Source organism: Marinobacter alexandrii (assembly GCF_005871205.1).
Lineage (GTDB): Bacteria > Pseudomonadota > Gammaproteobacteria > Pseudomonadales > Oleiphilaceae > Marinobacter > Marinobacter alexandrii.
In genome coordinates, this window is the sequence record NZ_SWKM01000011.1 from 396,020 (window position 1) to 453,194 (window position 57,175).

Below are 57,175 nucleotides of genomic sequence, written 5' to 3' on the forward strand. Positions count from 1 at the left end.
CATTCTTGATGTGGCGGGGCACCCGGTTGAAGTGACAGGCAGCTTCGCCCAAAAGGCCCTGTTCGAAGACGGCATTTGGGCCTCTGCAACACCGGGTACGCAAAGCATTAAGTTTGCGGCAGCCACATATGCAAATGGCGACATGACCATTAGCAATATTTACTGCCAGGGCGGCAACCTTGTAGATCTTGGTGGCAGACAGAACGTGCTCATTGATGGCTGCAACATGACAGACATTACTTTTGGCACGTCCACAAAAACAACCATCACTGGGTGCAGGCTTGCAATTCTTGGTGGAACACTGCAGGTTTCCGGCTCTAATCAAGTCCTTGTAGGTAACTCTATAGCCGGTGACGTTGAGCTGGTTTCCGGGGCTAACTTCTGCGTTATCGGACCAAATACCCAAGACGGCGAAGTAATTGATAACAGCGGGCTAAGAACCAATACGATCACAGAAAGCAAGTCTCTATTAAGAGGTTGGGTTAACTTCGACGGCACTATAGCGACGCCTTCGATTCGTGGTCAGTACGGGGTTTCTTCGGTAGTGAAGTTGGCGACAGGCCAATATGAAGTGACCCTGAGTAGCGCCTTTACAAACACTGGCCTATCAGTAACGGCAAGCGGACATAAAACAAACTCCGTGGCGACTGCTGGAGATTTTGCAGTAAATGCGTTTGTTTTTTCTGGTGATAAAATCCGAGTTTCAACGACTGACTCAGGCGCGTTCGCAGACTTCGCAACCGTTTCGTTGTCAATTAACGGGGACGCCTGATACGGAATCGTGGCCTGGCTCAGAATGGGGCAATTTGGGGGCAAAAGGGTACGTGTTTTACCCTGTTTTACCGTGTTTTGAAATAATGTAACAGTTTGGCCGATTCGCTCAACGGTGCGCCCTGCAAGGGTTTTGGCTGTATATCCGTACATCGCATGGGCATCATGGGCGTGTGCTGGAGTATTTGATAGGCACCACCTTTCCGGATCCTTCTCCGAGAGAATAAACGTAATCTGACCAATCCTGCATCATTCGGATCCGCTCCGGCATGTGTTGCGCGTGGTTGTACGCCGCGGCGGTTTTGTTTTTCTTGGAGTGGGCCATCTGCATTTCTATGTGTGCCTCCGGGTACCCCATCTCATAGAGCCTGGTTGACGCGGTGGCGCGAAAGTCGTGCCCTGTCACCTGTCCGGTTGGATAACCCATGTACTCGAGGGCTCGGTTGATCGTGGTAGCGCTCATCACGTCCCGCGGGCGCCGGGTATTAGGAAATAGCCATTGTCCGCCACCGGTGATCACTTTCAGTTCGCGGATCAACTCGAGCGCTTGCTCTGATAGAGGTACAACGTGGATCCGCCTCTTCTTCATTTTCCCCGCAGATATTTTCCACAGCCCGCCATCCAGATCGAACTCTGACCATTCTGCTCTCCGAATCTCCGCGCTTCGAACGAATGTCAAAAGTAACAACTCAAGAGCAATAGCCGTTGTCCGGTTCCCGCCAAACTTCTCCAGCCTACCCAGGTACTCCGATATCTCCGCGGGCGTCAGTGCTCGAGCATGAGTAATTTCTGGCCTTTCTACAGCGCCCTTCAATGCCGCGGCAGGATCCGTGTCAGCCCTCATCGTTGATGCAGCAAAGCGAAACACCGATGAGCACCATTGGCGAACCATTATGGCGTAGGTGGGAGCGCCCGCCTTGTCCATTCTGCGTATTATCTCGAGGATGTGCTGGCTTGTGACCTGCTTGATTGGCAGCTTGCCAATATAGGGATAGACGTTCGCCTTCATGGCCCGTTCGAACTGGGTGGCGTACCGCGGTGACCATGTGCGGGATTTTTGTTCGGCGTACTCTGCGGCAATTACCTGAAACGTGTTTGCGCCCGCGGCTATGTTCTCGAGCTTTTCAGCCTGGCGAACGTGTGAAGGGTGGATCCCTTGCTTCACTAACCCGCGGGCTTCGTCTCGAGCCGTGCGGGCATCCGACAAGCTAAGATCCGGGTATTCACCAAGAGCGAATACATTCTCCTTTCCGGCTATTCGGTATCGGTAGCGCCAGAGCTTGGATCCGGTAGGCCGAACCTCGATGTAGAGGCCGCCGCTGTCTGCAATCTTGTAGGCTTTGGCGTCCGGCTTGGAGCGCCGTATCTTCAGGTCTGTCAGGGCCATCTGCGGGTATCGTCCTTATTTTCGTCCTGATACCCGCAAATCTACCCGCTTTTTTTTCGGATTGAAGCGGCTGCAGGCGGTCATCAACGAACAATAGAATGCCGCGAAGCTACACATCTTGTAAAGTTTGCAGAACGTAGACGAATAGCAACGAACAGCGGTGAACAATCGTGCAGATTATCGATCATCAGCAACATAAATCGTTCCTCCGCCTCAGTGGTCGAAATCGTTGTAGGTCATGGCCACCGCCCGGAATATGGCGCGGCCCTTGTTCATGGTTTCCTTCCACTCAAGGCGGGGCACCGAGTCGGCAACCACGCCAGCACCGGCCTGGATGTGCAGGGTGTTGTCCTTGATCACCGCGGTGCGGATGGCGATGGCGGTGTCCATGTTGCCGTTGAACGACAGATAGCCCACGGCGCCACCGTAAACCCCGCGTTTGACCGGTTCCAGCTCGTCGATGATCTCCATGGCCCGGATCTTGGGTGCACCGCTGAGAGTACCCGCGGGCAGTGTGGCCCGCAGCACATCCAGGCAGCTGGTGCCCTCGTTCAGGCGGCCGGTCACATTGGAGACGATGTGCATGACGTGGGAATAGCGCTCCACGATCATCTTGTCGGTCAGGCGCACGGTCCCGGTTTCCGCCACTCGCCCGGCGTCGTTGCGGCCAAGATCAATCAGCATCAGGTGTTCGGCAATTTCTTTCGGGTCGGCCAGCAGTTCCGATTCCAGTGCCTTGTCTTCGGCCTCGGTGGCTCCGCGCTTGCGGGTACCGGCAATGGGCCGGACCGTGACTTCCTGGTCTTCCACCCGCGCCAGGATCTCCGGTGACGAGCCGACGATGTGGAAATCGTCCAGATCCAGGAAATACATGTACGGCGAGGGATTTAGTACGCGCAGGGAGCGGTACAGATTCAGCGGCGGTGCTTCAAACGGAATCGACATGCGCTGGGAAATCACGGTCTGCATGACGTCGCCGTCGAGCACGTATTCCTTGATCTTGCCGACCGCGGCCTCGAACTTGTCCTGGCTGAAGCCGGAGACAAAATCGCTCTCGTCCACGGTCTTGCCGCGCAGGTGTTCCGGGGTGCGCGGGGCATCGGCGGTCTGCCGGTGCAGGTGGCCTTCGAGTTCGTCGATCCGGGCCAGCGCCTGCTCGTAGGCCCCGTTTACATTCGGGTCGGCATGGACAATCAGGTGCAGTTTGCCCCGCAGGTTATCAAACACCACGATTTCATCGGACACCATCAGCAGGATGTCCGGGGTGCCGATCTTGTCCGGTGGACAGCTCTTGCGCAGGCGTTTTTCGATGTAGCGCACGGTGTCGTAGCCGAAATAGCCGACCAAACCACCGTTAAAGCGGGGCAGTTGTTCCAGATCCGGCGCGTTGAAGCGGGCCTGGTATTCCTCAACGAATGCCAGTGGATCCTCCACCTCGGCTTCTTCCACCAGCTCGCCGCCACGGCGCACTTCGATGCGATGATCGAAGACTTTCAGCACCTCGTGGCTGGGCAGGCCGATGATCGAGTAACGGCCCCATTTTTCGCCGCCCTGAACGGACTCGAACAGGTACGAATACGGGCCGCTGGCCAGTTTCAGGTAAGTGCTGAGAGGAGTGTCGAGATCCGCGAGAACCTCGCGATAGACCGGAATGCGGTTAAAGCCGGCGTGGGCGAGCTCGGTAAATTGCTCGGGTGTCATGTCTTGTTTCCCTGAAGTCTGATCTGCGTTCGGGCGGCACGGGAGTTGGGTGGGCCGTCCGGATGGTTGCGTGCTGAACCGGCCATAGCCAGTCAGCCGCCGGGCTGTTTCAGCCGGTACGCCATCGCCACCATCGTGTCGCGCGGGTGGTCAGGATGCCTCGCGCTGCAGTCAGATTCAGTCCCTGCACGGCAGGAATCTCCCGAAATGAAGTGATCAAGGTAAAGTCCTTTGAGATTACAAAAGCTCAGCCAACGAATCAACAACCGCGTCTGCGCCCAGGGCATCCACCGGCTGACCGAAGTTATAGCCATAGCGGACGGCAACGCAAGGCAGGCCTGCGGCCAGGGCCGCATCAACGTCTGCCGACGAGTCGCCGACCATCACTGTGGTGCCTCGGGTGCCGCCCAGCGCTTCCATGGCGTGTAGTAACGGAGCCGGGTCCGGTTTCTTGACCGGCAGGGTGTCACCCCCGACTGAAAGATCGAACCAGTGGTCCAGGCCCATCTGCTCCAGCAGCGGCGCGACAAATTGTTCCGGCTTATTGGTCACCACCGCCAGTTTGCAGCCGTGCTCCTTGAGCCTGGCGAGGCAGGCCTCGACGCCGTCGTAAACCACCGCGTGTTGACCGTTGATCTGTCCGTAGGCGTGAAAGAAAATCGCCAGGGCATCGTTGAACAGGGCGTCGTCTTTCGGTTGTGCCGGTTCCCAGTCGGTCTGGCGGGCCAGGGCGCGTCGCACCAGCACACTGGCGCCATTTCCGACCCACTCGCGAACCCGGTCGATGCCAACCGGTGATCGGCCCAGATGCTCGAGCATCTGGTCCACGGCGGCCGCCAGGTCCGGGGCGCTGTCGACCAGGGTGCCGTCCAGATCGAACAGCGCGACTCCGGGCCAGCGTGAACTGAACAGGCCGGCCAGGCTCATTGACCGATGACCTTGCGCGCCTGCTCCAGTTCTTCCCGCATGGCGTCGATGGTGGTCTTGTAATCGTCGGTGTTGAAAATAGCGGAGCCGGCGACAAAGGTGTCGGCGCCGGCTTCGGCGATTTCCCGGATGTTCTCGGTTTTCACGCCGCCATCGATTTCCAGGCGGATGTTGAAGTTACTGGCGTCGATGCGCTTGCGCGCCTCCCGCAGCTTGTCCAGGGTGCCGGGGATAAACTTCTGGCCACCAAAGCCCGGGTTCACGGACATCATCAACACCATGTCGAGCTTGTCCATCACATGATCCATGTAGTGCAGCGGGGTGGCCGGATTAAACACCAGGCCGGCCTTGCAGCCGCCATCGCGAATCAACTGCAGGGAGCGGTCGATGTGGCTGCTCGCCTCAGGGTGGAAAGTGATGTAGCTGGCACCGGCGTCAATGAACATGCGGATCAGGTCATCGACCGGAGACACCATCAGGTGAACATCGATGGGGGCCGTAACGCCGTGTTTGCGCAGCGCCTCGCAAACCATGGGGCCAATGGTCAGGTTGGGTACATAGTGATTGTCCATCACGTCGAAGTGAACCACGTCGGCGCCGGCGGCCAATACGTTATCAACTTCCTCGCCCAGGCGGGCAAAATCGGCAGACAAAATGGATGGGGCAATCAGGTATGGGTTCATGATGGCTCTCTCAGGATCTCTCAAAGACATTAGCGCGCGCTTGCGACGAGATGGGCGTGTCGAGCAATCCCTGCCGCACAGAATATAAAAGGAATGCTAGTCTAGCAGTTTGAAACGCTTTTTTCGTAGCCTAAGAGTCAGGATCTGTGCGGAGAGTCGGTGCTGAGATGATCAAACAACTGCTTGGCGGCCTGTTTCTGGTAGGTTGCATGGGCCATGCCGTTGCCGCCGCTGGCGAGGAGCCGGCGAGCGCCGGGGCGACAACTGCCACGACCATCCGGCCGGCGGTAGCTACTGAGCTGGCGGACAGCGCGTTGAGTCAGTTACGCCCGGAGGCGGCGGTCTGGCTGGAACTTGAGGACGGTGTCCGCACCCTTGGCCTGTTTTACCCGGAGCAGGAACCGCCGGCCAACGGTGCCCTGGTCATTCTGGCGGATGTCGGCGACAACGCCGCCGCCGGTGTCGCCGACGAACTGAGCCGGCACTTGACCGCCAAGGGCTGGTCGGTGCTTGCGGTGGGGCTGCCGGCGCCTTCACCACCGCTGCAACGGTACCTGGAGGCGCAACCGGAACCTGCGCCAGCCACCGAGGCGGATGCCGGCACGGACGGGAGCAAGGACGACAGCCGTGACGAATCGTCAGTGATGATTGATGTTATGGCCGCACCCACCGGCGATAACCAGGAGCAGGTCTATCGGAATCGGGTGCGCCAGAGTCTGGCTGCCGCGGCGGCTGCGCTGACGACCCGTGGCTATAACCAACCGGTGCTGGTGGGCTTGGGCCGAGCCAGCAGTCACCTGATGGCAACCGATGGTGAGCTTCAAGGTGCCCCGGCGTTGATCTGGGTGGTGCCGGAATTCTATCCCCGCGATGCCGTTGCCCTGGCGGACAAGCTTGCCGGTAGTAGCGAGGTGGCAATACTGGAATTATACGCCAGCCGGGGAGATGCCAGTGCAGCAAGCCAGCGGCGCTGGGGCGACCTGCGCCGCGCCGGTATTGAACGATTGGATCGTCAGCCGGTGGCGGTCACACGGCCGCTGTCGGCTCATGGCGCGGGCACACTGGCCGGTCGAATCGACGCCTGGCTCAAAGCCCGCTAACGCCCGCTCTTACCGCAGTGCCCGGTGCCGACGTTTGACCAGCTCCCAGGCCTGTTGGTAACGCAGCAGGCGTTCCTTGGCCAAGGCGCGCTCCTCATTGCTGACCTGCTGCTGCGCCAGCTTGTCCGGATGGCAGCCCGACACTTTCTTCTTGTAAGCCCGCTTGATGTCGATCAGGGCGTCCCTGCGGGTCACCCCCAACAATTCACAGGCCTGTTCGTAGCTGGTTGGCCTGGCCAGGTTTTCGGCGTGGCGGGTCCAGACCTTGCTGGCGTAGCTGTCGAAAATGTCGTCGCTGACGGTCACCGGTAGGCCAATCTGATCAATCGCGTCTTCGCAGCGATAACGGCGCTGTTTGCCGGGGCGGCCCATGAGTTGGGCGGCGTGGCACAGGCAGATAGCCACGATCAGTGCCGGTGCGGGCCAGACCCGGTTGCTCAGGCGCAGGGACAGACCTCGCAGTCCCGGTAGTTGCTCCGCCGCCTTGCCGCTCTGGAACCAGTTTATGGCCCGGCGGCGCTGGCGCTGGGAAAGCTTGAGCGCCTTGATCAGGCCCTCGGTGTAGTGGATGTCGGCCTCACTGACCCGGCCCTCAGCCTTGGCGATATAGCCGAGGAAATAGAACAGCGGTAGCCGGCACCAGCCTGGCAGTCGGGTGCGCTCAAGCAGGGTTGAGGTCTGATGGCCGCAGGCCGACAACTCCTGTAACAGGCTGGTGAATTCGGCCTCGATCCGGCCCGGTAGTAGTGGCTGCTCCGTGCTCTCCACCATGACTCAGGGCTTCCTGTGCTGAAGGGTCTGGTCCAGGGCCTGCAGGCGTTCCGGCGTGCCCACATCGACCCATTGTCCACGATGCTCGACGCCGCGAACCCGTTGATCGCCCATGGCCTGGCGCAGCACCGGGCCGAGCTTGCCGGACTGATCGTCCAGGCCCTGAAACAGCCGGCTGTGCAGCAGACTGATACCGGTGAAGGTGAGTTTGTCGGGGCCGTCTTCGGTCACGGTGCCATCGGAGTGTAGCTGAAAGTCGCCTCCCGGATGGTGGGCAGGATTGCTGGTCAGCACCAGTAAGGCGTCACCGTCGGCCGGTGGCTTCAGGTCGGAGAGCGGGAAATCGCACCAGATATCGCCATTGATCACCAGAAACCAGCCACAATCCGCACCGGTCAATTGGGGCAGGGCGCGAACGATGCCGCCGGCGGTCTCCAGTGGCTCGCCTTCACGGGAGTACCGAATGGACAGGCCAAAGTCCTCACCGGTGCCCAGGGCGGATTCGATCTGGTCACCGAGCCAGGCATGATTGATGACCACATCGTGGAAACCGGCGGTTTGCAGCCGCTCGAGATGGTGCACGATCAGCGGCTTGCCCCCGGCCGTGAGCAAGGGCTTGGGCGTAGTCAGGGTCAGCGGGCGCATACGTTCGCCCTTGCCAGCGGCCAGGATCATCGCTTTCACTGCGGTGTCTGCTCCTGGTTCGGAGCCGTACCGATGCGTTGCTCAATGGCGGGCATGACCACGGTGCTGAGCCACTCGTGGAAATGGCGCAGGGCCGGTTGCCGGCGACTGGCGATGATCAGGTAGTTCACCGTGCGGGGGATGTCGGCCAGGTAGCCCTCCTTGCCATCGCGAATGGCCAGGCGGGCGAAGATACCAGCGGCTTTCAGGTGGCGTTGCATGCCCATCAGCTCAAACCACTGGCGGAAGGTTTCGGAATCGGCCCGGTGCAGACCTGCTTCGGAGCTGCGCTGGCGGAAAAACTCAAGCCAGCGGCAAATGGCCTCCTCGGGCCAATGAATGTAGCAATCTTTCAGCAACGACACTACGTCGTAGGTGACCGGGCCGGCGACTGCATCCTGGAAATCAATGACGCCCGGACGGTCGGTGTTGTCCGCTACCAGCAGATTGCGGGAGTGGTAGTCCCGGTGCACAGTCACTTCCGGCTGGGCCAGGGCGCTTTCCCGCAGGAAGGCGAACGCGGTATCCAGCAGGGCCCGTTCCGTGTTGTCGAGGCTAAGGCCAAGGTATTGCTCAAGCAGCCAGTCCGGGAACAGGGCCATCTCACGGTCCAGCAGCGCGGCATCGTAGGGTGGCAACGGGTAGTCGTCGGGTGCGGCCAGTTGCTGAATCTGCACCAGCTCGGTCAGTGCGCCGTGATACAGACGATCGGCACTGCTGTCGTCCAATTGGCCCAACATCAGGTTGTCACCGAAGTCCTCCAAAAGCAGGAAGCCTTGCTCGAGATCGGTTTGCAGGATTTCGGGCACGTGGATGCCGTGCCGATGCCAGTGCCGGGCAATGGCGAGAAAAGCAGTGCAGTCCTCATGCTCCGGGGGCGCATCCATGACAATCAGGGGGGTCGGTTGGTGGCCCTGGCCATCACGCCAGACCCGGAAATAACGCCGAAAGCTGGCGTCACCGGAAACTGGTTCGGCGATGGCTTCGGACAGGCCATTGAACTGCCTGACCCAGTTGGTCAGCAACTTCTGACGGGTATCCATGATAGGGCTGGCTTTCCTGGAAAAATGGATGATCGATGACAGCGAAAGTTAGCAGACCAGTATAAAGACGGTAAATCGGTTTTGCAGCGGACTTTCCGTTAACAACCCCTCAGGGCACGTGTAAACTAGGCTGCTTTCGTGGTGTTGCGCAGTGATGCGCAGTCATGCCCATAATCATGCCGTCGATCCACTGACCAGCAACAGGAAGCCTGTCACCGTGCCAATTTCCGATCGCCATCTGCAAAGGCCTGCGCTCCGGTTCGGCAGGTGTGTGGCGATCGCGATTCTGGGGTCGGCACCATTTTCGGTGGTCGCCCAGTCAGCACCCACTGCCGCGGAAATTGACTGGCGCCCAAGGGCGCAGTTGCCAGAATCCGCGCGTGAACGCCTGCCGGTGTTCTGTGAAGGTGGTTATCTGCCGTCCGGCACCGACGGTCACGACGCTGGTGCCGTGCTCGGTGAAGCCGGCTCTGGGCCGGCCCCGGTCGAGGCCAGCGGGTTGAATGCCCGCTATGAAATTGATCGCACGCTCTTCCTTGAGGGCGATGTCCGGGTGCGCCAGGGCGGCTTTGAAGTCAGCGGGTCCGAGGCCCGCTACAGTCAGTCCGAAGGTCGGGTTTCGGTGCAGGGTCCGCTGGTCAGCCGGGGCGAGGGTTTTCTGCTCACCGGTGACAGTGCCGAGTACAACGTTGATTCCGGACGTTTTGATATCAACACCGCTACCTTCCTGATTCACCGTGCTGAAATGCGCGGCCAGGCGGGCAGCCTGACGCGGCTGAACGAGAGCCAGGTGGACATCCGTGATGGCATGTTGACCACCTGTGGCCCCCAGCAGAACGACTGGGCTATCGTCGCATCGGATATTCACCTCAACCGGGCCGAGGGTTTTGGTACCGCCAAGCATGTGCGCCTGGAAGTGCTCGATGTGCCGGTGTTCTACTGGCCCTGGGCCAGCTTTCCCATTGATGACCGGCGTAAAACCGGCTTCCTGTACCCGTCGTTCGGATCCTCCAGTGCCGGCAGTGGTGCCTTTGTCTCGGTGCCCTATTACCTGAACCTGGCCCCGCACTACGATGCCACCCTGACCCCCCAGTACATTCACGGCCGCGGCCTCTTCAATGAAGCCGAGGGCCGGTACCTGAGCCGCTGGGGCGAATCTGTGCTGCAACTGGGCTACATCGACAACGATTCAGCCTACACTGACGAGAACCCGGGTGAAGACGGTGAGCGGTGGGCGCTGGATGTCGCCACCCGGGCTAATATTGGCGCCGGCTGGACTGGCTATGGCGACTATTCGGTGGTCAGCGATGACGACTACCTGAGTGATTTAAACCGCAGCCTGGAAATCAATCAGACCACCCACCTGCAGCGCCGGGGCGGAGTGCGGTACCGGGACAGGAATCAGTACTTTGAAACCTACCTGAACGACTACCAAACCATTAGTGACAGCATCGCCGACGTGAACAAGCCTTATGCCCAGTTGCCGGAAGTACTCTACGGTGCCACCCGGGAAATGGGCTGGCTGGAAGCCGGCCTGGAAAGCCAGTACACCGTGTTCTATCGGGACAATGAGAACCTGACCGGGCTGGATCGAGCCAATGGCCAACGACTGCGCGCGGTGCCGGAGTTGGCGCTGCCAATGCGTGCCCTTTGGGGGTTCAGTCGGCCGTCGGTAAGCGTGGATTACACCCGTTACGAGCTTGAGGATTACACCCTGGGTGACGGTAGCATTGACCGCACAGTGCCGATCGCCGAATGGGATAACGGTTTGTACTTTGATCGCCAGTCCAGCCTGTTTGACATACCCTATAACCAGACCCTGGAACCCCGGCTTTATTACGCCTGGGCCGATGCCGACGCCGATCAGAACGACATTCCGGATTTCGATACCGACCTGCAGGCTTTTCGCTTTGATCAGCTGTTCCAGCCGGATCGGTTCACCGGTGGCGATCGGGTCGGCGACACCAACCAGCTAACCGTGGCGGTCACCAGCCGGTTCAACGATCTGGTGACTGGTGCGGAGCGAGCCCGCTTCAGTATCGGCCAGGTCCAGTACTTCCAGGATCGCGAGGTAACCCTGTTCGGTGAGGGCGCCGGTACCCGGTCTCGTTCACCCCTGGCGGGAGAGGTGGTCCTGGCGCCCCTCGACACCCTGGAGATCCGGTCCTCCGGCTTGTGGGATCCGGACACCGGTGAAACCGAGGAAGGCCGCAGCCAGTTGATATACCATTCCGAGGATTACCGCTACCTGGCCAGCCTGGGCCACACCTACAGTAAGGACGAGCTTGAACAGTCGGACATCGCTGGGGTTTTACCGGTCTCTGATCGTGTTAGCCTGATCGGCCGATGGGTTTATGATTTCAGTCTTGATCGCACGGTTGGATCCCTGGCCGGGCTGGAATACAACAATTGCTGCTGGAGCGTTCAGGTGGTGCACCAGAACTACCTGACCGATGACAGTGAACTGGATACCCGGTTGCTGTTCCAGATTCAGCTGAAAGGACTCGGTGGCAGCGGTGGCTCGTCCACCCGCATTTCCGAGGCTATTTATGGTTTTGATGAGCGGGAGCGTCGTCGGTTTGGAACTCCATGACCGGAGTTCGGACTAACCCCGGCCACGGTACCCGCAGCCCATTTATTATCAAGAGGTGTTTATGAAGGCGACCCTTCGCCATGCTGTACAAACGTTGCTGTTGGTCGCGGCCGTTGCCCTGTCGCTATCGGTGCAGGCGGAGCGCAAGCTGCTCGACCAAGTGGTTGCGATTGTTGATGACGACGTCATTCTGCAGACTGAGCTTAATGCTCGCATCAATACCATCACCACCCGGCTGCGCGCCCAGGGCACGGGTTTGCCGCCCCGGGATGTCCTGGAAGAGCGCGTGCTGGAACAGCTGATCACCGAATCCATCCAGCTCCAGCGAGCGGATAAGCTGGGCATGCGGATCAGTGACAACGAACTGAACGAAACCATGGACAACATCGTTGAGCGCAACGGCATGACCATGGCTCAGTTTGAACAGCAGCTGGCGTCCGAAGGCGTGACCTTCCGCCAGGCCCGGGAACAGATCCGCAACGAGATGCTGACCAGCCGGGTGCAGCAGCGCCAGGTGGGCAACCGGGTGCGGGTGACCGAGCGTGAAATCGAGAATTATCTGGAGGCGCTGGAAGCGTCAGGCCAAAACACTGCCGAGTACCAGCTGGCCTACATTTTCATCGAAGTGGACGACCCGAGTGACGAAGCCTCCGTGGCCGCGACCCGTGAACGTGCCCAGGATCTGCGCCAGCAGATCGTCGACGGTCGTGATTTCCGGGAAGTTGCGGTAGCGAAATCAGACGCCAGCAACGCCCTTGAAGGCGGTAATATGGGTTGGCGCACCGAGAGCCAGTTGCCATCGCTGGTGGCACCGGTGGTGCCGGAGCTGGAAGTGGGCGTGCCCTCCGCGGTGCTTGAGAACAACAGCGGTTTCCACCTGGTTATGGTGATGGACAAGCGCGGTGGTGGTCAGCAGCAGGTGATCCAGCAGCACAAGGTACGGCACATTCTGATCCGCCCGTCCGAGGCGGTGCCTGATGCCAGTGCCGAAGCCAAGATCCGCGACATCTACAACCGGCTTGAGCAGGGCGCGCACTTTGCTGACCTGGCCCGCGAGTTTTCTGATGATCCGGTCTCCGGCTCCGACGGTGGTAACCTTGGCTGGGTCAACCGGGGGCAGATGGTACCGGCCTTTGAGCAGGCCATGCTGGAGGCGGATCTGGGTGAACTGCGCGGACCATTCCGTTCACAGTTTGGCTGGCACATCCTGCAGGTGCAGGAACGACGTCAAAAGGACATCAGCGGCGACGTGAAAAAAGCTGAAGCGCGCCAGGCGATTTACCGTCGAAAATCGGAAACCGAGTTGCAGAACTGGTTGCGTGAGATTCGGGACGAAGCATTTGTTGAGTTCAAGGGCGAATACGCCCGTGAAGAAACCACCGATGGAGACAGCAGCGAGTCATGACCGATCCGGTGATCCTTGCTCTGACCGCGGGTGAGCCCGCGGGCATCGGCCCGGAGCTGTGCCTGCAACTGGCAACACAGCACCGGGACGAGGGCATTGTGGTGGTTGCCAGCAAACTACTGCTGATTGCCCGAGCCAAGAAGTTGGGGCTGGATGTCACTCTGCACGACTGGCAGCCGGGCCAGCGTCCTGTCACTGCGGCCGGTGAACTCTCGGTTCTTGTGATCGATGGATGCGCCAGTACCGAAGCCGGCGTGCTCGATCCGGCCAACAGCGGCTATGTGCTGGAGACGCTGCGTACGGCCGCCAACGGCTGCCTGCGTGGCGACTTCGATGGCATGGTTACGGCCCCGGTGCACAAGGCGGTGATCAACGAGGCCGGCATCGCATTTAGTGGCCACACCGAATTCCTGCAGGAATTGTGCGGTGTCGAGCGTGTGGTCATGATGCTGGCAACAGAAGGCCTGCGGGTCGCGCTGGTGACCACCCACTTACCGCTGAAAGACGTGTCCGCGGCCATTACGCCGGAGCGGCTGTCGCAGGTAACCCGCATTCTCAATGCCGACCTGAAGGCGTTTTTCGGGCTTGAGCAGCCGCGTATTCTGGTCGCTGGCCTGAATCCCCACGCTGGGGAGGGCGGCCACCTTGGCCGCGAGGAAATCGAGACCATTGAGCCGACGCTTGAACAGCTCAGGGCCGAAGGCATACAGCTGACCGGCCCCTTGCCCGCCGATACCCTGTTTACCCCCCACTGGCTGGACAATGCCGATGCGGTCCTGGCGATGTATCACGACCAGGGCCTGCCAGTGTTGAAATTCCAGGGCTTCGGCCGGGCTGTCAACATCACCTTGGGCCTGCCCATTGTCCGGACCTCCGTCGATCACGGCACTGCCCTGGATCTGGCCGGAACCGGTACCGCCGATGCGGGCAGCCTGCAGACGGCAATCCGCGTGGGTGCACAAATGGCCCGTTGTCGAAATGTCGTTAACCAAGAGAACCGTCCGTGAGTAATAAAGCCGGCCACCAGGCCCGAAAGCGATTTGGTCAGAACTTTCTCCACGACCCCGGCGTGATCGAACGCATCGTGCGTGCGATTCACCCGAAGCCCGAGGACACGCTGGTGGAAATTGGCCCGGGTCTGGGCGCGATCACGGAGGAAATCCTGGCGGTGAACCCCAGGTTGCAGGTGGTCGAACTCGACCGTGACCTGATCCCCGTGTTGCGAACCAAGTTCTTCAACTACCCGGAGTTCCGTATCCACGAGGCAGATGCCCTCAGCTTCGACTTCAGTCAGCTCGCCGACGATGGCCGAGGCCTGCGGATCATCGGTAACCTGCCGTACAATATTTCCACGCCCCTGATCTTTCATCTGCTGGGGCAGGCGGGTGTGGTCAAGGACATGCACTTCATGCTGCAAAAGGAAGTGGTGCAGCGTCTGGCCGCGGTGCCCGGTGACAACAACTATGGTCGTCTTGGTATCATGGCCCAGTACTTCTGCAAGGTGCAGCCGCTGTTTGAAGTCGGCCCCGGTGCCTTCCGGCCGGCGCCGAAAGTGGATTCGGCCATTGTTCGTCTGGTGCCCCATGAGACGTTACCGCACCCGGCCAAAGACCTGGGCACACTGCAGGCTGTGGTCCGGACCGCGTTTAATGCTCGGCGCAAAACCCTGCGCAAGGCGCTTGGCAGCCTGATCACCGTCGACCAGCTGCAAAGTCTTGGTATTAACGATGGCCTGCGCCCGGAAAACCTCAGTCTTGCCGACTACGTTCTGATTGCCGATCTACTGGTTGATCAGAAGGCGTCGGATGCCGGCTCCGAAGAGGTAAGTAATGACTGACTACGCCATTGGCGATATTCAGGGCTGTTACGACCGCATGCGGGATGTCTTGGCACAAGTTGAGTTCTCGCCATCGCGGGACCGCTTGTGGGTTGCCGGCGACCTGATCAATCGTGGGCCGTCGTCACTGGAAACCCTCAGATACCTGGAGCGTCTGGGCAGCTCCGCGGTAGTGGTGCTGGGTAATCACGACCTGCACCTGCTGGCGGTGGCGCTGGGCGGTCACCCGCCGAAGCGCAAGGATACCCTGGCGGATATCCTCGATGCTCCCGATCATGACCGGCTCGTGGCCTGGCTGCGCCAGCAGAACCTGAGTGTTCATGACCCGGACCGCAATCTGATCATGGTTCATGCCGGTGTGCCCCACATCTGGAGTGTTGACCAGACCATGGCGTATGCCCGGGAAGTGGAGTCGGTGATTCGGAGCGACGATGCCGGGTACTATTTCACCCACATGTACGGCAATAAGCCGGCGTGCTGGCATGAGGATCTGGAGGGTATCGACCGCTGGCGGGCAATCACCAATTACTTTACCCGCATGCGCTTTATCAGCGCGGACGGGACGCTGGAGTTGGCGACCAAGGAATCGGCCGAGCACGCACCCAAGGGGTATGCCCCCTGGTTCACCTATGCCCGGGCAGATAACGTACGCGTGGTGTTTGGTCATTGGGCAGCGCTGGAAGGCCAAACGGGCAGCGATCAGTTCATTGGTCTGGATACCGGTTGTGTCTGGGGGGGTGTGCTCACCATGATGAACCTGGACACGGGAGAAAAGATCCACTGTGAGTGCTGAGCACGTAGAATCGGGGCCCGGTATCATGCGGCTTCCGCTCGCTGTGGGTGCTGCGGCCGCCTTACTGGCTGTCATGGCCGGAGCCTTTGGCAGTCATGGTCTCAGAGGTACGCTGGATGCGCGCAGCCTTGAGGTATTCCAGACTGCCGTCACCTATCAGATGTATCATGCCCTTGCCTTGGTGCTAGTGGCGGTGCTGGCATTAACCTCGCTCAGTCGACGGCTGCTGGCGGGCGCCGCCGTACTGTTCGGCGCGGGTATTGTGTTGTTCAGTGGCAGTCTGTACTTGTTGGTTTTGACCGATATGCGTTGGATTGGACCACTTACACCCCTGGGTGGGTTGTGTTTTATGATGGCCTGGGCCCTGCTGGTTGCGGCCGCCGTGCGCCATCCAAGCGCCCCGGACCAAGGTTAGTCCACCGGGAAAACAGAGGTAAGCAAACGCTATGCAAGTTGAAGTGAACGGCGATGCGATGGAGCTCCCGGTCGGAGCAACCATCGGCGCCCTGATTGATCAGATGGCCCTGGCAGGCAAGCGTCTGGCCGTGGAAGTGAACGAAGACATTGTCCCGCGCAGTCAGCACCAGAGTTTCGCGCTCAGTGACGGCGACCGGGTGGAAGTTGTGCACGCCATCGGTGGCGGCTGAACTGCCACGCTTTTGGCTCCGTCCGGCTTCGCGCGGCCGGGGCTACAAATCCAAGATTCATTGAAAACCGCAGGTAGGTTATGAGCGACACTCCCGAGATACTTCTTCCCGAAGACAAGCCCCTGGAAATTGCGGGCCGGGTTTACCAGTCGAGACTGCTGGTAGGCACAGGCAAGTACCGTGACCTGATGGAAGCCGGTCATGCCATTGAATCCAGTGGCGCTGAAATTGTAACCGTGGCTGTGCGCCGCACTAATCTGGGTCAGAACCCGGATGAACCCAATCTACTGGATGTAATTTCCCCGGACAGCTACACCATCCTGCCTAATACCGCCGGCTGCTACACCGCCAAAGATGCGGTCCGCACCTGTAAGCTGGCCCGGGAACTCCTCGATGGCCACGACTTGGTGAAGCTGGAAGTTCTGGGTGAAGAGAAGACCCTGTACCCGAACATGACCGAAACCCTGGTGGCGGCGGAAGAGCTGATCAAAGATGGGTTCAAGGTGATGGTGTACTGCTCCGACGATCCGTTGCTGGCCAAGCGCCTTGAGGAAATGGGTTGTGTGGCGATCATGCCTCTGGGTGCGCCGATTGGCTCCGGTCTGGGTATCCAGAACCGCTACAACATTCGCCTGATTGTTGAAAACGCTGAGGTTCCGGTCCTGGTTGATGCCGGTGTCGGCACCGCTTCTGATGCTACCATTGCCATGGAGCTGGGTTGTGATGGCGTGCTGATGAACACTGCCATCGCCCAGGCCAAGGATCCCATTCGTATGGCCAACGCCATGCGCCTGGCCATTGAATCCGGCCGCGAGGCCTACCTGGCCGGCCGTATGCCTAAGAAGCTCTACGCCAGTGCTTCATCGCCCATTGATGGCACCTTCTTCTGATACCGGGCTTTCGCCCAACGACAAATAAACGAGGGCCGGCGCATAGCGACCGGCCCCGAAAAACGACAAATCAGAGCGCTGTAGTCCTGCCATGACCGATCCAAAACCGAGTCGCCGAGAGGCCATTCTCCAAGCCCTGGTGGAATTGCTTGAATCCGATCCCGGAGCCCGTATCACTACCGCCGGTCTCGCCAAATCCGTGGGCGTTACTGAGGCGGCGCTGTACCGGCATTTTCCCAGCAAGCGTAAGATGTTTGAGGCCCTGATAGAGTTTGCTGAAGAGGCGGTGTTCTCCCGCTGTCAGGTGATTCTGCAGGAACAGGAGGATGTTCGTGTTCGCCTGCAGCAGCTGGCGCATCTGGTGCTGGTGTTTGCCGAGCGCAACTCCGGCCTTTGCTGCGTGCTCACAGGGGATGCCCTGATGGGTGAAAACGATGCCTTGCGCCGGCGTGCGTCGCAGTTCTTCGAACGTCTGGAGACTCAGGTGCGCCAGGCTTTGAAAGAGGGTGAGATTCGTCAGGGTTTGCGGCCGCGTACCAGTGCGGCCCGAGGGGCGGATTTTGTGCTGGTGTTCCTGGAGGGGCGGATTCAGCGGTTTGTGCGTTCGTCCTTTACTCGGTTGCCGTCGGCTGACTTTGATGAGAGTTGGGGGTTGGTTGCTGAGGGCGTTTGGAGCTGAAGTAAAGGCTCAGGCTTTTAGTCCGAGCAAGTGATTGGCGAACAAAGCCGGCACAGAACCGCTACGAGCACATCCATGTGCGCTTGTTTTCGGCCATCCTTGGCCTTCAACATTCTGTGCCGGCTTTGCCCGCCAATCACCCCAGAATCAGTCGTAGGCCGAGGCGATTCGTAGAATCTTTCGAACCGGTTCCCACACTTCTGGTGCTGAGATCAGAATATCCCTGCCATAGAGATCAGCCGGGTAGCCATCCGGTACCTCACCGAAATGACCCGCCGTCGCGCCGGCTTCCAGTGCGATCAGTCGTGCGGCTGCAAAGTCCCAGGGGCTGACGTTCTCGTAGTAGATGTCCAATCGGCCGCAGGCCACCCAGCAGATATCCAGTGCGGCGGAGCCAATGCGCCGTAGATCGCGGCATTGGTGAATCATCGCATCCAGTCTGCGAACCAGGGGTTCCAGGTTGTCCTTGGTGTAGGGGAAACCGGTGGCGAACAGCGAGTCCCGCGGCACGGTGGCGCCACTGTGTTTAATCGTCTCGCCGTTCAGTGTTGCACCTGCGCCGCGGGTGGCCCGGAAGGTTTCGCCGAGAAACGGCGCGTGCACCACTCCTGCCTGAACCCGTCCCTTTTCTGCATAGGCAATCGACACCGCCACCTGTGGGTGGCCATAGGCATAGTTCACCGTGCCATCGATGGGATCAACGATCCACAGCGGCGTATCCAGCTCTTCGGCTTGGGACAGGTCCGGCATGGTTTCTTCGGAGAGAATGCGGTGATTCGGGAAGCGTTCGCGGATGGCGCCGGTAATAAATTCGTCGGCCATCACATCGGCATGGGTGACCAATTCGGTCTGCTGTTTCAGATCCGTGCGCAGGGTGTTTTCATCCCGCTCGTGGCGGATCAGCTCACCGGCCTGAAGGGCCAGTTGCTCGGCGAAGTCGGTGATGTCTTGAAGAGAAGATACAAAATCGGACACGGCGCCCCCATGGTTTACGCAAGTGCGAATGAGGGCGCCAGTCTATCACGTCAAGGTCAGAGGCTGGTCAGCCAGGCCTCCATCTTGTCCATGGCTTTGACCAGTCGCGGGCAGGCTTGCTGGACGAAATCGTCAGCCAAGTCTATTGAAGCATAGTCACCGCCGGCCAGGTTCAGCGCTTCGGTACCATCGAAGTCAACAAAGGCCAGACGGGCGGCGAGGTGGTCCGGTACGAAGCCAAAATCACTGGCCGGCAGAATGGCCACGCCGGTATTTTCCAGCAGGGCCTGACAGAAGGCCTGGCTGGTTTTGATGTCTTTTCTGGCCAGCTGCTCGCGGAAGCCGGAGAAGTCCGGGAACAGGTAGAAGGCACCTTCTGGCTTCTGGACCACCGCACCCATATCGCTGAGGCGACGGTGCACGTACTCACCGATCACCTTCAGTACCCGGCGTGATTGCACCAGGTATTCGTCGATATCGTCGCCGCCATTGAACGCCGAGATGGCGGCGTACTGGATCGGCGCGCTGGTGGAGGTGAAGGTTTCACTGGCAATGATCGCCATGGCATCCAGCAGCGGGCGGAGTTCCTTCGGGAAGATGAAGGTGCCCAAGCGCCAGCCACCGGCACCGGCCCACTTGCTCAGACCGGTGCTGATGATGGTGCCTTCCGGGTAGTAGCGGGCGATGGACTTGTGCTTGCCCTCGAAGTGCACTTCCCCGTAGATCTCGTCCGACAGCAGAATCAGTTTGTACTTGCGGGCAACGTTGGCGATGGCCAGCAGCTGGTCGTCGGTGTAGGTGCAGCCGGTGGGGTTGGACGGGTAGTTCAGGATGAGAATCCGCGGGCGTGAGGGGTCGTCGCGGCAGATAATGTCCAACTCTTCGGCAGTCAGTTGCCAGTTGTTTTCAGCGTGGGTCGGCAGCCAGTGAACCGAGCGGCCGATGATCCGTGCCTGCGGTGCATACGACACCCAGCTCGGGCGTGGTATCAGCAGGTCGCCGTAATAGGCCAGTTGCAGGATAAATAGCAGTTCCTTGGAACCCGGGCCGATCAACACGTCTTCCCAGGAGCAGCGCATGCGTTCACTGCGATTGATGTAGCCAGCGATGCTTTCGCGCAGGCTTTGCAGACCCTTGACCGGTAAGTAGTCCTTTTCATGGGCGTGCTCTTTCAGCGCGTCCACCACCCGCTCTGGCACCGGGAAGGGTGACTGGCCCAGCCCCAGTTTGATGATGTCTTTGCCATCGGCCTTTAGCTGGTTGCTCAGTTCGTTGATGCGGAGAGTGGCGGAGGGCTGAATGCCCCGAACGTTCAGGTTGATTGCATAGCGGTGTTCGGTTTGTATGTCCATTATCCCGGTCTGTGGTTTATGAATGGCTTTTTCAGTATAGAAAACCCAAACATATCTGTGACCGGGGTAAGGATAGGTGATTGCCGAACTTCAGGGTTGGACATTAGTCGGTGGCAGCCAGGCCCAGGCCTTTCAGCACCTGATTGAATTCGTTGCGCAAGGCGCGGGCATCGGGGCGTTTCCGGGAGAAGGCGGCGCGAAAGAAACGTTCGTCACCGACAACCCCGGGTAGGGCGGCTACCCGCGACAGCTCCGGATAATGTCCCTTGTTTGTCTCAATCAGGTAATCGCACGCCGTCTGCTCACAGATGAACACGTCGACGCGGCCCATCGCAACCATGCGCAGACCGGCCAGATCCGGGTTCTCTTGGTTCATGGTCACCACCTGCGACTCGCCCTGCATGAGCCAGGCCATGAACTCCGGAGCATAACTGTAGCCCGCAGTCACCCCCACACTCAGATCTGCCAGGTCGTTGTAGCTGGTCCAGGAAAGTCCGGCGTTTTTGCGGGCGTATAGCACGTCCCGTGCTTCACTGATGGGGGCGGTGAACAGGTAATGACGTTCACGCTCCGGTGAGCTGGTCAGGGAGAACAGTAGGTCGGCGTTGCCGCGGCGAACCATCATTTCCGCTCGTGCCCAGGGCAGCACCTGGAACTTCGGTTCATAGCCCATTGCCTGGAGCACGGTGCGAACGGTTTCGACGTCGTCACCCTGTAGCACACCGTCCTTAACGTACTCGAAGGGTGGATACTCGGTGGTAGCCACCTTGAGCATCGGAGCCTCCTGCGACAGCACCGGTAAGGCTGCTGACATGAGGAGGATACTGATAATGCACCGAATCAGCATAGTAGGACGACTCCCTGCGTAAATCGGTAAGCCTGCAGAAAGTCTAGCCCATTAGCGGGTTCGCACCCAGACTTCAACCCGACCATTGCGTTGCTGGCCGCTGTCGCCGCCGGCGGTCCCCACCGGCATATAGTGCCCGTAACCGGTGTAGGCAACGTCTCGCAATCCCTCACTCGCCAGGGCCTTGCGAACGGACAAGGCGCGCAACTCGGAGATCATCTGGGCCCGCAGCTCGTCGCTCTGGGTATCGGCAAAGCCGATCAGCAGCACATCACCGGCGCTTTGATTGTGGCTGTCGAGATAGTTCAACACCCGCGCGAGGTCCCGCTGGGCCTTGTTGTCCAGGCGTGTGCGCCCTTCTGAGAACCGGAAATTGACCGTCAGCCGCTGGTAGTTGTCGGTCAGGCGTCTGAAAGTTGCAGGCGTGTCGTCGTTCAGTGCTGGTTTTACCGCAATGGGATTTTGAGACACGAAGCCGGACTGGGAAACAATGGCCTGGCCTTCCTGGCTCAGGACGAACTCAATAAAGGCCGTTGCCAGCGGTGTGGTCTGTTCGCCCGGGGTGTACATGAACAGGCGCCGGGCCAATGGGTAGTCTTCGCTGGCAACGGTCAGCTGATTGGGTTTGAGAGCCGGGGCAGCGCCATCGGAAATGGCCAGGACCTTGCTGTTTCGAACCGACGCCAGGCCGGCAAAGCCAATGCCAGTCGGATCCCGGCTGACGTCATCGGATAGCTGGTCGTTGGACTCGTAGCGCTGGGCGGAGGTATCCAGTTTGCCTTGTTTGCCCAGAACCAGGCTCTTGAAGGTATCCCAGGTGCCGGAGCGGTCATCCCGGGCATACAGATTAATGGTCTTATCCGGACCGCCGATTTCTGCCCAGTTACGGATCCGGCCGGCAAAGATACTGGCCAATGTATCGATACTGAGCTGGTTAACCGGGTTGGATCGGTGCACGAGAATGGCCAGACCATCGATGGCGATGACGTGTTCGCTGGCCAGTTCGGTCAGATCGGCGCGCCCGCTCATTTGCGACACTTCCGACGACTTCACCGGGCGCGACGATGCCCAGATGTGGGCTTGGCCTGTATTCAGGGCTTTAAAGCCGGTACTGGAACCATGAGCCGCAACCAGCACCCGCACCGGTGAATCTAAGCGCTCGCCTATCAGGATGGCTTCGTTCTCAGTGCCGTTGTCGTGGGTAATGACCCGCGTGTCACTCTGGTTGTGCAGGAAGCCCTCAACCAGCATGGGCGCCAGCGTAGCTCCCACGGTATTGGAGCCGTGAATTGCCAAGTCGTTGGCGTGGGCGAGCGGTAGCCCGAATAGTGCGGTCAGAAGCCAAAAAAACGGGTGGCGCAGGGCTACGCCGGGATGGGGTTTGTTCATCCTAAAACTCCGTCAAAACTGATAGTTAGCGTTGCCGGAAGAATGCGACAGAAATGTGACAATAATGTTTCAGTGGCGCGAAGTCGGCGCCGGCACGGCGCCAGCTTTTAGCCAGAACTGTTAAGCAGGCCGCGGTGCCTGGGCGTAAACTGGCATAGAGTGGGTGGGCCGCAGTAACAAAAACACACAAGATGCGGGGTTACCAATGAACCAAGCCTCAAGCCAGACGGCTCGTGATCCACTAGCCCATTCCGGGCGGCCCTTGCCGTTGCCCCGGGTTCTGATTGTTGATGATCATCCGCTGTTTGCCCAGGGGCTGGCAGGTTTGCTCACTCAGTCTGCGCTGGCTGGTGCCGTGGACGTGGCGGATTCGGTTGAGCAGGCGGTTGCCGTTTTGTCCGGCCCACACCCAGTGGATCTGGTGTTGCTGGATGTTTCGCTTCAGGGCGAAACCGGGCTAATGTTGCTGCCCAGAATGATTGCCCATAAGCCACCGGTGGTGGTTATTTCCAGCTCTGAGGACGAAACCACAGTGCGGGCGGCACAGGCTGCTGGTGCCCGTGGCTTTTTGCCTAAATCTGCGGGCCGGACGGCATTGATCAGCATGGTGCGCAGTGTCAGTCGGGGCGGCGAGTATTATCCGGGGCGACGGACTGTGCCAGCACAGAACCAGGTCCTGACGCCTAGGCAGTTGGACGTGCTGGCGCTGCTAGCACAGGGGTTTCCGAACAAGCGTATCAGCCAGAGCCTCGATCTTACCGAACACACCGTGAAGACCCATTTGAAGGCCATCTTCACGCACCTGGGGGTACACAATCGCACCGAATGTGTTAGTCAGGCACGCCAGATGGGCTGGCTGTAACTGACCAAAGCTTTGCATTCTGCTACGCCATCGGAACGTGCGCCGGGATTAGCGGTTGTGGCTGAAGATCCAGCCAAAAGGTCGTGCCGGTACCCTCCGCCGCGCTGACGCCACAGGCGCCGTGCATCAACTCCGTCAGCTCTTTCACGATAGCGAGCCCAAGGCCAAGTCCGGCTGAGTGTTCCTTCTTGCCGGCTCCCCGGACAAATGGCTCGAACACCCGACCCCGGAGCTGTGGATCAAGCCCATTGCCGTTATCGCTGACGCTGATCCGAACAGACTCCTGCCGCTGAATTACCGAGATTCGAATCTCGGTGCCGCCGCTGTGATCGATTCCGTTAAAGACCAGATTCATCAAGGCCCGCAATAACAGCTGAGGATCGGCCGGCACCTGTAGTTCAGATTTGGTCTCGGTCCGGTGCAGCCGGATGTTGTGTAGATCGGCATGATCAACGGTCAGGTCGATCAGTTGATCCAGTAGTACGTCCAGGTCTATCACCTGGGATTCCGGATGAATCATGCCTTCGTTGATGCGGGAAATATCCAGCATCGTGCCCAGTAACCGCTGAAAATGGCCTACTGTACCCTGCAGTCGATGCACCAGGGCCTGTTGTTCGGTTGGCAGCGAGGCTGCCGCCAGGTTGGCAAGGTTCAGGCTGATGATGTTCAGGGGTTGGCGGAGGTCGTGACTGGCGACACTGATCAGACGGCTCTTGCTCTCGCTCTCTTCTGCTGCGGTCTGGTGTAACTGGTGGATCAACTGTTGGTCGAGGTAGTGGGCACGGTGGCGGTATTCGGTGAGCCACGCGCCGATCATGCCAATGCCATTAGCGGTCAGTACAAAGAACAGGTTGATCATCAGTGCGTGGGTGGCCAGCCCAATGATCAGCTCGCACACCAGGTATGCCAGGATGATCAGGGCGGAAACCAGGCTGGCAGAGAAGAAGGGCAGGCCCATGGCGAAGTAGCCAAACATCAGCATGAGCAGCATGCCCTCATAGGGCAGCGGGAAATCCCGCAGGCGGGCGGCGGCGATGATGGCAACAACACTCAAGCCACCGGCGAGATAGGCCAGGGTGTACAGACGTTCGAACACCAGGTCTCCAGGCCAACGCTGGTGTGACAGCCAACAGACCAGGGCAATTACTGGGCAGGTGACTGCCAGCCGGATGGCCACGGTCACCTGGGCCAGTTCCAAGGGCAGCGTTGCCAGGTCCAGGAGGATAAAAATGCCAAAAATTAGCAGGCCTGCTGCAGACACCAGCCGGGCGCGGTCCCGCACCGCCGAGGCCCGGCGCTGCCGGTATCCCGCTTCAAGTTCGGTGCGAAAGCGCAGCCTCCGGAACCCGGATGACTGCTGCAACATGATGACCTGAGGGTTCATGATGAATTACCTGACGGTGTTGGGCGACCGCCAGTGTAAAAGGTTGTGCGGGCCGATGACGCGCGTGCCCGCACAGTCTGATCAATTGCTTCCCAGCATTTTCAGGCGCGCCCAGGTCTGCTGTTTCTGATCTGGAAAGTGCTGGTTCAGCAGGCGCGCCTGCTGGGCTGCCACATCCGTATCGGTCAGGCCGGAATCGCGCAATTGGTCCAATGCTGCTTCGTAATGCTGGTAACGGGCATCGAAGGTTGCCCGCTCCTGCAGGTAGTCGGTCACGCTGGCGGCGGCGTCTGGTGACATGCCTTGCGCCATGAGCTTCTGGCCTGCGGCTTCCGGTGATTCGGCGGCGTCGATGGTGGCTATGCGGTGACGGTTTTTTTCGGTACTGGCCAGTAGGTGACGCTCGGTCTGTTGCAGTTGCGAAGGCAACTGGTCGCGGTGCCAGGCTACCATTGAGGTTTTTGCCTCCGCCGACAGGTCGGTGCGGGCTGCGATGCCCAGCGTTGCCAGGGTGTATTCGCCGTAGGCTTCTTCCAGTCCAAAGAAGGCCTGGTGGGCGTCGGGGCTGAAAACGCCCTGGCGCACCAGCTTCAAATCGATGAATGCTTTTTCAAGCATCTCTAATCGGTAGTTAGGGTCGTTCTGTCGGCTTGGGTCCAGCGGTGTAGCCTGAACCGCCAAGGCTTCCTGTTTGTACTGAAGGTACTGGTCAAGCAGCGCCATGGCCTCGGCGGCGGCCTTGGGTGGCAGGCTGGTCATGGCGAGCGTCCGGATCTGTTCCAGTGCCTGGTCTGGGGATACTTCCCCCACCGTGTTCAGGAAATAGTCGAAGAAATCCCGGGTCTCCAGATCAACGATCAGCTTGCCCTGACTATCAGCCTTGAGCGCACCATCAATGTCGGTTCCTTTGAGTGAAGCGGCATAGGGATCTGGGCCGAGGCTGGCCGGGGTACGGCTCGCCACCTCGACGACCGTCGTTCGGGTGTCGGTGGGTGATGCGTCGGACGAAACCGCTGGCGGATTGATGTCGGCGTCAGCAAACAATACCAGGGCAGGTGCCTTGGCGGTCTTGCTTTCAGGGGGCAGTACGGAAGTCTCTGGCAGGTACCACCAGATCGCACTGCCGGCCACCAGGGCCGACAGTGCGAGGGTGGCGAGCCATCGACGATGTTGCGGGGGACGATGTCTCATAACGGCCTCACAGACCGCGATTCTGCAGGCGGTTGGCCTGTGAGCGATAGAGTGACACCGGATTGGTCCACAGCGAGCGAATCCCGAACAGGTGGTTGATGGCATCAACGTGGTTCATGTCGTAGTGCGTGCCAATGACATTGCCCATCTTGGTTGAACAGACACCAACAAGGCCGTCACTGGGTTCGCCGCCAAAGGCCAGGGAGGTGATGCCGAGGAAGGGATCGGTAGCATCGAGAATGTTGGTCCAGACTCCACGGCCGGTCCAGGAGAAGAACTTGATGCGGTTGCCGTTGATCCAGACATCTTCATTGGTACCGGAGCAGGAGGAACGGTTTACGCCCTTCCAGCCGAGGGCATCGTTGAGATCGGTGGTGCCCCGGGTGGTCAGGGTTTCCAATGCTGCGACCCCATCCTGCGGATTGCTCGAGCCGGACAGGGCGTTCACCAGGCCGCCCAGTGCATTGGCGATAGCCTGGGCACCACCCTCGACATAGCTGCCCGGCGGCAGCACACCACGAACCACGTCAGCCACGGTGGAGCCCTTGTTTACCCCGTTAATGGAGGTGATCGAGGCAATCTTGTGGGGGATGAGTGATGCAGTAACCCGGGACGTAGGTGCACCCTGACTGTGGGCCATCAGGTTCACCTTGGAGTGGCCCAGGCTGTTGACGTAGTTGGCCAGTTGCTGGCCACGCTGTTCACTGCTGTTAACGAAGGAAACGCTGGCGGAATAAACCCGCGCACCGCTACGCTCGAGGTTCCAGGGAATGGTGTGGAAGTAGTTGATCAGACCGCCGATGGTGTTGAAGCCGGTGACGCCATGGACCAGAACGATGGGGTGCCGGGTTGAGGTGTAACCGGCGTGGGTAAGGAATGAGGCTGACAGCAGGACGATCCCCAGCGCGAAGGCTGCGGTTTTTCGAATACGCATGATTAACTCCGATTGTTGTTGTAAGCGGCCACGTTAGTGCGGCCATAGGTCGTTAATGCGTTGTCGATTATTGGTGTCCAGGCCGGGGCAATAAATCGCCCATTTGGGGGAGGGGGAGCTTCAACGAACAATTGAATTAGAGAGATCAGGGTAGAGCGCTTCGGGAAGAGCACTTAGGTGAGGAGCGTTCAGGGGTGACGGTGGGCGTCCAGTTCCATGTGCATGATGCGCTGGCCCAGCATGATGATCCGCCCGGTATAGCGTTCTTCACCGGTGCTGGTGAAATCGAACAGGAACCGGCGCCAGACTCTTATCCGGCCCTCGGGGTCGCGCTTGAACCAGAGACCGCGGAGATAGACAGCGTCGTCCAGCAGCATCACGTCCATCGACGTGCAGTAGCGGCGGGCAGCCTGCAGCACAAAGTCCTTGATGGCCTTGGCGCGCCACCAGTACCAGATGACAAATGTAGCGGTGAAGAGCCAGAAAAGAGTTCCGAGGGTCACGATAGACGCAGCTTCAATGAGGATGGAGAGTAAGCAATGGCCCCCAGACTACCCCATCAGAGCGGTCTGGGGAAATCCTGCCCGGCAGGTCAGCACGCCGGGCAGGGATCGGGCAAGGCTCAGTGCGTGGCCTTGTTGTGGTCCCGGGCCAGCAGGATATAGAAGGCCGGCAACACGAAGATGGTGAACAGCGTACCGATGCCCAGGCCCGCACTGATGGTGAGGCCAATGGCAAACCGGCTCTCGGCGCCGGGGCCGACCGCAATCAGCAGTGGCACCATGGCAAAGATCAGCGCCAGCGACGTCATGATGATTGGGCGCAGGCGGATGGCCGCCGCTTCGATGACCGCCTTGATCTTGTCCAGTCCGCGTTCGATCTGAAGTTGGTTGGCAAACTCCACGATCAGTATGCCGTTCTTGGACACTACGCCGATCAGGGTGATCAGCCCCACCTGGGTATAGATGTTCATGCTGGCAAAGCCGAGCACGATAAAGGACATTGCACCCGCCACTGACATGGGTACCGATACCAGGATGATCAGCGGATCACGCCAGCTTTCAAACTGGGCCGCAAGCACCAGGTAGATCACCAGTAGCGACAGGAAGAAGGTCACCACCAGCGCGCTGCCCTGGGTGGCCAGCTGCCGGCTTTGACCGGTGTAGTCGAAGCTGAAGCCCTGGGGGAGTACTTCCTCGGCGGTCTTCTCCATGTAGTCCATGGCGGTACCCGCGGCGACTCCGGGCATCACCACACCCTGAAGCGTGAGCGAGTTCTGCTGGTTGAACTGGGTACGCGAAGACGGCTCAATGTCGTTGCTGAAACTCACCACGCTGCCCAGGGGTACCAGTGTGCCGGTATCGGAGCGGATGTAGTAATCGCTCAGGGCCTGGGAGTCCAGGCGGAATTTCTGGTCAACCTGGGGGATCACCTGGTACGACCGGCCTTCCATATTGAAGCGGTTGATGTAGCCACCACCAAGCATGCTGGCCAGCGCCTGACCAACGTCCTGCATCGACAGCCCCAGATCGGCTACCCGATCCCGGTCGACCTTGATCCGGGTGATGGGACGGTCAAAGTTAATCGACTTCTGCAAGAACATGAAGTTGCCGCTGCCCATGGCTTCACCCAGCAGCTCGTCCGCCACCTGGTTCAGCTGCTCGTAGCTGTTGCCGGTGGTGATCACGAACTGGAATGGCAGGCCGCCGCCAGAACCAGGCAGCGAGGGCCGCGGGAACACCGCCGTCTGCAGTCCGGTCACTTTGCTGAGCTCGGCGTCCAGTTGCGGTTGTGCCTCGAACTGGGATATGTCCCGTTCACTCCAGGGCGCCATCTTGAAGCCACCGAAGACGGCGTTCGGACCGGTGAAGCCAATGATCATGAAGTCTTCCTCGTACCCGGGCAGGGTCGACATCCGGTTCTGAATTTCGTCGCCGTGCTCCTGCAGATAATCGAGGGTGGACGTCTGCGGGCCCAGGCCTTGGTAAAACAGGATGCCCTGGTCTTCGGTTGGCGCCAGCTCGTTCTGGCTCATCATCGCCATGAAATAGATCGAGCCGAGGACGACAAAGGCAAAGAAAATCACCACCGACTTGGTTTCCATCAGCGAGGTGAGTGCCCGCTTGTAGCCATTGGACAGGCCGTTGAAGCTACGTTCGACCAGGCTCTCGAACTTGCCGGGGTTGCCGTGGGGTTTCAGCACCAGTCCAGAAAGCATCGGGGACAGGGTCAGTGCCACGATACCCGAGATGACGACGGCTCCGGCCAGGGTGAAGGCGAACTCGGTAAACAGCGAGCCGACCAGGCCGCCCATGAAGCCAATTGGCGCATAAACAGCGACAAGGGTGGTGGTCATAGCGATGATCGGCACTGCCATTTCCCGGGCGCCTTTGATGGCGGCATCGAACCGGGACTCACCCTGTTCGATGTGGCGGTGCACGTTCTCCACCACGATGATGGCATCGTCGACCACCAGGCCGATGGCCAGAACCATAGACAGTAAGGTGAGCAGGTTCAGGGAGAATCCGAACATCAGCATGATGAAGGCACCACCGACCAGGGACAGGGGCACCGCCACCGATGGCACGATCGAGGCGCGCACGGAGCCCAGGCACAAGAACACCACCACCAGTACGATCACCAGAGCTTCCAGCAGGGTTTTGATGACTTCGTTGATGGAGTCTTCGATAAAGTCGGAGGCGTCGTACGCCAGCCGGACATTCAGTCCGGAGGGTAGCTGGCTTTCGATGCCAGGCAGTGAATCTTTCACCAGCCCGGCAACGGTCAGCGGGTTGGCGCCGGGTGCCAGCTCGATGGCGACATAGGTAGCCGGGTCGCCTTTATACAACGCGAGCTGGTCGTAGGATTCGGAACCAAGCTCCACGCGGGCGATGTCCTGCAACCTAATCTGGGTGCTGCCGGACTGCTTCACCACCAGGTTGCGGAACTGGTCGGGGTCGGCGACATCGGTGTCGCTGGTCATGCTGATTTCGGTGTACTGGCCCTTGGTGTTGCCCACGGCGGCCTGGTAGTTGTTGGCACGCAGCTTGGCGACCACTTCCGGCGGCGTCATGTCCACGGCGGCGAGGCGTTCCGGATCCAGCCAGACTCGCAGGGCAAATTTGCGGCCAATGAGGTCAGCCTTGCCGACACCCGGGAGGGCCTGCAGCTTTGGCTGCACCACGCGGGTCAGGTAATCGGAGATTTGCGGAACTTCCAGCTCACTGCTGTAGAACGCGATGTACATCAACGCCGTGGAGTCACCGGTGGTGGAGGTGATGACCGGGTCCTGGGCTTCAGCCGGTAGCACGTTGCGCTGGCTGGCGACCTTGGCCTGGATTTCGGCCAACGCCGCGTTGGCATCGTAGTTCAGTACCATCTTGGCTTCGATGGTGGAGGTGCCCTGGGAGCTGGTTGAGGTCAGGTAGTCAATGCCACTGGCTTCAGCAATCGCCTGTTGCAGTGGGGTGGTGATGAACCCTTTGATCAGATCCGAGCTGGCACCGGGGTAGGCGGTGGTGATGGTCACCGTGGTGCTTTCAAGTTGCGGATACTGCCGGATTTCCATCTCCATGGCTGCTCGGGCACCGAGCAGCAGTATCAGGAGGCTGACCACCGTTGCCAGGACCGGGCGGTGGATAAAAATGTCGGTAAATCGCATTATTCAGACGCCTCCGTCGCTTGAGCAGCGTCTTCCTGAATCGCCACCGGCTGGCCAGCACGTAAGCGCAGCAGACCTTTGGAAACGATGGTTTCGCCTTCTTCCAGGCCGGACAGAATGGCCACTTTGTTGTTCCGGGTCTCACCGGTCACTACGGTGCGGCGAGTGACTACCTGGGTGTCGTCATCGTTCTTGCCAATGACAAAGACGAAGTCGCCGTAGGTGTTGTAGGAGACGGCAGTACGGGGCACGGTGACCACTTCGTTGTCTTCCGGTTGGCGAGTCATGACGGTGGCAAACATGCCCGGACGAAGCAGTTGCTCTTCGTTGTCCAGTGTGGCGCGAATGCGCACAGTGCGGGTTTCCGGGTTGACCGAGGTATTGATGGCGGCCACGGTGCCCTTGAAATCGCGCTCGCGCACGGCCGCGACGGTTGCGACGACCGGGTAGCCGGTCTGCACGTCTGGCAGGTTTTTCTCCGACAGTGTGTAATCCACGTAAATCGGATCCAGCATGTTGATCTCAACAATCGGGGTGCCAGTGGCGATGTATTCACCGCGATCGACCATGCGGATGCCGAGACGACCATCGAAGGGCGCGCGAATAATCTTCTTGCTCAGTTGAGCTTCGGCTTCATTGACTCGGGCCCGGGCAGCGTCGAAATTGGCTTTTGCCTCATCATATTGAGACTGGGATACAGCGCGCTTGGGAAGCAGGTCAGACACCCGCTTGAATTCCTGTTCGGCCAGCTGCGCCTCGGCGCGGCGGGTACGCAGTGCGGCTTGATCGATGGCGGAATCGATTCGAATCAACACATCGCCCTGCTTGACGGTGTCACCCGACTCGAAGTTGACGACTTCGATCACCCCGGGCACCTCGTTAGCGACCTGAACGCCGTTGACCGCTTCGATGCTGCCCACTGCTTTGATCGCAGGTGTCCATTTTTCGATTTGGGCTTTAACGGCGGACACTTGCGCCGGTGGGCGGGGCTGACTCATCTGTTCTTGCATCTGGCCAAACTGGTAGAACTTGTAACCAAAAATGCCGCCAAGGACGACGCCTAGGAAGATGATAACGATCACGAAGCGGGAGGCAGTGCGCATAATTCGGGTCCTGGGAATCGGGTTTGTTCTTTCGTCGGTGCAGCCGGAAAATATATGTTTTCTACAAAACATAGCATCCTATAAAATTTGCAGGGTGATTGTCACCGGGTTGTCGGTATTTCTGCGTAGGGTTTGATGGCGCTTGTCGCCCCGGTGACGCTGCCGGCTGACAGGCAGGAAACTGGTATTGTCAGCGGAAGAAGTGACAGAATTACGACCATTCATTCGCTAAGGATCAACCCATGCACTGGATTCTCGGTATCGCTCTGGCGGCTGCTGTCTTCGTCATTCTGAAGCAGTGGGGGGCGCTGTCGCCCGACAAGCGGAAAACCGCGATCTGGAAAGGCGTGCTGGTGGTTGGTGGCGCGCTGCTGCTGTTTCTGGTGCTGACGGGGCGAGTGCATGTGCTCACCGCGGCGGTGGCTGCGGTGATTCCCCTGCTTCGCAAGCTGCCGGCGCTGCTCAAATTCTTGCCCATGGTGAATCAGCATCTGGGCCGGGGTGACGGGAGAGGTGCTGGGCAGGGTTCTGGGGATGAACAGTACGAGCAGGGCTCGGGTCGTTCAGCCGCCCATGGGGGCATGTCGAAGCAAGAGGCCTGCGAAATTCTGGGCGTGGCCCGCGGTTGCGATGAACAGGAGATCGTCGCGGCGCACCGCCGTTTGATCCAGAAGCTGCATCCGGACCGCGGAGGCAATGATTATCTGGCGGCCAAGATTAACGAGGCAAAAGCCGTTCTACTTCGAGGCCGTTCCCGCGCCGACGCCGAAAGCCAAAGCAGTTGACGGTTAGCGCAGAATGTCGACCTTGATCTCGAAGCTTCGGTTGTCGGAACGGCTACTGCTAACATTGTAAGTGATGCCAGAGCGCTCGGTGTCGGCAGAGGTGGAGGTGCTGCCCAGCGCCACCCATTCGCCCGGTTCCACTCGGCGAATGGTTACCACGGCCTCGGTTTCATAGCCGGGCAGGGCAGCCGGATCTTCCTCGAACGACACAATACTCACCTCAATTGCCCGGTCCGAAATAACCTGCGGGCTTACCAGGAAACCACTGCGAGTTTCGACCTGTTGGAGGATGGCAGCCGGGTTGCGTCCTCCCTGAACAGCAAACGGCAGGGTTCGGACCTGGCCGGAGGTAATGTGGGCCGACTGGCCATCCTGCACCACCAGGGTTCGGAGCTGGCTGTTGTTGGTACTGGTGACCTTGCGCTCAACGGTGACGTTGACCCGTTCCTCCGAACCTGAGACTCCGGCCCCGGAACGTTTTCCACCAATATCCTGACGGGAGCGGACGGTGATGCGCAGCTGCGCCGGTGCCACATCCATGGTGTCGATCAGCATTCCGATTTCATCCAGCAAGGGCTGCTCGCCCCGAACGACTACCTGCTGGCCCCGCGCGGTCACGGTAACCGGGGCATTCTGGTAAAGCTCGCGGATCTGCTGGGCGACGTCGTCCGCGGGGCGGCTCTGCAACTCGTAGACTCGCGCCTCAGTCTGGGCCAAGGCCGTGGCCGGCAGTAACGCCAGGCTCAGGAACAGGGCCAGGATACGGGGCAGATTAGCTGGACTGCATCGGAGAAAATGAGGTTCTGTGAGTGTCATGTCTGCTCCCGACCCTGCCGTCGACTGAAAAAGTCTGGACAACGGGGTTGCCAAGTTGAAAACCGGGGGTATATATTGAAAAGCATGAAGACCACACACGCGATCTGTCAATTGAATGTTCTGCAAGCTTTCGGTGAAAAATCGATAGCGGCGGTCGCTGCTGTGTTTTCTTGGTGGTTTGGATATGGCTTTTATTTTAGCCAGAGCCAGGGCCGCCCATAAGATCTTCATCGACCGAATAACGAGGAAGGCAGCCCGGCAGAAAACCCAGGCTGCCACCGGACTCAAAAAGCCCCGACTGGTAGCCCAGCCGGGGCTTTTTTGATTCTGACACAGGGAAACGGGAACACTGATATGAACATGCCACCGAGTTCTGAGACGCTGACAAGTTCTGAAGCGTTGAATAGTACCGACGCACTGAGCCAGCCAGCCGCCGATACGGCAGTCAGTCAGCGCCAGGAAGTGGCTCTGCCCAGCGCTGCCGGTTTGCGCCAGCAGCTGCCGGTTTCGGCCAGCTTGGCGAGTCAGATCGCGGGGCAGCGCGAGGCCGTCCGAAAGATTCTGCGAGGCGAAGACGCCCGAACTCTGATCGTGATGGGACCTTGCTCCATCCACGATGAAGTGGCGGCCCTTGAGTACGGTGAGAAACTGAAGCGCCTGGCGGACGCGGTCAGTGACCGTTTCCTGATCGTGATGCGGGCCTACCTTGAAAAGCCGCGGACAACCGTGGGCTGGAAGGGCCTGTTGTACGATCCCGAGCGCACGGGGGCCGGCGATCTGAACGAGGGTCTGGTTCGTTCTCGCCGACTGCTGCTGAATCTGTCACAGATGGGATTGCCGCTGGCAACCGAGGCGCTCAGCCCCTTCGCCATGGATTACCTGGGCGATCTGATCAGCTGGAGCGCCATTGGTGCCCGCACCACCGAGTCTCAGATTCATCGGGAACTGGTGAGCGGACTGCCGATGCCGGTGGGTTTCAAGAACGGAACCGACGGCGGTGTTGGTGTCGCCACCAACGCAATGCGGTCAGCTGCCCACCCACACCATCACATGGGAGTTTCAGACAGTGGTGTGCCGGTGATGATCACTACCCGGGGCAACCCGGATACTCATTTGGTACTGCGGGGTGGACGTGGAATCACCAATTACGATGCCGACAGCATAGCCGCCGCGGTGCAGGCCCTGGCTGGGGCCAACCTGTCCACCTCGATCATGGTGGATTGCAGCCACGACAATGCCCAGAAGCAGGCGGAGCGTCAGATCGACATCGCCCGTGAGGTAATGGCGCAGCGTGCGGCGGGTAACGACCACATCCGCGGCCTGATGCTGGAGAGTTTCCTGGAGCCGGGGCGCCAGGATGACAGCGATGATCTGATCTTCGGCTGCTCGATTACAGATCCGTGCCTGGGCTGGAGCCAGACGGAGGCTCTGATCCGCTCACTGTAGACAGTAACAGCTGGCCGGCCAGTAACAGCAGCACGCCGCCCATCATGCGGTCGAGCCAGTGGCCGAACCGGTTAAAGCCCCGGCGGACACGGGGCAGGGTGAAGAACACCGCGACGAGGGCAAACCACAAGGCGGTGGCAACGGCCATGTAGAGGCCGTAACCTGCTTGCAGGGCAACCGGGGTGTCCGGGCTGATCACCACGGAGAACAGGGAAACAAAGAACAGGGTAGCCTTGGGGTTCAGGGCATTGGTCAAAAAGCCCAGACGCAGGGCAGCCAGGCCCGATTGAGGGGGGCCAGGTTCAGCGTTGACGTGGATGCCTCCGGCGCGCGAACGCAGGCATTGGATCGCAATCCAGGTCAGGTACAGGGCACCGACCACTTTCAGGACGCTGAACAGCCACACCGATTGCTGGATAATCAGGCCGATACCCAGCAGTGAATAAGCCACGTGCACCAAGATGCCCAATCCGATACCCACCGCAGTCAACAGGGCATGATGTCGGCTCTGGCTGAGCGCCTGCCTGAGCATAATGGCAAAATCCGGACCCGGACTGGCCACCGCCAGAAGATGCACAAGGGCTACGGTCAGAAATTCAGGCCAAAAATTGTACACGTTTCAATCCCTCGATCCTGTTAATTGCAATTAGTTGCAAAAGGTTGCAAGCGCCCCAGCTTAAGTCAATTTTCTGGGAATTTCCCCTTGCTCATAACCGTCTAGCTCACGGGCGATCCGATCTGCTGGTTTCAGCCTATACCCTATACTGTTGATTGCATAAGGCCCTGCCAGCACGTTATTTCGACGTCAAGACGGTTGCAAGGAGAGGTTTGTATGGAAAAGCGAGAGGTGGATGTTGCCATTATCGGGGTCGGCACCGCCGGGATGGTCGCCTACCAGCGTGTCCGCAAAGCCACTGACAAGGTGGTGCTGATTGAGGCAAACCGGTACGGGACTACTTGTGCCCGGGTCGGCTGCATGCCCAGTAAACTGCTGATTGCTGCGGCGGACAATGCCCATCACATGGCCACGGGGCCACTGTTTGGCATTTCAGCCGGTGGCATCAACATTGATGGCAAGGCGGTGATGAAGCGGGTTCGTCAGGAGCGGGATCGCTTTGTTGGCTCGGTGGTGGAGTCAGTGGACAAATTTCCCGACCACCACCGCATGTTCGGACACGCCCGGTTTGCCGGGCCGAAGCGGTTGATGGTTGAGGGCACCAACGGAGACGTCCGGGAGGTGCACGCCGAACGGATCATTATTGCTACTGGGTCCCGCCCCAATATCCCCGGTTTTCTCAAGGAAGCGAAAGACCGCCTTGTGGTCAACGACGACCTGTTCGAATGGCAGGACCTGCCGGAGTCTGTTGCGGTGTTTGGTCCCGGCGTCATCGGCCTGGAACTGGGTCAGGCCCTGAGCCGCCTGGGTGTGCGAGTTCGAATGTTTGGCGCGGGAGGGTCGGTAGGGCCGATCCGTGATGAGTCGATTCGCCAGTGCGCCCTCGATACGTTCAACCGGGAGTTCCCGCTCAACCCCGAGGCGGATGTAAAGCAGGTGGAACGCACTGAGAGCGGCGTCCGGATTACCTTTCAGGATGACGATCAGGGAGAGGTGTCCGAGACCTTCGATTACCTCCTGGCTGCGACTGGTCGGCGCCCCAATGTTGATGGCCTGGACATCCTGAACGCTGAAATTGAGCTGGATGACAAAGGCATGCCGCTGTTTGATCCGTACACCCTTCGTTGCGGCGATAGCCACATCTTTATTGCCGGCGATGCCAACAACACTCTGCCTTTGTTGCACGAGGCGGCCGACGAGGGCCGCATTGCCGGTGACAACGCGGGGGCCTACCCGGAGGTCCTGGCGGGCTTGCGCCGGACGCCCCTGGCGGTGGTGTTTACCGACCCGCAGATTGCTGCGGTGGGTCTCACCATCGACGAGGTGGACGAGCGCTGCAAGGGCCGCTTTGCTGTTGGCGAGGTGTCGTTTGAGGATCAGGGCCGCAGTCGGGTGATCGGCAAGAATGTTGGCCTGTTGCGGGTCTATGGTGAGCACGGCTCTGGGTTGTTCATGGGCGCCGAGATGTTCGGGCCGGCAGCCGAGCACATCGCACACTTGTTGGCCTGGTCGGCCCAGCATCGAATGACCGTCAGTGAGATGCTTGAGATGCCGTTTTATCACCCGGTCATTGAAGAAGGTTTGCGTACGGCCTTGAAACAACTGAATCGAAACCTCAGTAAGGGTCCTGAGCCGGCAGAAGGTTGTACCGATTGTGGCCCCGGTGTTTAGGGGGCGGTCGTTGTAGGTGACTTAGTGATTTGTTGAATTCTATGACGACGGATTGATTAATAATCTGGCGCTATCGATAGAATTGACGAATTCTACTTCTGCGCCGTCTGTTCTGTGGCTTAGGATGACGGATATATTCAATTGAGTTAACGTCAAGGAGACACGCAATGGGTAAGAACTTTATTGGTCTGGATACGGAAAAAACTGTGCAGTTGGCAGATTCGTTGAACGATCTGCTGTCCAATTATCAGATTTTCTACATGAACGTGCGCGGCTATCACTGGAACATCAAGGGTGACAATTTTTTCGAGCTGCACGTGAAGTTTGAGGAACTGTACGACGACCTTCTGTTGAAGATTGACGAAATTGCCGAGCGGGTGCTCACTCTCGGTCATCGTCCGGCCCATTCCTACAGCACCTATATCGAGAAATCCGAGGTGCAGGAAAAGAAGGACGTCTCTGATGGCCGTGAAGCGATGGAAAACATCGTGGAAAGCTTTGCCAAGCTGATTGGTAAGCAGCGTGATCTGTTGAGCCTGGCGAGCGATTCCGACGACGAAGGCACCGCAGCATTGATGAGTGACTATATCTCACAGCAGGAAAAAACCGTGTGGATGTATCGGAGCTATCTGGGACACTAATCCCGATAGAGTTCCAGAAGAAGGGCGGCAAATGCCGCCCTTTTTTGTGCCCGGTATATTGCCCAGTACTGTGCCCGAATGATGTCAGACAGCGGCTTCAAGCGGCGGAACCTGCTGATGCAGGAACCACTTTTCGGTCACTACCTTCCGGGTAAACCAGTGGGAGCGCATCAGCGTGGTCGCCAGCGGGGTCTTGATCCAGTCGGGCACCTGCCAGCTTTGCTCCAGTTCGGTGGCCCGGGTGCCGAAGCGTTCGGCGATGGCATCGCCGTAGAGCTGCAGTGACGATGCCGAATAATCCTGCGCATCGCGGATAACATCGGCCGCCATCAGGGCGGATTCAATTGCCGGCCGGATGCCTTCGCCACTCTGGGTGTAGGCCAATCCGGCGGAATCGCCAATCAGCAGAATGCCATCGTCGACCAATGGCCGTTCGGCGTGGGCATAGAGCAGATAGGCATGGCCTTTAAACCGGCCAGGCAGGTCGGAGGGAATGCGGCCGGTGTCTTTCATGTCCTGGACAAAGGCTTCCAGATGCTCAGTCAGCCGATGGTTGTCTTCCCGGCCCAGGCCAATGTTCAGGTAATTCTCCTTGCGGAACACCCAGGCATAGCCCTTGAGGTCGCGGCAAAACCAGAGTTCCGGGGTGTCACCCCGAGCTTGGCAGCTTTGCGCCTGCTCCGTTGTCATTTCGAACTCGACCTCTTTAGCGGCAACGATGGTTTCATGGCTGCCGGGGCCCTCGCCCAGTAATTGTGCCACCGGGCAGAAATGGCCACCGGCACCGATGATCAGCGGCGCTTCCCAGGTGCCGTTGACCTGCCAGTTGCCGCCCTCCCGTTTGATGCTTTTCACGGGTGTGGAGAGCATCTTTGGGGCGGTCACCCGGTCCAGCAGGTAGGTGTCAAACTCGCACCGGCGAATGCCATAACTGACCACGTCGCCATGGTCGTTTTCCACCGGTGACTGGCCCATCATACCGATGCGGAAGCGTCGGATGGGTTGCAGGGTTCGGCCATGACTGTAGTCGTCGCGATCGATGTTCAGGGTGTTCATCACTGCCGGCGTAACCCAGCCGGCGCAGGTCTTGTCCCGCGGGAAATCCTGTTTGTCGATCAGCAGTATGTGTTTGCCACTGTCCTGCAGGCTTTGGGCCAGGGTGGAGCCTGCAGGGCCGGCGCCAACGATGATCAGGTCGTAGTAATCCATCACGCCTGCTCCAGTGCTGCGGGGCTTGTGTACAGGTCTTGCCGGCTCTGTGGCAACTGGTTGTTGTCTCCGTGAGTGAACACCACCTGGAAAAGCTGAAGCGAGCCGGCCCGGAACGCGGCAATGGAACCGGCCAGATACATGCGCCAGGCTCGGGTAAAGTGTTCATCGTACATTTCCGAGACCTGGTCCTGATTTTCCGTGAACCGATCCATCCAGTGGCTCAGGGTCTGGGCGTAGTGAAGCCGGAGGTTCTCCACGTCCAGCACCGAGAAATCACCCTGTTCGCAGATTTCCATGAACTCGCCAATGCTCGGTGGATAGGCTCCCGGGAAAATCCGTTTCTCGATCCACGCATTCATCAGCATGGGGCGGTTTCGCCCGATGCTGTGAAGCAGGGCTATCCCATCGGGTTTCAGGCTGCGTTTGATCAGAGCCGATAATGCCGGGTAGTTTTCCTTGCCAACGTGTTCCAGCATGCCGACCGATACAAAGGCATCGTACTGACCTTCGATGTTCCGGTAGTCGTCCTCGACATACTCAATCAGGTGATCGAGCTGTTGCTGGCGGGCTTGCTCCCGGGCATAAACGAGCTGTTCTCTTGATATGTTGTAGGAGTGCACTTTTACGCCGTAGTGACGGGCCATATAGCGGGCCAGCCCACCCCAGCCACAGCCGGCTTCGACCACGGTCATGCCGGGCTTGAGCCGGAGCTTACGGCAGACATGTTCCAGCTTGGCCAGTTGCGCCTGCTCAAGAGTCAGGTCGGGGCGCTCGTAGTAGGCGCAGGTGTACTGCATTTCAGCCTGATCCAGCCACAACTGGTAGAACTCATTGCCCAAATCGTAGTGGTGATGGATGTTTTCCTTGGCTTCCGTGATCCCGGTGGAGCGCGGGTTGTGATTGCGCCAGAGTGCGTCCAGCCATTTTGGCCAGTCCTGCCGGGCAGCGTGCACCGATCGATACAGGGTTTCCATCAGATCAGGCAGGTCGCCTTCAACGTCCAGCCTGCCCGCGCTGTACAGGTCGCCAAAGGCCAGGTTGGGGTTGGCGACCAGTGAATAGAGTGCCTTGGGGTCTTTAAGGTGGAGGATAAAACGGACCTCCTGATCCTTGGGATCGATGACGTCGCCGTTCCACAGCTGGAATCGGATGGGAGGCGATCCGGCCATGCGCATGAGTTTGGCGATGAGCCAGCGTTCGTAGTTATGGGGGTTCCGGTCGGTCTGTGCTGCTTCCAACGGTAGGGTTAGCACGTGTGGTGTGGATTCACGGCCCGTTTGCTCGGTTTTTTGGGCGGTGCTGTGTGTCATGGGTCCTTCTCTCCCTGTTCCTGACCTGAGCGTCGCGGCCCCCTGTACGGGTTCGACGGGTGCGCACGGAGCTTGTTCCGTCTGTTCCTCCGGGAACCGCCGGTTCTGTGTTCAGTATAGAAAAGGTTGGGCTTTTGTCAGGTTAGGGCGTGAAAGGGCTGGAAAAGATGGATAGCGACATAGAAAAACCGGGCCATGGGGCCCGGTTTTTCAGAGGGGTCAGTAGGTGGCACTCATCCCGAACCATTCGGGGAAGATCACGATCAATGCCAACACCAGAATCTGAATCAGAATGAACGGGATAATCCCGCGGTAGATATCCACCGTTCGCACCTCCGGTGGCGCCACCCCTTTCAGGTAGAAGAGCGAGAAGCCAAAGGGTGGCGTCAGGAAGCTCGTCTGCAGGTTCATGGCGATCAGGATGGCGAACCAGAGCATGTTGATGCCCATGGCTTCGGCAATGGGTGCCAAAATCGGCACGATGATGAACGAGATTTCCACGAAGTCGATGAAGAAACCGAGGATCAGGATCACCAGCATCGCCAGGATAATGAAGCCCCACTGGCCGCCTGGCAGGAGGTGTAGCCATTCTTCCAGCAGGTAGTCGCCGCCGGTGTAGCTGAACACCATGGAGAACGCAGTGGCACCGATCAGGATCGCAAACACCATGGCGGTTACCTTGACGGTATCCTTGGCGCTGTCCCAGACCATCCTGAACGAGAACTGCTTGTAGATGAGAGCCAGAACCACGGCGCCAACACCACCCAGTGCCGAGGACTCGGTGGGCGTGGCGATGCCGCTGAAGATGGAGCCCAATACGATAACAATCAGCGCCAGTGGCGGAATGATCGCGAGGAGGGCCGACACGACTTCCTGCTTACGTGAGTTGGTCGGATCTTGCGGCATCGCCGGTGCGGTTTCCGGCTTCAGACGGGTCAGGACCAGGATGTAGGCAATGTACAGACCGATCAGGACAACGCCCGGCCAGACTGCAGCTTTGAACAGGTCGCCGACGGGGATGCCGATGACGTCACCGAGAATGATCAGGATGATCGACGGGGGAACGATCTGTCCCAGGGTGCCCGAAGCACAGATGGTGCCGGTGGCCAGACGCTTGTCGTACTTGTGGGCCAGCATGACCGGCAGGGAAATCAGGCCCATGGCCACCACGCTGGCACCAACCACACCGGTGGAGGCGGCCAGCAAGGCGCCTACCAGAATGGTGGAGATGGCGAGACCACCCGGCAGGCCACCGAACAGCCGGCCCATGGAGGTGAGCAACTGCTCAGCCAGCTTGGTGCGCTGCAGCACCACGCCCATGAAAATGAACAGGGGCACTGCCATGAGTACGGTGTTTTGCATGACACTCATGATCCGGAACGGCATGAACGCAAACAGATCCATGCCCTCGGCATAAATACCGAAGAACAGTGCGACACCACCGAATGTAAAGGCGACAGGGAAACCCGCCATCAGCATCAGCATGGCAACGCCGAACATAATCATACCGATCATGCCAGACCTCCCGCGCTGTGCTCAGAGGTATAGCTTTTCTCGCCGGACATCACCCGCAGTGCGAAGGTGATCATGCCCAGACCGGCTGTGCCGATGAAAAACGCGGTGACGGGAATAACCGATTTGATCAAATAGCGATGGGGCAGGCCACCGGGATCGCCACTGCCTTCACCCATGCTGTAGGAGTCCAGGGCAAAGCTGTAACCATAGGTGCCGATCAGGTAAGCGAACGGGAGTACAAAGATAACTGCGCCAATCAGGTTAACCCAGGCCTTGGCCTTGTTGCTCCAGTTGGTGTAGAAAACGTCTACGCGAACGTGGCCATCCGTGCGGAGTGCGTAGGGAATACCAAACAAAAAAACGATGGAGTACAGGTGCCATTCCATTTCCTGCAGGCCGATCGATACTTCATTGAATGCGTAGCGGGACACCACGTCGTAAAACACGTTTACGGCCATTAGTATCATCGCGATACAGGCGACCCAGCCACAGAGATTGGACAATCGGGCCAGGCCCTCGTCCAGTTTGATAATCCACCGCATTTACAATCCTCCGCCAAGCGGGTTGGCGTTTTTTTCAGCTACTATAAACGACGAAACCGGGACCACTCAGAGAGCGATCCCGGCTCGATTTGGGGCGCTATCTTACTCGACTTCGCCCATCGTGTTGAGGTACGCACGCTCAGAAATGTCTGTGTAAGCGCGGGACTGCTCAAGGTACTCCTGCTGAGACTTAACGATCTTGGCGGCCAGTTCGTCGCCTTCAGCGGCTTCTTTCAGCAGCTTATCGTTAGCCTCCTTCATAGCCTGGAAGACTTCGTCCGGGAACTTTTTGATCTGAACATTCGGATACTCTTCCTGAATGCTGGCCCACGCCTTGGCATTTTCGTGCTGTGACTGAACCAGCATTTCGTAAGAGGCCAGGCGCATGGAAACACGCAGGATTTCCCTCAGGTCAGCGGGCAGCTTCTCCCAGGTCTTCTTGTTGACCAGGAACTGCAGCTCGGTGGCCGGCTCGTGCCAACCGGTGTAGTAGTAGTCGGCGATCTGCTGGAAGCCCAGACGAAGATCCAGAGCCGGACCTACCCACTCAACGGCGTCGATGGTGTTGCGTTCTAGCGCTGTGTACAGCTCGCCCGGTGCAATGTTGGTCGGGCTTACGCCGACTTCAGCAAAGACTTCGCCGGCGAAGCCGGGAATACGCATCTTCAGACCCTGCAGGTCTTCAACGGAGTTGATCTCTTTGCGGAACCAGCCACCCATCTGGATGCCGGTGTTGCCACCCGGGAAGGACATCAGGTTGTGCGGGTTATACACTTCCTGCATCAGCTCCATGCCTTCGCCATGGTAGAACCAGGCATACTGTTCCATGGCATTCATGCCGAAAGGCATGCTGGTGAAGAACAGGGTGTTGGGTACCTTGCCTTTCCAGTAGTAGGACGCGGAGTGGCCCATGTCGTACTGGCCGGCTTTAACCATGTCAAACACGCCAAATGGGGCTTTGTGCTTGTTGGCAGAGTCGATGCGGATGCGCAGACGGCCATCGGACATCTCTTCGGCCATTTTGGCCATGTTTTTCGACGCATCACCGAAAATTGGGAAGTTTGGGCCCCAGGTCTCGGCAAGACGCAGTGTGAACTTGTCTTGAGCGAGCGCCTGCGTGGCGGCAAAGGTGGTTGCCACAGCCAGCGCAGCCGCGGAAAGAACAGAACGGATCTTCATTGCTCTTCAATCCTCTTATCGTTTTTTATTCAGAGCATCCTCCGGTGGGGAGGAGTTAACTCATAACGGTAGCCCAAGTTAACAATTATCGTTAGGAAACGGAACGAAAACCGCCCTTGCCTACGACCTAGGTCGTACGACTGTTTACATATCATCCATCCGGCCAATCTGGCGTGCCAGCCTCATGGCTTCATGCTCTTCCAGGGCTTTCAAATCTTCTAGCAGGGTACGTGCCTCGGGAATTTCTGCTTTTCCAATCAGGGAGTCGTACAGATCCATCACCTGATCGTGAAAATCGAAAATTTCGCGCGCGATACCGTCAAAATCCAGGTCGGCGTAGTGAGTGTCGCAGGTGCGGTGGCTTTCGATGGGCTTGTGGTTGGCGTAATCGTAAAGACGGGTTTTCATTGCTTTCGGATCGGCCTGCTTTTCAAACTCACTGACCGCATTCTCCAGTATGCGCTCGTGACTGCTGACGTAGTCGAGCAGAGCGCTAGCCCGCTCATTTTGGGCTTTGGCGGCAGATTCGTGCAGGCTCTCAGCAAGGTACGCGTGCAACTGGCGGGTCCAGTCGATGAGATCCTCGAAGGTTTTTATTTCCATCACGGCCTCCTGAGACCGGCGTGCGTTCTGGGGCGTAGCGTTACCTGTCAGTCTAGCCAACATTTCGCCCGTTGCGACAGCGCATGTCAGAGGGGATCGGCGGGCTCAGATTAATTCGGTGCCGTGAGCTCAGGAGCCGTTGATTCCATCTTTTGCCGCCAGCTTCGAAATTTCGCCAGTGCCGGTTTTTCCACTGAATAGTGAATGGCCGCGGCCAGGGCCAGCGCGGTAGCCAATGCCAATCCGACACCAAGCCATCCCGGCAGGCCGGCCCGGTAGCTCAGGTCGATGACGCCGTAGCCAATATTCTGGTGGACCAGGTACAAGCTATAGGACAGGCTGCCTAGCCAAAGCATGGGGCGGTTGGCCAGCCATGGCAATCGGCCGTACACGGCGAGGGCAAAGACTCCGAAACACGCCAGGACAAAGATGCTGTAAGGCATTTTGTAGGCGAAAAGGCCGTGACCAATGCTGGCGATCAGCAGGCTGTTGTCGAAGGCTGAGCTGTCCCCGTAACGGTGGCGTCGATAGATCAACATGCCGGCTATAAACAGCGGAGCGTATTTCACGAACACCAGATCCTTGACCAGAAACTCAATCCCTGGCGGGATCTGTTTCCACCAAAGCACGCCTGCATAGCTGATGATGATCCAGATGGTGAGGGCAGAGCGAAGCTGCAGCCAGCTGCGGAGATTGAAGAACAGTAAAGCCATCCAGCTATAGAAGGTAACCTCCACCACCAGACTCCAGTAGGCGCCGTCGACATGCTGCTTACCAAAGTACTCGTGCAGCAGGGTGGTGTTCAGCAGGGCGGTTTCAAACGTCACCGCTCGGCTTTCCGGGCCAAGCCAGTGTACTGAGATGAAGGTGAGCGCGATGGCCGCCCAGAGTGCCGGCAGCAGACGGAAGGCGCGGGCCAGGCCGAACCAGCCGGCTTTGGATGTGCGCTCCAACGTCATGAAGATCACAAAACCGCTCAGAATGAAGAACAGATGGACCCCATACCGCCCGAACAGCAAGCTGCTGTTTAGGATCGCCGGCAGTTCGAACCCGTGGCCGTAAAGCTTGTCGTAATAAGGTAGGTAGTGGAACAAAACGACTACAATCGCTGCTAAACCACGCAAGGCATCAAGGCTGGCTAACCGGTTGGGCGAGGAAGTCATAAGTCGGTCCTTTTGGATACCGCTATAATAGCCTGCATTGGAAGCCGGCAATACGGTCGTGACCTACGGTATGCTTGCCGCGGCTATACCATGTGTTAATCCGCGGTGGCACAAATCATCGGTTTTCTTGAATAAGGCAGGGAGTTGCGACCATGGCAACCACGTTAGGCATCATCGAAGGCTTCTATGGCCCAATGTGGAACTGGCAGGAACGCCGCCACCTTGTGCGTGCCCTGGCACCTCACGGTTACGGGTTTTATCTGTACGCGCCCAAGGCCGATGCATTCCTGCGGCGGCGCTGGCAAGAGCCCCATCCTGCGGAGGTGGCGGCGGAGCTTGCGGGTTTTGCACGCTTTTGCCGAGAAGAAGGCGTACGGTTTGGGGTTGGATTAAGTCCCTTCGAGATCTTCAATCGTTTTGACGAGGAGGCTCGGGCGGCACTTGCCCGAAAGCTGGCGTTGCTGGATCGATTGGGCATCGATGAACTGGCGATCCTGTTTGATGACATGCGCTCGGACACCCCGGATCTGGCCTACACCCAGGCCGAGATCGTGGCCTGGGTTCGGGATCACAGTTCGGTCCGACAGCTCAGCGTTTGCCCGAGCTATTATTCCGACGATCCGGTTCTGGATCGTGTGTTTGGGGAACGTCCTGCCGATTATCTGGAGACCCTCGGGCGCAAACTCGACCACGAGGTCAATATCTTCTGGACCGGTGAAGAGGTCTGTTCACGGGAAATCTCACCCGGCCACTTGAAGCGGGTGGGCGATGTTCTCGGGCGCAAGCCGGTGCTTTGGGACAACTATCCGGTTAATGACGGTGACCGCATGTCTCAGCACTTGCACTTGCGGGGTTTTACCGGTCGGCCGGCAGCTAATGCCGCTCATATCGCCGGCCACGGCATCAACCCGGCGTTACAACCAACGCTGACGACCGTGCCGGCAATCACCCTGGCGGAATCCTATCGGCTGGGCCCGGACTATCAGTATGGCCACTCGCTCCGGCATGCAGCTCGGGAAGCGCTGGGGCTCGATCTGGCGGATCAGATTTTGACCGATCTGTTGGTGCTGCAGGATGCCGGGCTAGGGCGCATTGGCGAGGAAAAGCGCGCCAATCTTGAGAACGTCTATGGCGCTTTCAGCCATCCGGCCGCTGAGGAAATTCTGCGTTGGCTAAGGGGGGGGTATCAGGTGACCGACGAGATGGTGGCCACTCAATAGGCCAAATGGGTACGGAGGAGCGCATTGCTGCGTGCGATTCTTTCGACTCATTTTGGTCTTTTTCTGTTTTTTGATTCGGACCACTTGGTATTTTCGACGGCGCTTAGTTGCACGGATCTAATGTCGACTGACTAAAGCGAGCATTCGTTGCCGCACGTTTTCGTTCGGGGTCGCGAAATTCCACTGGCAGCGGCTGAATAAAATACAGAAAGTCTCCGTGCAGACGGTGCTCTTCTATAGGCGGAGGAGACTGCGGGTCGCGCCAGAACACCGGCGAGATTACGGTCACCGAGATTTCCGGCGCGCGCGATTCCAGCATCGCGACGGTACCCAGTCTCTCTTCACTGTGGAACGTGCCGGTGACATGCAGAATCTGATGGTCTGGGTAGGCTCGACGGGCGTCCAGAATTCGCATTGCCATCGTGTTGTCTCGCAGGAGCTGAGCGTGGTAGATATTTTGGATGCGTTCCTTGGTGCTTGGATCTCCGGCGCCGTGACTACTTGAAACGGCGGCTATAAACTTCTCCTCATAAGCGGGTGTATCGACAAAGGGCTTTTGGGGTAAGCGCCTGCGGCGCTCTTCATCCAGTGTGTCGAGGTAGTCCGGCCCCTTTTGTCCGATGCATCGTACGATATCAGCCGGCGCATTGGCGGCAAGAACGGGAATGTCGCGGGTTCGTGCAAACTCTACCAATGGTCGGTAAGACGCCCGATAGTTGTCCCAAGCGGCGGCGTCTTCAATCATCTCTGATTCCCCAGACTCACCCTCAGTGTATCGGTTAAGTTCGAGTTGGCTCTCCAATTCAAACTGTTCCATGGTGAGCACCTGCTTTGGATTCTGACGATAGAGTGCAGCTTGAAGCGACGATTGCAGCAAATGCGATGCATGATGTCCGTGATATTCTCCAACGATAACAACATCTATGCCTTCGAGTTTTGAGGCCAATTCGTCAATATTAAGTGGTTGCCGGCTGCTCAGTTGAAGGAGTACTGCGTCATATTGCGTTGCTGGAAAGCTCTCTTTTGGGACGTCTCGGTGCATAGTCGCACACCCGGAAATTGTGGCGATCAAGAGGGTAAGCAGCACAAGCGGCACAGCAAAGAGATTACTCAAGATCATAAAAGGCATCGTTCCGTAAAAATATTCGTATTAAATATGCAACTTTTCATGTTAAGGAATCGTAAAATTTTCCGATAGTCAATTTGACTGCATCATGAAAAGCTTACGCCAGAGGTCAACGGATACTTGAATCGGCAGGCAGGCAGTGGCTGGCTGATATGAAATTCACATAAAAAACTAGAATTCATGGCAAAAATTCGAAACTGGCGTGTCGTTGTGGCGAGCGCACTGGCTTTTATTCTTCTGATTGCGGCGTCAGCGTCCGATTCGTGGCGTACCGGTAATCAGATGTACAGCGACTGGCTTTTTGACCTTGGCGTCATCAGCCTTGATCGGGAGCCGGCGGTTCTGTTGGTTGAACAGGCAGGTGGTGCATCAGACTCCGGAACATTAACGGATTTGGTCGTTGAACTGAACCGGCTGGGTGCAACACGGACGGTGGTGATGCCAGGGCCACTGGCGGCCGCCGCAGAGAATCTTTCCACGGATTTGTCCGACAAAATTCTGGTGACGGCAGCGCCTGGCACCGACAGGGCAAAGGCAGAAGGAGTGAGCTGGATTGTTCCCCCATCGTTTGAGGCGGGTTACTTTCGCTATGCACCATTGCGCCTTGATCAATCTGAGAAGAACGAAGCCGGCGTGATGGTGCCTTGGTTTTTGACCTTGCTGAATGAGCAAGATTCAGAACGGTCGCCTTTGTACCTGAATTTTGGATTCCTGAAAAACGGATTGCCTATTGTTCGTCAACAGCAGGTGCTTGAGGGCGAGGTGATTGCGGAGGTTGTCGAAGGTCGGGTTGTATTGCTTGGGCCATCGGAAGACGCATTGTCTCCTGGCTTCCCGGTTCCCGGTTCGGCCTCGCCCCTGAGTCCGTTAAAAATGCAGGGGCTCATCTGGGCGACTGCCGAGGGGAACGCCGGCTTAACCGTACTGAATTCGGTGTGGACGGTGTTGTTCATTCTTTTATTGTTTTTGCTCAACCTATTCGTGTTTCAGTGGCTGTCTCCGGTCTTCGGTTCATTGTTTTCGTTGGTTTTTCTTGGGGTAATTGGTGGCGCGGGGTGGTTCTCGCTGCAGTATTTTCACACTGTGTTGCCCGTTGTGGACCTGTCGGTTGTTCAGTTGGCATCGCTACTGTTTGTGTATCAGGCGCGACGCGCAAATGAAGAGCGAACCGTCACCGAAATGTTGGGGACAACGAATGCCGCACTGTTCGAGCGTTACATTCCTGAGGAGTTTAATGAGAGTGCTTCGCCCTGGCCCAAGCTGGTGGTTTTCATCAGTCAACAGTTGAACCTGGAGCGGTCTATTTTGCTCGAGCGGGTGCCTGGCGACCACCGAGTGCGCGAAATTGAGGCGATCAATTGTAATATTGGTGACATCGCTGAACAGCGCCGTGATTACGAGCGTGTTCCATACAGTGATGCTCTGCAGCATCGCAGACCGCTGCAATTGAAACGGGCGTACTTTAACTCCTCTGACACGCAGGAACTTGAATATTTGACGCCATTAATCTTCGGCGGCGAGGTGCTCGGTTTTTGGGCATTGACGGTCAGGCCGGGCAGTGACTGGAGTCGAGAAACATTCGAAAGCAATATTGCCAGTTTCGCTCTTCAGATCGGCGAGCTTCTCTATCACCGTCAGCAACTGGCTCATGAAAAGCGGCGAAACCGTCGTTTGGGTCGCAGGATTCTTGCTTTGGAGGTCGGACGAAATAGTTCGGAGCAGCTGCGATCGTCCTTGGAATTACTTGGCAACCGGTTGGGCACGCTTGAAACGATGTTCGACAGCCTGAACACGGGCGCTATCATGTACGATCTTTTCGGTCAGGTCCTGCAGGCTAATGCTCGGGCGTTGGATATTGCCACCCAGAGAAATCTGGCGGTGTACAAAATGACTGCGCTGGATTTTCTCTGTGAGCTGTGTGGTCTGACCCAGGACAATGCTCGTCGTGACTTGCGACACGTGACTCTCAAGCGCGCCGAGATCAGGTTGCCTGTCAGAGCGATCAGTGGTCAGCAGGGTTTGATGTTAGCCATACGGCCGATCAGTACGGTGAAAAAAGATCTGGACGCCGTCAAAGCCACGAACGCGCCTCAGCCCTTCAAGTTGCTAGGTCTTTCCTTCGAAATTACGGATTCAAGCCACGCAGGTGCCGCGCTGGAACGACGTGACGACCTGATACAGCAGTTCTTTCTGGGTCTCCGAAACCAACTTTCCCGGGTCACATTGGCCGCGCACCTGACCTCGCCTGATTTGAAAAATGTACCTTCAGGGGAACGATTATTGAGTCAGGTACGTGACTTCACCTCATTTGTCGAGTCCACCCTTAGTAAGGTCGAACAGCAAGTTGTTGGAGGTCAACAGCTACAGAGCCTGGAATCGGCAGAGCCGGTTAACGTGCTGCGAACGTTGAATAATGCACTTCGTCGTAGTGAGCCGGCGATCAAGCAGAAACGGCTGACCGTCTTGCGAGACGTACCAATCGTCGTTCCTCTGGTCGATACCGCTGCAGATGAGCTTTCTGATTTGATGGATAAGGTGCTCCGTCTTCTGACGACGGACGCCAGCCCTGGGACCCAGTTGGCGGTGTCGGTGAAAGAGTTTGCTGGGCCTGCGCCTCAGGTCAGTATCACCCTGAGCAATGTGGGTTATGGTTTGCCACAAGTGGCGCTGGACCGCATTTTAGCAAAACCGGTTGTAGAATTATTGAACAGCGATGACCCGATTGAAGAAAGTCTCGGTGTCGTAAAATCTGTCTCAGACTGGGGCGGCCAAGCCGAGATAACCGCGGAAGTGGGTAAGGGGTTTTGCTTGCAATTGAATTTTAGGTCTATGGCTCTTAGTGATGCTCAGACAATGACGGGTCGGCAGGAGGACGGTGATGCAGACACATAAGATCAAAGAACCGCCCAAGTCTGTACTTATTGTGGAGGACGACCCATTCCTGCTGCAATTGCTGGAAGAGCTGATTGCCGATACCGGACGACAGGTGTATACCGCGGCCAATGGTGACCAGGCCGTGGAGCTGATCAAGGAACGGGCCGATATTGAGGCTGTGATCACCGATCTTGCCATGCCCGAAATGGACGGAGTCAGGTTGATCCAATGGCTAAACGAGGAATTTCCCCAGATACCGGTACTTGTGGTGACGGCCACGAATACGGCTGAGATCGACACTCTGCTGGCCCAAAGGCGGGTGCACGCCGCATTCCAGAAACCGTTGACCAGCGAGCGCATTGGTCAGTTGCTGAAGGCGTTGAACTCTTTGCATGCTTGACGCTCTTTTCCCTCTCGAAATTTTCCCCACCGGCGGGCTCTCCAGTTCGGTCATCACGACCGTCTGGGTGGGCGTTTGTGTGGTGGTTTTTCTCAACCTCCGCTTCGGTACCACCTTGTCTGGACTGGTGGTGCCTGGCTACGTCATTCCGCTCCTGATAGTTCGACCGATCAGTGGTTATGTCGTGCTGTTCGAGGGTGTTGTCACCTATCTTCTGGCCCGATTGCTGGCTGAGACGCTGCCCAAGGCGATGGGGTATGCCGAATTGTTTGGCCGTGACCGCTTTTTTGCGCTGGTTCTGTTGAGCATCATGGTCCGCTTGGTCTTTGACGGCGCGGCTTTCCCTTACCTTGAGGGTGTGCTGGCGGAGCAGGGCGTTGAATACAGCATTCGCAGCAACCTGCATAGCTTTGGCCTAATTGTGGTTGCCCTGATCGCCAACCAGTTCTGGAATGGAGGATTGAGGTTCGGGGCCACCTCGCTGGCGCTGTACCTTGGCATTACCTATGTGCTGGTGCGTTGGGTTTTGATGGAATTCACCAACTTCAATATCAACACACTCAGTTATATGTATGAAGATCTGGCCAGCTCAATTCTTGCCAGTCCCAAGGCGTACATCATACTGCTGACATCGGCTTTCCTGGCGTCGAGGATGAACATCCGATATGGCTGGGAGTATAACGGCATTCTGGTTCCCTCCCTGCTGGCATTGCAGTGGTACCAACCCTCGAAACTGCTGGCCACGTTCGTGGAAACCTTTGTCATCCTCTTTCTGGCTCGGCTGCTACTGACATTGCCGGTTTTGCGTCAGCGAAACATCGAAGGTGCCAGGCTGCTGTTGCTGTTTTTCACCATCAGTTTTGTTTATAAGATGATCCTGGGGTTTGCGCTTATTGACTGGGCGCCCAGTGCAAAAATCACTGATTATTATGGTTTCGGATACCTGCTGGCGACATTGATTGCCTTAAAAATGCATCAGAAGGATATCCCGGCTCTGGTTACCCGAGCGTCCCTGCAGACCTCAGCAGTAGCGGTGTTGGTCGCCAGCGTTATCGGTTTCGGTTTGACGCTGCTTCCTGATCGGGAACAGTACACGGAGTTGAAGGATACGGCCTATCAGATAACGCAGCAGACGGTGGACAAGCCCCTCGATTACCTCCACCAGAAGTTCGCAGATCTGTATGACTCCGAACAGTCAGATTTGTATCTGGCCCCCACTCCCGTGGAACTCGACCAAATTGAAACAGGGTTCAAATGGTTGCGGCAGTACACTCAGACTGGAAATTCAGAGGACCTTGCCAGGGCCAACGTTGCTTTGAGCGCACAGGGTTTTCAGCTTGAAGTGGTCAATAACGACATTCTGGCCGTATCTGACTCCGATCCGGCTCGAGGTTGGGGCCTTTACTTCCTCAACCTTGACCCGTCCAGCCCCCTGTTTGTGCAGGTGCCTGCGCCCCTGGATGAAAACGCAGCAGCAGAAGCCGGGTTCTGGATGTTACTGCAGGACCGTCCCCGGGGCTTGGCCATGTCGGGCTCACGTCGCTTTGCCAGTCCCGATGGGGCCGGGGATGTTTTGCTGAACCCTGCCACGGCGTTTCAGACATTCCATCGGGTGTTTGCTGACAGCAATGTATTGCAGTTACGCAGCTACACCCAGTCTACGGCCAGGCCTTTGCTAGGAGTGCGCGCCTCGGGTCTGGACCTTGAGGGGGAGGCCGCGACGTCAAAGCTTTGGGTGAAGCAGAGCCTTCCCGAGGGCTTGAGTCTCCGAAACATCAAGGACCGAACGGAAGATGTACAGGTCACCTGGGCGCCGTCGCCTTTGAATAATCGGCAGCGGGATGCCGTTCAGGATGGGTTTGCGGAACTCTTCATTGGTTCCGGTGACCTACGCCGCTGGATCGCCTATGGCGATGCCTATCAGCTTCAGACACAGCTTCAGAACAAGAGGATTGACGGTTACCTGCAGCGCTGGCTGGCCGATAACAAAACGCTGATTGCCGAGGCCGGCTCCGATCAGTTTCAAGAACCTGAGCTGGGGACTCTGGCGTTTTTTGATCAGTTGGTACTGACCCCGCTGTTCCAACTGGTCCATCAGGAGTTGCGAGGCGGCTGGCAGTCCACTTCGGAACCAAGGTTGGTCCGCCTCTCAGTGTTGGCCCAGAGTCAGGGTTATCAAGTGTCCCGATATCAGCACATTGAAACCCGGGCCAATTACCTGATCCTTGCACCCGTACTCAGTGCCGAAAACCAAGTGCGCAACTGGGGCATTTATGTGTTTCGGTTAGGACCGGCGAAACCGTTGTCGATTCAGGTGCCGCGACCGCTGTACGAGTTGAACACCTTTGAGTTTGGCGCCACGTTTTTTGAAGAGAGTCAAGCCGCGATGCTGATGATTTCGGGCTCGCATCCGTACGCCAACGCTGACGGCCGGGCGGATGTTACGCACCCTGCGAATCAACGGACGCTCTTCAACCTGGTGCATCAGGTCTGGCAGCGGGAGCTTGGTTCGGCTCCTTTGGAGACCGTTCAGATGCGCGGAATGGGCGATGCTTCTCAGCTTGGTAGTGGGGGTGCGGACGTACTCGCAGCGTCTTATTACGGACTCGCCAATGAAAGTCGACGTGATCTGATTGAAAGCACCTTGAGAAGGCTCGGCCTGAGCGTCATGCCGGTGGAAGGGCAGCCTGCGACGGCCGGGTATGAGGCATCCATCAACGCTCAGAGTCTGTATCTGAGCCTGACGGATAACAAGGACCTGACCACACTCTGGTTGAGACCGGATACCCGACGACTGTTCCGATCCAGCGGAGACGATCGGCAGCAGCAGAGCCGGTTTGAGGCAGTCGGAATTTCAAGTCAGTTGGCTTCTTTGCCTGAACTGATGGCTAAAAACAGCTTTGCGCCTGCATCCCGGTCAGTGCTTGAGCGCATTACCAAGGTGCTTCGTGATTATCAGACCAGCGGAAACATCAGCTTTCTGGAGCGGCTGGTAAGTCGTTATCCAGATTTTCGTTTCAGTCGTGTGGTGGACCTGAACAGCCAGCAGGATTTTCTGGTTGTTCGCCGTGCTGCAGGTGAAACGGTGCTGATTGCGAACCTTGCGCCCAGTCGTGATGTCAGCGTGAGCCTGTTCACGGAAAATCAGTCTGCCAGTGACCTTGCCCGTGCTGTGCGCGACTTTGTCGGCTCACGTCAGTCATTCCTGATGATTCAGGAGGGTGCTGAATGAGAGTTCTGGGACGGGCTATCACACTGCTGATGATTTTGCTGTTGTTGTGGCCGATCGGAAAAGAGTATGTGGTGGTCGCCCTTGAGTGGATGAACGATAGTCCCGCGAGCCAGCGTCCTGATCTACCGGACGAAGCCGATCAGGAAACAGTATTCTGGCTGAGCTCTGAGCGTTGGATGAGGTTTTCGCTGACCGAAAGTGCCTCCACCGTGCGGATTCTCGCCCATCTTGAGATGTTGCCCGATCAGGTAGAGGGTGATTCTGACCGTCTCTACGGTTTTGCCTATCGGCTGCTGGATGAACGCGAAAATGAAGTCTATTCCGACCGTCACTATTTTCGGGCCGCTGTCCTGCCTCCCCGGCAGCTAGAGGATGGCCGTGAATTCCCCGCGCGATTCTATGATGACCCGGAACGGGTCGCCAGTGCCGCTGAGAATCTTTTTTTCGGGCTGGGCGAAGCGCCGTCCGCGGTGTCGTTGGAGCTGCGTGCGATCGACACACCTGTCGCCGAAAATCGAATTGGTGTGCAAATCAGTGAGGAGCAGACCCGGCCGCGGGCGGATGCTGGGCGAATGTGGCCTCGGATGGCCCCGGAAACGCGTAAGCGACTGCTTCGGTCTCATTCCTATCCTCCGCACCTGGTGAGTCCGTTCGAGATTGAAAATGTATTGATTTCTCGCTGGATGCCTCTAGGTCCGGAAGGCGTTGATGGCACCGATTTCACCAGTGATTACCTGTACACGCTGAATGTGCCTCCTGCGCCACCGATGGATGCCAGCAAGGTTGTCCCCTCAGGTTTAATTGCCACTCAGAGCCATTGGGTGACAATGCCGATCCCCGGGCAGGGTCGTTACCGGCTTGAAATTGAACCCGTGGATGCGAACGTTCGCGACTTTACCGCCAATGTTGCACATCAGGGCAATAGTGAGCTGGAAGTTCAAAAATCCCAGCTGCAGGGGCAACCGCCAATGCTTGTGTGGAAGGGAGAACTCGCTCCTGGATTACTGAAACTGAATCCCAGTGTGCCAGTTGCCATTCGACTGTTCGGTGACGACACCGGTACCGAATTGACACCCGACGCTCGCTACCTTCGCGCGGACATAGTCACGCCGGGTAATCCGGTGCGATTTATGCTGGATCCAGACAACGACGCCGGCCAACCGGTCCGACTGGATCTTCGAACCTTTGTTCATCCGGAACGACCGGATTCAGGGTTGCAAGCTGCGGTGAGTGTACGTGTAACCGACGAAAGCGGAGAAGTGTTGGAGGAGTATCAGCAGGGTATCAATCCACCGCCCAGTTATTACCAGCGATTCAGCGGAACCTTGGCTGGCAGTCGGGTCTCGGAAGCCAAGAGCCTGTTTCTGCAAGTGGCGGAGAACGCCGCTGAGCTGGAGGTGACCAGTAATACGCCATTGTTGGTCACCGGCTACGCGCGATTGATGGGCCTGCCATTGGAGCGTGACTTGCCCAGCGAACGTCGGCCTTGGCAGGGCTACGCCAACCGAATGCCCAATTGGTTTCTCATGAAACCTATGGCGTCACCGGAGCCAGGGCAACGAGTGACCTTGCAGTGGTTTTTCAAGCCGATCGAACTCAACCCTGCCATTGCCAGTGGACGCTACGATTGGGAGGCGCTCCAGCCAGCTCGCAACAGTCTGGCCCGTGAGGTTCTGTTTCCTCACCGGCTGTCAGGACCTCTGCGCGAATCAGCAGTGGGTAGCATCTACCGAGCTTTACCCAAGGCGCCGGTGACACTGACTCTCGTCGCTCCCGAGAAAAGCATTTCTTTCATGCCAGAACTGATTTACCGCCGTTCCGACAGCGCACCGGAGACTGTGACCGTTTTCAGAGACGGGAAAGTGTGGTTGCGCAGAGGCATTGCAGGGCGCACCGGGCGCTTTTCCCTGCCGCTGGTTGATGCGGGTAAATACAGGATCGAAGTTGAAGGGTCAGGCCAGTGGTATCTGAATCACAATCAGCCTCCGGATGGCGCGGGGTATTTGAAGCGTTCGTTGTATTTTCCGGAGTCAACGGGGCAGACCTTTGTGCTCGACAAAGTCCTGGCCCGGGAGGTTGCCAACCTCGAGGTGATAGCGCCCCAAGGAGTAGAGAGTTATACGGTGACGGTTCGCGTCAGCAATGCAGTACGTTCCGAGGGGCTTCTGGACGACTTCAGCTTTCTCGACAGACGCTACCAAATTCGTGTGAAGGATAACGAAGCCTTGATGCTCGGCTCGCAGTCCGGCGCATGGGCATCCCCGGTCACCATCGGCATCCCACTTGGTGAAGACTTGCCCCCAGGGCGTTATCGAATCTCAGTGGAGCTCAATAAACCGGGTGGTCTGATGGCTGGCTACACCGTGCGTGAGGGGCAGAGTCAGAACTATCGTTTCTTCAGGAGGTCACTGGATGGCTATTAAAAAGGCGGTATTCCACTCATTGATGGCCATGCCACTTTGCCTGTGCATGGCGAGCGGTGTGTCGGCTGAAGAGACTGATCGACTGGTTGAGGCAAGAGAGGCGTTGCAATCAAAAGTTGACAGTTTCGATCTGCTGACAAATGAGCAATTACTCACGCTGGAGAAGCAGTTCGCTGATCTTATCCATGCAGATTCCAAGACGGACCTGACAAAGGTACGTCAAACTCTGGAACAGGCCGGTTTTGAGTGGCAATGGCTGGAGGAAGGCCTGGTGATGCTAACAGATCGCCATAGCAAGGGCCTGGGCCATTATCTATTCCGCCTGGATTCTGATCTCGCGCTGATGCTGCAGGCACCCCATCAGTTCTACGATCGCCACACCGGTCAGTTGGCGATTGATCTGTTCCTTGAAAGCAAGGCCAGGGTACTGGCGCTGAACAGCGCCCACCGCCGCCTAAAGATCAATGATCGAACGGGCAACGCCGACATGGCTCACCTTGAAGGCACCGCGTTTGGATCTTTGACACGGGCCTTCGGGCTTAGCCGGGCCGGCGGTGTAGTTGTTCAATTGCACGGGTTCGCAGCCGGCAAACGCACCAGTGAGGCCGGCCGCGACGCAGACATTATTGTTAGCAGCGGTCAGCGTTGGTTGCAGCCGGTGGCCGAGCGGTTTTCTGCGTGCCTCTCAGAAGTGGGTCGTTGGAACGTTTTGCGGTTTCCCGTGGATGTTGGCGAGCTGGGGGGGACCACCAATACCCAAGGGGTTGCGCTTCGGCATCTCGGAAACAACCG

The 57,175-nt window shown here is 58.2% G+C and carries 49 protein-coding genes (2 of these 49 cut by a window edge); 22 read left to right on the forward strand and 27 right to left on the reverse strand.

All coding sequences use genetic code 11. The features are described 5' to 3' along the window. Positions 1–772: the end of a hypothetical protein gene (locus tag FCS96_RS02200; protein WP_138438604.1), read on the forward strand. The gene continues 896 nt to the left of window position 1, outside the view; 772 of the gene's 1,668 nt are visible here — the last part of the coding sequence; its start codon lies off the left edge, out of view; the stop codon is at positions 770–772. 162 nt (positions 773–934) lie between these two features. Here FCS96_RS02200 and FCS96_RS02205 read toward each other — a convergent pair whose 3' ends face one another. From FCS96_RS02205 to rpe, 4 genes are all read right to left on the reverse strand, one after another. Continuing rightward, on the reverse strand, positions 935–2,158 hold the full coding sequence (locus tag FCS96_RS02205) for a tyrosine-type recombinase/integrase (protein ID WP_138438605.1): 1,224 nt from the start codon (positions 2,156–2,158) through the stop codon (positions 935–937). Between the two features lie 213 nt (positions 2,159–2,371). Then, positions 2,372–3,859 carry an anthranilate synthase component I gene (gene trpE, locus FCS96_RS02210; RefSeq protein ID WP_138438606.1) on the reverse strand — a complete coding sequence of 496 codons (1,488 nt, stop codon included), beginning with the start codon at positions 3,857–3,859 and terminating at the stop codon, positions 2,372–2,374. 237 nt (positions 3,860–4,096) lie between these two features. Next, entirely contained in the window at positions 4,097–4,786 is a 690-nt protein-coding gene (locus tag FCS96_RS02215) for a phosphoglycolate phosphatase (protein ID WP_138438607.1), read from the reverse strand. Further along, the gene (rpe, locus tag FCS96_RS02220; protein WP_138438608.1) at positions 4,783–5,469 is read right to left on the reverse strand and encodes a ribulose-phosphate 3-epimerase; all 687 of its coding nucleotides are present in this window, start codon (positions 5,467–5,469) and stop codon (positions 4,783–4,785) included. Before rpe ends, FCS96_RS02215 begins: the two co-directional genes overlap by 4 nt. Before the next feature lie 167 nt (positions 5,470–5,636). Between rpe and FCS96_RS02225 the strand changes: the two genes are divergently transcribed. After that, the gene (locus FCS96_RS02225; RefSeq protein ID WP_138438609.1) at positions 5,637–6,569 is read left to right on the forward strand and encodes a DUF3530 family protein; all 933 of its coding nucleotides are present in this window, start codon (positions 5,637–5,639) and stop codon (positions 6,567–6,569) included. Between the two features lie 9 nt (positions 6,570–6,578). On the opposite strand, the gene FCS96_RS02230 is transcribed toward FCS96_RS02225, so the two are convergent. The 3 genes from FCS96_RS02230 to FCS96_RS02240 are packed head-to-tail and all read right to left on the reverse strand — an operon-like array spanning position 6,579 to position 9,067. Next, a complete protein-coding gene (locus FCS96_RS02230; RefSeq protein ID WP_138438610.1) occupies positions 6,579–7,340 on the reverse strand; it encodes a co-chaperone DjlA in 762 nt (253 codons plus the stop codon). Positions 7,341–7,343: 3 nt separating this feature from the next. Further along, positions 7,344–8,024 (reverse strand): N-acetylmuramate alpha-1-phosphate uridylyltransferase MurU, encoded by a 681-nt coding sequence (gene murU / locus FCS96_RS02235; protein ID WP_138438611.1) that lies wholly within the window; start codon positions 8,022–8,024, stop codon positions 7,344–7,346. After that, a complete protein-coding gene (locus tag FCS96_RS02240) occupies positions 8,021–9,067 on the reverse strand; it encodes an aminoglycoside phosphotransferase family protein (protein ID WP_138438612.1) in 1,047 nt (348 codons plus the stop codon). The genes murU and FCS96_RS02240 overlap by 4 nt, the downstream gene beginning before the upstream one ends. 154 nt (positions 9,068–9,221) lie before the next feature. Here FCS96_RS02240 and FCS96_RS02245 point away from each other — a divergent pair, with 154 nt between their 5' ends. From FCS96_RS02245 to slmA, 9 genes are all read left to right on the forward strand, one after another. Next, positions 9,222–11,660: an LPS-assembly protein LptD gene (locus FCS96_RS02245; protein WP_138439613.1), complete on the forward strand. Its 2,439-nt coding sequence runs from the start codon at positions 9,222–9,224 to the stop codon at positions 11,658–11,660. A gap of 61 nt (positions 11,661–11,721) precedes the next feature. Next, positions 11,722–13,065, forward strand: coding sequence for a peptidylprolyl isomerase (locus FCS96_RS02250; protein ID WP_138438613.1), 1,344 nt, complete (start codon positions 11,722–11,724; stop codon positions 13,063–13,065). Continuing rightward, positions 13,062–14,072: a 4-hydroxythreonine-4-phosphate dehydrogenase PdxA gene (gene pdxA / locus FCS96_RS02255; protein ID WP_138438614.1), complete on the forward strand. Its 1,011-nt coding sequence runs from the start codon at positions 13,062–13,064 to the stop codon at positions 14,070–14,072. Before FCS96_RS02250 ends, pdxA begins: the two co-directional genes overlap by 4 nt. Further along, entirely contained in the window at positions 14,069–14,902 is an 834-nt protein-coding gene (gene rsmA / locus FCS96_RS02260; protein WP_138438615.1) for a 16S rRNA (adenine(1518)-N(6)/adenine(1519)-N(6))-dimethyltransferase RsmA, read from the forward strand. The genes pdxA and rsmA overlap by 4 nt, the downstream gene beginning before the upstream one ends. Next, on the forward strand, positions 14,895–15,695 hold the full coding sequence (locus FCS96_RS02265) for a symmetrical bis(5'-nucleosyl)-tetraphosphatase (protein WP_138438616.1): 801 nt from the start codon (positions 14,895–14,897) through the stop codon (positions 15,693–15,695). Before rsmA ends, FCS96_RS02265 begins: the two co-directional genes overlap by 8 nt. Before the next feature lie 25 nt (positions 15,696–15,720). Then, complete coding sequence (locus FCS96_RS02270; RefSeq protein WP_138439614.1) at positions 15,721–16,110, forward strand: DUF423 domain-containing protein; 390 nt, start codon at positions 15,721–15,723, stop codon at positions 16,108–16,110. Positions 16,111–16,141: 31 nt separating this feature from the next. Next, on the forward strand, positions 16,142–16,342 hold the full coding sequence (gene thiS, locus FCS96_RS02275; protein ID WP_138438617.1) for a sulfur carrier protein ThiS: 201 nt from the start codon (positions 16,142–16,144) through the stop codon (positions 16,340–16,342). Positions 16,343–16,422: 80 nt separating this feature from the next. Continuing rightward, a complete protein-coding gene (locus tag FCS96_RS02280) occupies positions 16,423–17,232 on the forward strand; it encodes a thiazole synthase (protein ID WP_138438618.1) in 810 nt (269 codons plus the stop codon). Positions 17,233–17,323: 91 nt separating this feature from the next. Then, complete coding sequence (slmA, locus tag FCS96_RS02285) at positions 17,324–17,911, forward strand: nucleoid occlusion factor SlmA (RefSeq protein ID WP_138438619.1); 588 nt, start codon at positions 17,324–17,326, stop codon at positions 17,909–17,911. Between the two features lie 147 nt (positions 17,912–18,058). Here the strand turns inward: slmA and FCS96_RS02290 are convergent, their stop codons facing one another. The 4 genes from FCS96_RS02290 to FCS96_RS02305 form a co-directional block, all read right to left on the reverse strand. Then, entirely contained in the window at positions 18,059–18,886 is an 828-nt protein-coding gene (locus tag FCS96_RS02290) for an inositol monophosphatase family protein (RefSeq protein ID WP_138438620.1), read from the reverse strand. Positions 18,887–18,942: 56 nt separating this feature from the next. Then, a complete protein-coding gene (locus FCS96_RS02295) occupies positions 18,943–20,238 on the reverse strand; it encodes a pyridoxal phosphate-dependent aminotransferase (protein WP_138438621.1) in 1,296 nt (431 codons plus the stop codon). Between the two features lie 103 nt (positions 20,239–20,341). After that, entirely contained in the window at positions 20,342–21,013 is a 672-nt protein-coding gene (locus FCS96_RS02300) for a substrate-binding periplasmic protein (RefSeq protein WP_171040646.1), read from the reverse strand. A gap of 123 nt (positions 21,014–21,136) precedes the next feature. Beyond that, positions 21,137–22,474, reverse strand: a complete 1,338-nt coding sequence (locus FCS96_RS02305) for a substrate-binding domain-containing protein (protein ID WP_138438623.1) — start codon at positions 22,472–22,474, stop codon at positions 21,137–21,139. Positions 22,475–22,679: 205 nt separating this feature from the next. On the opposite strand from FCS96_RS02305, the gene FCS96_RS02310 reads away from it, so the two are divergent. Then, positions 22,680–23,336, forward strand: a complete 657-nt coding sequence (locus tag FCS96_RS02310) for a response regulator transcription factor (protein ID WP_138438624.1) — start codon at positions 22,680–22,682, stop codon at positions 23,334–23,336. Positions 23,337–23,358: 22 nt separating this feature from the next. Here FCS96_RS02310 and FCS96_RS02315 read toward each other — a convergent pair whose 3' ends face one another. From FCS96_RS02315 to FCS96_RS02340, 6 genes are all read right to left on the reverse strand, one after another. Then, positions 23,359–24,720 carry a sensor histidine kinase gene (locus FCS96_RS02315; protein WP_138438625.1) on the reverse strand — a complete coding sequence of 454 codons (1,362 nt, stop codon included), beginning with the start codon at positions 24,718–24,720 and terminating at the stop codon, positions 23,359–23,361. A gap of 81 nt (positions 24,721–24,801) precedes the next feature. After that, complete coding sequence (locus FCS96_RS02320) at positions 24,802–25,911, reverse strand: lipase secretion chaperone (protein WP_171040647.1); 1,110 nt, start codon at positions 25,909–25,911, stop codon at positions 24,802–24,804. Between the two features lie 7 nt (positions 25,912–25,918). Beyond that, positions 25,919–26,845: an esterase/lipase family protein gene (locus FCS96_RS02325; RefSeq protein WP_138438627.1), complete on the reverse strand. Its 927-nt coding sequence runs from the start codon at positions 26,843–26,845 to the stop codon at positions 25,919–25,921. Between the two features lie 188 nt (positions 26,846–27,033). Beyond that, on the reverse strand, positions 27,034–27,348 hold the full coding sequence (locus FCS96_RS02330) for a DUF3301 domain-containing protein (RefSeq protein WP_138438628.1): 315 nt from the start codon (positions 27,346–27,348) through the stop codon (positions 27,034–27,036). Positions 27,349–27,467: 119 nt separating this feature from the next. Then, positions 27,468–30,506, reverse strand: a complete 3,039-nt coding sequence (locus FCS96_RS02335) for an efflux RND transporter permease subunit (protein WP_138438629.1) — start codon at positions 30,504–30,506, stop codon at positions 27,468–27,470. Next, a complete protein-coding gene (locus FCS96_RS02340; RefSeq protein WP_138438630.1) occupies positions 30,506–31,609 on the reverse strand; it encodes an efflux RND transporter periplasmic adaptor subunit in 1,104 nt (367 codons plus the stop codon). The genes FCS96_RS02335 and FCS96_RS02340 overlap by 1 nt, the downstream gene beginning before the upstream one ends. Positions 31,610–31,851: 242 nt before the next feature. Between FCS96_RS02340 and FCS96_RS02345 the strand changes: the two genes are divergently transcribed. Next, positions 31,852–32,394: a DnaJ domain-containing protein gene (locus FCS96_RS02345; RefSeq protein WP_138438631.1), complete on the forward strand. Its 543-nt coding sequence runs from the start codon at positions 31,852–31,854 to the stop codon at positions 32,392–32,394. Between the two features lie 3 nt (positions 32,395–32,397). On the opposite strand, the gene FCS96_RS02350 is transcribed toward FCS96_RS02345, so the two are convergent. Beyond that, the gene (locus FCS96_RS02350) at positions 32,398–33,210 is read right to left on the reverse strand and encodes a secretin N-terminal domain-containing protein (RefSeq protein ID WP_138438632.1); all 813 of its coding nucleotides are present in this window, start codon (positions 33,208–33,210) and stop codon (positions 32,398–32,400) included. Between the two features lie 354 nt (positions 33,211–33,564). Between FCS96_RS02350 and FCS96_RS02355 the strand changes: the two genes are divergently transcribed. Then, positions 33,565–34,656 carry a 3-deoxy-7-phosphoheptulonate synthase gene (locus FCS96_RS02355; protein WP_138438633.1) on the forward strand — a complete coding sequence of 364 codons (1,092 nt, stop codon included), beginning with the start codon at positions 33,565–33,567 and terminating at the stop codon, positions 34,654–34,656. Here FCS96_RS02355 and FCS96_RS02360 read toward each other — a convergent pair. Next, positions 34,601–35,272 carry a LysE family translocator gene (locus tag FCS96_RS02360; RefSeq protein ID WP_138438634.1) on the reverse strand — a complete coding sequence of 224 codons (672 nt, stop codon included), beginning with the start codon at positions 35,270–35,272 and terminating at the stop codon, positions 34,601–34,603. The two genes, FCS96_RS02355 and FCS96_RS02360, sit on opposite strands and share 56 nt — an antisense overlap. Before the next feature lie 216 nt (positions 35,273–35,488). Between FCS96_RS02360 and FCS96_RS02365 the strand changes: the two genes are divergently transcribed. Further along, positions 35,489–36,943, forward strand: a complete 1,455-nt coding sequence (locus FCS96_RS02365) for a dihydrolipoyl dehydrogenase (RefSeq protein ID WP_138438635.1) — start codon at positions 35,489–35,491, stop codon at positions 36,941–36,943. A 167-nt stretch (positions 36,944–37,110) separates the two neighbouring features. Next, positions 37,111–37,584, forward strand: coding sequence for a Dps family protein (locus FCS96_RS02370; RefSeq protein ID WP_138438636.1), 474 nt, complete (start codon positions 37,111–37,113; stop codon positions 37,582–37,584). An 84-nt stretch (positions 37,585–37,668) separates the two neighbouring features. On the opposite strand, the gene FCS96_RS02375 is transcribed toward FCS96_RS02370, so the two are convergent. The 7 genes from FCS96_RS02375 to FCS96_RS02405 form a co-directional block, all read right to left on the reverse strand. Beyond that, positions 37,669–38,793 (reverse strand): NAD(P)/FAD-dependent oxidoreductase, encoded by a 1,125-nt coding sequence (locus tag FCS96_RS02375; protein WP_138438637.1) that lies wholly within the window; start codon positions 38,791–38,793, stop codon positions 37,669–37,671. Beyond that, positions 38,793–40,106: an SAM-dependent methyltransferase gene (locus tag FCS96_RS02380; RefSeq protein WP_138438638.1), complete on the reverse strand. Its 1,314-nt coding sequence runs from the start codon at positions 40,104–40,106 to the stop codon at positions 38,793–38,795. Before FCS96_RS02380 ends, FCS96_RS02375 begins: the two co-directional genes overlap by 1 nt. A gap of 219 nt (positions 40,107–40,325) precedes the next feature. Further along, entirely contained in the window at positions 40,326–41,621 is a 1,296-nt protein-coding gene (locus tag FCS96_RS02385) for a TRAP transporter large permease (RefSeq protein ID WP_138438639.1), read from the reverse strand. Beyond that, the gene (locus tag FCS96_RS02390) at positions 41,618–42,163 is read right to left on the reverse strand and encodes a TRAP transporter small permease subunit (protein WP_138438640.1); all 546 of its coding nucleotides are present in this window, start codon (positions 42,161–42,163) and stop codon (positions 41,618–41,620) included. The genes FCS96_RS02385 and FCS96_RS02390 overlap by 4 nt, the downstream gene beginning before the upstream one ends. A gap of 102 nt (positions 42,164–42,265) precedes the next feature. Next, entirely contained in the window at positions 42,266–43,342 is a 1,077-nt protein-coding gene (locus FCS96_RS02395; protein WP_138438641.1) for a TRAP transporter substrate-binding protein, read from the reverse strand. A 144-nt stretch (positions 43,343–43,486) separates the two neighbouring features. Beyond that, positions 43,487–43,945: a Na/Pi cotransporter family protein gene (locus tag FCS96_RS02400; protein ID WP_138438642.1), complete on the reverse strand. Its 459-nt coding sequence runs from the start codon at positions 43,943–43,945 to the stop codon at positions 43,487–43,489. Between the two features lie 110 nt (positions 43,946–44,055). Beyond that, complete coding sequence (locus tag FCS96_RS02405; protein ID WP_138438643.1) at positions 44,056–45,108, reverse strand: acyltransferase family protein; 1,053 nt, start codon at positions 45,106–45,108, stop codon at positions 44,056–44,058. 152 nt (positions 45,109–45,260) lie between these two features. Between FCS96_RS02405 and FCS96_RS02410 the strand changes: the two genes are divergently transcribed. After that, positions 45,261–46,328: a beta-N-acetylglucosaminidase domain-containing protein gene (locus FCS96_RS02410; protein ID WP_138438644.1), complete on the forward strand. Its 1,068-nt coding sequence runs from the start codon at positions 45,261–45,263 to the stop codon at positions 46,326–46,328. Positions 46,329–46,431: 103 nt separating this feature from the next. Here the strand turns inward: FCS96_RS02410 and FCS96_RS02415 are convergent, their stop codons facing one another. Next, entirely contained in the window at positions 46,432–47,448 is a 1,017-nt protein-coding gene (locus FCS96_RS02415; RefSeq protein WP_323053719.1) for a ChaN family lipoprotein, read from the reverse strand. Positions 47,449–47,634: 186 nt separating this feature from the next. On the opposite strand from FCS96_RS02415, the gene FCS96_RS02420 reads away from it, so the two are divergent. The 5 genes in view from FCS96_RS02420 to FCS96_RS02440 are tightly spaced (each overlapping or abutting the next) and all read left to right on the forward strand, a layout consistent with a single transcriptional unit that may run on beyond the window. Then, positions 47,635–50,346 carry a hypothetical protein gene (locus FCS96_RS02420; protein ID WP_138438645.1) on the forward strand — a complete coding sequence of 904 codons (2,712 nt, stop codon included), beginning with the start codon at positions 47,635–47,637 and terminating at the stop codon, positions 50,344–50,346. Beyond that, entirely contained in the window at positions 50,333–50,728 is a 396-nt protein-coding gene (locus FCS96_RS02425) for a response regulator (RefSeq protein WP_138438646.1), read from the forward strand. The genes FCS96_RS02420 and FCS96_RS02425 overlap by 14 nt, the downstream gene beginning before the upstream one ends. After that, positions 50,721–53,960: a poly-gamma-glutamate biosynthesis protein PgsC/CapC gene (locus FCS96_RS02430; RefSeq protein WP_138438647.1), complete on the forward strand. Its 3,240-nt coding sequence runs from the start codon at positions 50,721–50,723 to the stop codon at positions 53,958–53,960. Before FCS96_RS02425 ends, FCS96_RS02430 begins: the two co-directional genes overlap by 8 nt. After that, a complete protein-coding gene (locus FCS96_RS02435) occupies positions 53,957–56,383 on the forward strand; it encodes a carboxypeptidase-like regulatory domain-containing protein (protein ID WP_138438648.1) in 2,427 nt (808 codons plus the stop codon). Before FCS96_RS02430 ends, FCS96_RS02435 begins: the two co-directional genes overlap by 4 nt. Then, on the forward strand, positions 56,373–57,175 hold the 5' portion of the coding sequence (locus FCS96_RS02440) for a hypothetical protein (protein WP_138438649.1). Its footprint extends 109 nt past the window's final position; only the first 803 of its 912 coding nucleotides appear in the window; its start codon is at positions 56,373–56,375; its stop codon lies beyond the right edge, outside the window. The genes FCS96_RS02435 and FCS96_RS02440 overlap by 11 nt, the downstream gene beginning before the upstream one ends.

What these genes read in the sequence shown, in the direction of transcription:
- FCS96_RS02310 (WP_138438624.1), top strand. Translation starts at nt 22,680, where the DNA reads ATGAACCAAGCCTCAAGCCAGACGGCTCGTGATCCACTAGCCCATTCC.
- FCS96_RS02300 (WP_171040646.1), bottom strand. Translation starts at nt 21,013, where the DNA reads ATGCTCAAGGTGGCTACCACCGAGTATCCACCCTTCGAGTACGTTAAG.
- FCS96_RS02365 (WP_138438635.1), top strand. Translation starts at nt 35,489, where the DNA reads ATGGAAAAGCGAGAGGTGGATGTTGCCATTATCGGGGTCGGCACCGCC.
- FCS96_RS02240 (WP_138438612.1), bottom strand. Translation starts at nt 9,067, where the DNA reads ATGGATACCCGTCAGAAGTTGCTGACCAACTGGGTCAGGCAGTTCAAT.
- pdxA (WP_138438614.1), top strand. Translation starts at nt 13,062, where the DNA reads ATGACCGATCCGGTGATCCTTGCTCTGACCGCGGGTGAGCCCGCGGGC.
- FCS96_RS02230 (WP_138438610.1), bottom strand. Translation starts at nt 7,340, where the DNA reads ATGGTGGAGAGCACGGAGCAGCCACTACTACCGGGCCGGATCGAGGCC.
- trpE (WP_138438606.1), bottom strand. Translation starts at nt 3,859, where the DNA reads ATGACACCCGAGCAATTTACCGAGCTCGCCCACGCCGGCTTTAACCGC.
- FCS96_RS02430 (WP_138438647.1), top strand. Translation starts at nt 50,721, where the DNA reads ATGCTTGACGCTCTTTTCCCTCTCGAAATTTTCCCCACCGGCGGGCTC.
- FCS96_RS02245 (WP_138439613.1), top strand. Translation starts at nt 9,222, where the DNA reads ATGCGCAGTCATGCCCATAATCATGCCGTCGATCCACTGACCAGCAAC.
- FCS96_RS02315 (WP_138438625.1), bottom strand. Translation starts at nt 24,720, where the DNA reads ATGAACCCTCAGGTCATCATGTTGCAGCAGTCATCCGGGTTCCGGAGG.
- FCS96_RS02390 (WP_138438640.1), bottom strand. Translation starts at nt 42,163, where the DNA reads ATGCGGTGGATTATCAAACTGGACGAGGGCCTGGCCCGATTGTCCAAT.
- FCS96_RS02325 (WP_138438627.1), bottom strand. Translation starts at nt 26,845, where the DNA reads ATGCGTATTCGAAAAACCGCAGCCTTCGCGCTGGGGATCGTCCTGCTG.
- FCS96_RS02205 (WP_138438605.1), bottom strand. Translation starts at nt 2,158, where the DNA reads ATGGCCCTGACAGACCTGAAGATACGGCGCTCCAAGCCGGACGCCAAA.
- FCS96_RS02305 (WP_138438623.1), bottom strand. Translation starts at nt 22,474, where the DNA reads ATGAACAAACCCCATCCCGGCGTAGCCCTGCGCCACCCGTTTTTTTGG.
- FCS96_RS02295 (WP_138438621.1), bottom strand. Translation starts at nt 20,238, where the DNA reads ATGGACATACAAACCGAACACCGCTATGCAATCAACCTGAACGTTCGG.
- FCS96_RS02225 (WP_138438609.1), top strand. Translation starts at nt 5,637, where the DNA reads ATGATCAAACAACTGCTTGGCGGCCTGTTTCTGGTAGGTTGCATGGGC.
- FCS96_RS02270 (WP_138439614.1), top strand. Translation starts at nt 15,721, where the DNA reads ATGCGGCTTCCGCTCGCTGTGGGTGCTGCGGCCGCCTTACTGGCTGTC.
- FCS96_RS02370 (WP_138438636.1), top strand. Translation starts at nt 37,111, where the DNA reads ATGGGTAAGAACTTTATTGGTCTGGATACGGAAAAAACTGTGCAGTTG.
- FCS96_RS02380 (WP_138438638.1), bottom strand. Translation starts at nt 40,106, where the DNA reads ATGACACACAGCACCGCCCAAAAAACCGAGCAAACGGGCCGTGAATCC.
- FCS96_RS02350 (WP_138438632.1), bottom strand. Translation starts at nt 33,210, where the DNA reads ATGACACTCACAGAACCTCATTTTCTCCGATGCAGTCCAGCTAATCTG.
- FCS96_RS02280 (WP_138438618.1), top strand. Translation starts at nt 16,423, where the DNA reads ATGAGCGACACTCCCGAGATACTTCTTCCCGAAGACAAGCCCCTGGAA.
- thiS (WP_138438617.1), top strand. Translation starts at nt 16,142, where the DNA reads ATGCAAGTTGAAGTGAACGGCGATGCGATGGAGCTCCCGGTCGGAGCA.
- FCS96_RS02320 (WP_171040647.1), bottom strand. Translation starts at nt 25,911, where the DNA reads ATGAGACATCGTCCCCCGCAACATCGTCGATGGCTCGCCACCCTCGCA.
- FCS96_RS02415 (WP_323053719.1), bottom strand. Translation starts at nt 47,448, where the DNA reads ATGATCTTGAGTAATCTCTTTGCTGTGCCGCTTGTGCTGCTTACCCTC.
- FCS96_RS02420 (WP_138438645.1), top strand. Translation starts at nt 47,635, where the DNA reads ATGGCAAAAATTCGAAACTGGCGTGTCGTTGTGGCGAGCGCACTGGCT.
- slmA (WP_138438619.1), top strand. Translation starts at nt 17,324, where the DNA reads ATGACCGATCCAAAACCGAGTCGCCGAGAGGCCATTCTCCAAGCCCTG.
- FCS96_RS02425 (WP_138438646.1), top strand. Translation starts at nt 50,333, where the DNA reads ATGCAGACACATAAGATCAAAGAACCGCCCAAGTCTGTACTTATTGTG.
- FCS96_RS02355 (WP_138438633.1), top strand. Translation starts at nt 33,565, where the DNA reads ATGAACATGCCACCGAGTTCTGAGACGCTGACAAGTTCTGAAGCGTTG.
- FCS96_RS02400 (WP_138438642.1), bottom strand. Translation starts at nt 43,945, where the DNA reads ATGGAAATAAAAACCTTCGAGGATCTCATCGACTGGACCCGCCAGTTG.
- FCS96_RS02375 (WP_138438637.1), bottom strand. Translation starts at nt 38,793, where the DNA reads ATGGATTACTACGACCTGATCATCGTTGGCGCCGGCCCTGCAGGCTCC.
- FCS96_RS02345 (WP_138438631.1), top strand. Translation starts at nt 31,852, where the DNA reads ATGCACTGGATTCTCGGTATCGCTCTGGCGGCTGCTGTCTTCGTCATT.
- FCS96_RS02265 (WP_138438616.1), top strand. Translation starts at nt 14,895, where the DNA reads ATGACTGACTACGCCATTGGCGATATTCAGGGCTGTTACGACCGCATG.
- FCS96_RS02335 (WP_138438629.1), bottom strand. Translation starts at nt 30,506, where the DNA reads ATGCGATTTACCGACATTTTTATCCACCGCCCGGTCCTGGCAACGGTG.
- FCS96_RS02215 (WP_138438607.1), bottom strand. Translation starts at nt 4,786, where the DNA reads ATGAGCCTGGCCGGCCTGTTCAGTTCACGCTGGCCCGGAGTCGCGCTG.
- FCS96_RS02250 (WP_138438613.1), top strand. Translation starts at nt 11,722, where the DNA reads ATGAAGGCGACCCTTCGCCATGCTGTACAAACGTTGCTGTTGGTCGCG.
- FCS96_RS02385 (WP_138438639.1), bottom strand. Translation starts at nt 41,621, where the DNA reads ATGATCGGTATGATTATGTTCGGCGTTGCCATGCTGATGCTGATGGCG.
- FCS96_RS02395 (WP_138438641.1), bottom strand. Translation starts at nt 43,342, where the DNA reads ATGAAGATCCGTTCTGTTCTTTCCGCGGCTGCGCTGGCTGTGGCAACC.
- FCS96_RS02340 (WP_138438630.1), bottom strand. Translation starts at nt 31,609, where the DNA reads ATGCGCACTGCCTCCCGCTTCGTGATCGTTATCATCTTCCTAGGCGTC.
- FCS96_RS02435 (WP_138438648.1), top strand. Translation starts at nt 53,957, where the DNA reads ATGAGAGTTCTGGGACGGGCTATCACACTGCTGATGATTTTGCTGTTG.
- FCS96_RS02405 (WP_138438643.1), bottom strand. Translation starts at nt 45,108, where the DNA reads ATGACTTCCTCGCCCAACCGGTTAGCCAGCCTTGATGCCTTGCGTGGT.
- rpe (WP_138438608.1), bottom strand. Translation starts at nt 5,469, where the DNA reads ATGAACCCATACCTGATTGCCCCATCCATTTTGTCTGCCGATTTTGCC.
- FCS96_RS02410 (WP_138438644.1), top strand. Translation starts at nt 45,261, where the DNA reads ATGGCAACCACGTTAGGCATCATCGAAGGCTTCTATGGCCCAATGTGG.